This window comes from Streptomyces sp. ERV7 (assembly GCF_001653515.1).
GTDB lineage: Bacteria > Actinomycetota > Actinomycetes > Streptomycetales > Streptomycetaceae > Streptomyces.
In genome coordinates this window covers 396,286-452,135 of sequence record NZ_LYOY01000001.1, presented here as the reverse complement: position 1 = coordinate 452,135, position 55,850 = coordinate 396,286, and the positions used below count along the sequence as shown (strand labels likewise).

54 protein-coding genes (2 of these 54 only partly in view) are annotated in these 55,850 nt (G+C 72.7%); 24 read left to right on the top strand and 30 right to left on the bottom strand.

Annotated features, from left to right (window positions below):
- Nucleotides 1-825, top strand: partial view of a PLP-dependent cysteine synthase family protein gene (locus tag A8W25_RS01935; protein ID WP_067154712.1) — the 3' portion only. Its footprint begins 273 nt before the window's first position; the window shows 825 of its 1,098 coding nt (coding positions 274-1,098); its start codon lies beyond the left edge, outside the window; the stop codon is at nt 823-825.
- A gap of 64 nt (nt 826-889) precedes the next feature.
- Here A8W25_RS01935 and A8W25_RS01930 read toward each other — a convergent pair whose 3' ends face one another.
- The gene (locus A8W25_RS01930) at nt 890-1,384 is read right to left on the bottom strand and encodes an SRPBCC family protein (RefSeq protein WP_067154710.1); all 495 of its coding nucleotides are present in this window, start codon (nt 1,382-1,384) and stop codon (nt 890-892) included.
- A 77-nt stretch (nt 1,385-1,461) separates the two neighbouring features.
- Complete coding sequence (locus A8W25_RS01925; RefSeq protein ID WP_067154706.1) at nt 1,462-2,331, bottom strand: DeoR/GlpR family DNA-binding transcription regulator; 870 nt, start codon at nt 2,329-2,331, stop codon at nt 1,462-1,464.
- A gap of 253 nt (nt 2,332-2,584) precedes the next feature.
- On the opposite strand from A8W25_RS01925, the gene A8W25_RS01920 reads away from it, so the two are divergent.
- Nucleotides 2,585-4,861, top strand: a complete 2,277-nt coding sequence (locus A8W25_RS01920; RefSeq protein WP_067154703.1) for a hypothetical protein — start codon at nt 2,585-2,587, stop codon at nt 4,859-4,861.
- A 23-nt stretch (nt 4,862-4,884) separates the two neighbouring features.
- On the opposite strand, the gene A8W25_RS01915 is transcribed toward A8W25_RS01920, so the two are convergent.
- The 3 genes from A8W25_RS01915 to A8W25_RS01905 all read right to left on the bottom strand — a co-directional run bounded on the left by A8W25_RS01915 (nt 4,885) and on the right by A8W25_RS01905 (nt 8,963).
- Nucleotides 4,885-7,290, bottom strand: coding sequence for a right-handed parallel beta-helix repeat-containing protein (locus A8W25_RS01915; RefSeq protein ID WP_067154700.1), 2,406 nt, complete (start codon nt 7,288-7,290; stop codon nt 4,885-4,887).
- Nucleotides 7,291-7,381: 91 nt separating this feature from the next.
- The gene (locus A8W25_RS01910; protein ID WP_067154697.1) at nt 7,382-7,987 is read right to left on the bottom strand and encodes a hypothetical protein; all 606 of its coding nucleotides are present in this window, start codon (nt 7,985-7,987) and stop codon (nt 7,382-7,384) included.
- 142 nt (nt 7,988-8,129) lie between these two features.
- Nucleotides 8,130-8,963, bottom strand: a complete 834-nt coding sequence (locus A8W25_RS01905; RefSeq protein WP_067154694.1) for an MOSC domain-containing protein — start codon at nt 8,961-8,963, stop codon at nt 8,130-8,132.
- Between the two features lie 521 nt (nt 8,964-9,484).
- Here A8W25_RS01905 and A8W25_RS01900 point away from each other — a divergent pair.
- Nucleotides 9,485-10,273, top strand: coding sequence for a polysaccharide lyase family 7 protein (locus tag A8W25_RS01900; protein ID WP_067154691.1), 789 nt, complete (start codon nt 9,485-9,487; stop codon nt 10,271-10,273).
- A 38-nt stretch (nt 10,274-10,311) separates the two neighbouring features.
- On the opposite strand, the gene A8W25_RS01895 is transcribed toward A8W25_RS01900, so the two are convergent.
- Together A8W25_RS01895 and A8W25_RS01890 are read right to left on the bottom strand one after the other, a co-directional pair.
- Nucleotides 10,312-10,677, bottom strand: coding sequence for a zinc ribbon domain-containing protein YjdM (locus A8W25_RS01895; protein ID WP_067154689.1), 366 nt, complete (start codon nt 10,675-10,677; stop codon nt 10,312-10,314).
- Between the two features lie 27 nt (nt 10,678-10,704).
- Entirely contained in the window at nt 10,705-11,703 is a 999-nt protein-coding gene (locus tag A8W25_RS01890) for a zinc-dependent alcohol dehydrogenase family protein (RefSeq protein ID WP_067154685.1), read from the bottom strand.
- Between the two features lie 163 nt (nt 11,704-11,866).
- Here A8W25_RS01890 and A8W25_RS01885 point away from each other — a divergent pair, with 163 nt between their 5' ends.
- Entirely contained in the window at nt 11,867-12,226 is a 360-nt protein-coding gene (locus A8W25_RS01885; RefSeq protein ID WP_067154682.1) for an ArsR/SmtB family transcription factor, read from the top strand.
- A 15-nt stretch (nt 12,227-12,241) separates the two neighbouring features.
- Here the strand turns inward: A8W25_RS01885 and A8W25_RS01880 are convergent, their stop codons facing one another.
- From A8W25_RS01880 to A8W25_RS01870, 3 genes are read right to left on the bottom strand one after another with little or no spacing between them, the layout of a single operon-like run.
- Nucleotides 12,242-13,231, bottom strand: coding sequence for a TolB family protein (locus A8W25_RS01880; protein ID WP_079125753.1), 990 nt, complete (start codon nt 13,229-13,231; stop codon nt 12,242-12,244).
- Nucleotides 13,228-14,463 (bottom strand): MFS transporter, encoded by a 1,236-nt coding sequence (locus A8W25_RS01875; RefSeq protein ID WP_067154679.1) that lies wholly within the window; start codon nt 14,461-14,463, stop codon nt 13,228-13,230. Before A8W25_RS01875 ends, A8W25_RS01880 begins: the two co-directional genes overlap by 4 nt.
- Nucleotides 14,463-15,812, bottom strand: coding sequence for a discoidin domain-containing protein (locus tag A8W25_RS01870; RefSeq protein WP_067154677.1), 1,350 nt, complete (start codon nt 15,810-15,812; stop codon nt 14,463-14,465). The genes A8W25_RS01875 and A8W25_RS01870 overlap by 1 nt, the downstream gene beginning before the upstream one ends.
- 821 nt (nt 15,813-16,633) lie before the next feature.
- Here A8W25_RS01870 and A8W25_RS01865 point away from each other — a divergent pair.
- On the top strand, nt 16,634-18,154 hold the full coding sequence (locus A8W25_RS01865; RefSeq protein ID WP_234386110.1) for a DUF6851 domain-containing protein: 1,521 nt from the start codon (nt 16,634-16,636) through the stop codon (nt 18,152-18,154).
- Nucleotides 18,155-18,218: 64 nt separating this feature from the next.
- Here the strand turns inward: A8W25_RS01865 and A8W25_RS01860 are convergent, their stop codons facing one another.
- From A8W25_RS01860 to A8W25_RS01845, 4 genes are all read right to left on the bottom strand, one after another.
- Entirely contained in the window at nt 18,219-20,105 is a 1,887-nt protein-coding gene (locus tag A8W25_RS01860; protein WP_067154674.1) for an ABC transporter ATP-binding protein, read from the bottom strand.
- A gap of 50 nt (nt 20,106-20,155) precedes the next feature.
- A complete protein-coding gene (locus A8W25_RS01855; protein ID WP_079125750.1) occupies nt 20,156-22,591 on the bottom strand; it encodes an RICIN domain-containing protein in 2,436 nt (811 codons plus the stop codon).
- Nucleotides 22,592-22,821: 230 nt separating this feature from the next.
- A complete protein-coding gene (locus A8W25_RS01850) occupies nt 22,822-23,271 on the bottom strand; it encodes a hypothetical protein (protein ID WP_067154667.1) in 450 nt (149 codons plus the stop codon).
- Nucleotides 23,272-23,368: 97 nt separating this feature from the next.
- Nucleotides 23,369-23,908, bottom strand: a complete 540-nt coding sequence (locus tag A8W25_RS01845; protein WP_079125749.1) for a GNAT family N-acetyltransferase — start codon at nt 23,906-23,908, stop codon at nt 23,369-23,371.
- A 206-nt stretch (nt 23,909-24,114) separates the two neighbouring features.
- Between A8W25_RS01845 and A8W25_RS01840 the strand changes: the two genes are divergently transcribed.
- The 8 genes from A8W25_RS01840 to A8W25_RS01805 all read left to right on the top strand — a co-directional run bounded on the left by A8W25_RS01840 (nt 24,115) and on the right by A8W25_RS01805 (nt 30,073).
- Nucleotides 24,115-24,996, top strand: coding sequence for a GNAT family N-acetyltransferase (locus A8W25_RS01840; protein ID WP_067154664.1), 882 nt, complete (start codon nt 24,115-24,117; stop codon nt 24,994-24,996).
- 112 nt (nt 24,997-25,108) lie between these two features.
- Entirely contained in the window at nt 25,109-25,804 is a 696-nt protein-coding gene (locus A8W25_RS01835; protein WP_067154661.1) for a response regulator transcription factor, read from the top strand.
- A complete protein-coding gene (locus A8W25_RS01830) occupies nt 25,801-27,264 on the top strand; it encodes a sensor histidine kinase (protein WP_067154657.1) in 1,464 nt (487 codons plus the stop codon). The genes A8W25_RS01835 and A8W25_RS01830 overlap by 4 nt, the downstream gene beginning before the upstream one ends.
- A 45-nt stretch (nt 27,265-27,309) precedes the next feature.
- Nucleotides 27,310-27,732 (top strand): hypothetical protein, encoded by a 423-nt coding sequence (locus A8W25_RS01825; RefSeq protein WP_067154654.1) that lies wholly within the window; start codon nt 27,310-27,312, stop codon nt 27,730-27,732.
- Nucleotides 27,732-27,920: a hypothetical protein gene (locus A8W25_RS01820; protein WP_067154651.1), complete on the top strand. Its 189-nt coding sequence runs from the start codon at nt 27,732-27,734 to the stop codon at nt 27,918-27,920. The genes A8W25_RS01825 and A8W25_RS01820 overlap by 1 nt, the downstream gene beginning before the upstream one ends.
- Nucleotides 27,921-27,981: 61 nt before the next feature.
- Complete coding sequence (locus A8W25_RS01815; protein WP_067154648.1) at nt 27,982-28,617, top strand: hypothetical protein; 636 nt, start codon at nt 27,982-27,984, stop codon at nt 28,615-28,617.
- Nucleotides 28,618-28,630: 13 nt separating this feature from the next.
- Nucleotides 28,631-29,470 (top strand): alpha/beta fold hydrolase, encoded by an 840-nt coding sequence (locus tag A8W25_RS01810; protein WP_067156591.1) that lies wholly within the window; start codon nt 28,631-28,633, stop codon nt 29,468-29,470.
- 336 nt (nt 29,471-29,806) lie between these two features.
- Nucleotides 29,807-30,073, top strand: coding sequence for a hypothetical protein (locus tag A8W25_RS01805; protein ID WP_067154645.1), 267 nt, complete (start codon nt 29,807-29,809; stop codon nt 30,071-30,073).
- Nucleotides 30,074-30,146: 73 nt separating this feature from the next.
- Here the strand turns inward: A8W25_RS01805 and A8W25_RS01800 are convergent, their stop codons facing one another.
- A complete protein-coding gene (locus A8W25_RS01800) occupies nt 30,147-30,932 on the bottom strand; it encodes a phosphotransferase (RefSeq protein WP_067156587.1) in 786 nt (261 codons plus the stop codon).
- Between the two features lie 122 nt (nt 30,933-31,054).
- Between A8W25_RS01800 and A8W25_RS01795 the strand changes: the two genes are divergently transcribed.
- Nucleotides 31,055-31,576, top strand: a complete 522-nt coding sequence (locus A8W25_RS01795) for a GNAT family N-acetyltransferase (protein WP_067154642.1) — start codon at nt 31,055-31,057, stop codon at nt 31,574-31,576.
- A 36-nt stretch (nt 31,577-31,612) separates the two neighbouring features.
- On the opposite strand, the gene A8W25_RS01790 is transcribed toward A8W25_RS01795, so the two are convergent.
- On the bottom strand, nt 31,613-31,963 hold the full coding sequence (locus A8W25_RS01790) for an HGxxPAAW family protein (RefSeq protein ID WP_067154639.1): 351 nt from the start codon (nt 31,961-31,963) through the stop codon (nt 31,613-31,615).
- A 136-nt stretch (nt 31,964-32,099) separates the two neighbouring features.
- Here A8W25_RS01790 and A8W25_RS01785 point away from each other — a divergent pair, with 136 nt between their 5' ends.
- The 3 genes from A8W25_RS01785 (at nt 32,100) to A8W25_RS01775 (ending at nt 34,585) form a co-directional block, all read left to right on the top strand.
- Nucleotides 32,100-32,597, top strand: a complete 498-nt coding sequence (locus A8W25_RS01785) for a MarR family winged helix-turn-helix transcriptional regulator (protein WP_067154636.1) — start codon at nt 32,100-32,102, stop codon at nt 32,595-32,597.
- Nucleotides 32,598-32,719: 122 nt separating this feature from the next.
- Nucleotides 32,720-33,928: an alcohol dehydrogenase catalytic domain-containing protein gene (locus A8W25_RS01780; protein WP_067154633.1), complete on the top strand. Its 1,209-nt coding sequence runs from the start codon at nt 32,720-32,722 to the stop codon at nt 33,926-33,928.
- 48 nt (nt 33,929-33,976) lie between these two features.
- Complete coding sequence (locus tag A8W25_RS01775) at nt 33,977-34,585, top strand: hypothetical protein (RefSeq protein ID WP_067154630.1); 609 nt, start codon at nt 33,977-33,979, stop codon at nt 34,583-34,585.
- Between the two features lie 15 nt (nt 34,586-34,600).
- Here A8W25_RS01775 and A8W25_RS01770 read toward each other — a convergent pair whose 3' ends face one another.
- Nucleotides 34,601-35,413 carry an NAD(P)H-dependent oxidoreductase gene (locus A8W25_RS01770; protein WP_067154627.1) on the bottom strand — a complete coding sequence of 271 codons (813 nt, stop codon included), beginning with the start codon at nt 35,411-35,413 and terminating at the stop codon, nt 34,601-34,603.
- 98 nt (nt 35,414-35,511) lie between these two features.
- Here A8W25_RS01770 and A8W25_RS01765 point away from each other — a divergent pair, with 98 nt between their 5' ends.
- Complete coding sequence (locus A8W25_RS01765; RefSeq protein WP_079125748.1) at nt 35,512-36,432, top strand: helix-turn-helix domain-containing protein; 921 nt, start codon at nt 35,512-35,514, stop codon at nt 36,430-36,432.
- A 21-nt stretch (nt 36,433-36,453) separates the two neighbouring features.
- Here the strand turns inward: A8W25_RS01765 and A8W25_RS01760 are convergent, their stop codons facing one another.
- From A8W25_RS01760 to dhaK, 5 genes are all read right to left on the bottom strand, one after another.
- Entirely contained in the window at nt 36,454-36,909 is a 456-nt protein-coding gene (locus tag A8W25_RS01760) for a hypothetical protein (protein WP_158942361.1), read from the bottom strand.
- Nucleotides 36,906-38,597, bottom strand: coding sequence for a hypothetical protein (locus A8W25_RS01755; protein ID WP_067154620.1), 1,692 nt, complete (start codon nt 38,595-38,597; stop codon nt 36,906-36,908). The genes A8W25_RS01760 and A8W25_RS01755 overlap by 4 nt, the downstream gene beginning before the upstream one ends.
- A gap of 659 nt (nt 38,598-39,256) precedes the next feature.
- Nucleotides 39,257-39,676, bottom strand: coding sequence for a PTS-dependent dihydroxyacetone kinase phosphotransferase subunit DhaM (locus A8W25_RS01750; protein ID WP_067154617.1), 420 nt, complete (start codon nt 39,674-39,676; stop codon nt 39,257-39,259).
- Nucleotides 39,673-40,269: a dihydroxyacetone kinase subunit DhaL gene (gene dhaL / locus A8W25_RS01745; protein ID WP_067154615.1), complete on the bottom strand. Its 597-nt coding sequence runs from the start codon at nt 40,267-40,269 to the stop codon at nt 39,673-39,675. The genes A8W25_RS01750 and dhaL overlap by 4 nt, the downstream gene beginning before the upstream one ends.
- Before the next feature lie 46 nt (nt 40,270-40,315).
- On the bottom strand, nt 40,316-41,308 hold the full coding sequence (dhaK, locus tag A8W25_RS01740) for a dihydroxyacetone kinase subunit DhaK (protein WP_067154612.1): 993 nt from the start codon (nt 41,306-41,308) through the stop codon (nt 40,316-40,318).
- 234 nt (nt 41,309-41,542) lie between these two features.
- On the opposite strand from dhaK, the gene A8W25_RS01735 reads away from it, so the two are divergent.
- Nucleotides 41,543-43,195, top strand: a complete 1,653-nt coding sequence (locus A8W25_RS01735; protein ID WP_079125747.1) for a hypothetical protein — start codon at nt 41,543-41,545, stop codon at nt 43,193-43,195.
- A 52-nt stretch (nt 43,196-43,247) separates the two neighbouring features.
- On the opposite strand, the gene A8W25_RS01730 is transcribed toward A8W25_RS01735, so the two are convergent.
- The 3 genes from A8W25_RS01730 to A8W25_RS01720 are packed head-to-tail and all read right to left on the bottom strand — an operon-like array spanning nt 43,248 to nt 47,350.
- Complete coding sequence (locus A8W25_RS01730; protein WP_079125746.1) at nt 43,248-44,339, bottom strand: serine/threonine-protein kinase; 1,092 nt, start codon at nt 44,337-44,339, stop codon at nt 43,248-43,250.
- A complete protein-coding gene (locus A8W25_RS01725) occupies nt 44,339-44,989 on the bottom strand; it encodes a hypothetical protein (RefSeq protein ID WP_234386106.1) in 651 nt (216 codons plus the stop codon). The genes A8W25_RS01730 and A8W25_RS01725 overlap by 1 nt, the downstream gene beginning before the upstream one ends.
- Nucleotides 44,990-44,998: 9 nt before the next feature.
- Nucleotides 44,999-47,350, bottom strand: coding sequence for an FHA domain-containing protein (locus A8W25_RS01720; RefSeq protein WP_067154609.1), 2,352 nt, complete (start codon nt 47,348-47,350; stop codon nt 44,999-45,001).
- Nucleotides 47,351-47,718: 368 nt separating this feature from the next.
- On the opposite strand from A8W25_RS01720, the gene A8W25_RS01715 reads away from it, so the two are divergent.
- Nucleotides 47,719-49,056, top strand: a complete 1,338-nt coding sequence (locus A8W25_RS01715; RefSeq protein WP_234386104.1) for a vanadium-dependent haloperoxidase — start codon at nt 47,719-47,721, stop codon at nt 49,054-49,056.
- Between the two features lie 54 nt (nt 49,057-49,110).
- Here A8W25_RS01715 and A8W25_RS01710 read toward each other — a convergent pair whose 3' ends face one another.
- The 3 genes from A8W25_RS01710 to A8W25_RS01700 are packed head-to-tail and all read right to left on the bottom strand — an operon-like array spanning nt 49,111 to nt 51,549.
- Nucleotides 49,111-49,902 (bottom strand): amino acid ABC transporter ATP-binding protein, encoded by a 792-nt coding sequence (locus A8W25_RS01710; RefSeq protein ID WP_067154603.1) that lies wholly within the window; start codon nt 49,900-49,902, stop codon nt 49,111-49,113.
- 7 nt (nt 49,903-49,909) lie between these two features.
- Entirely contained in the window at nt 49,910-50,710 is an 801-nt protein-coding gene (locus A8W25_RS01705; protein ID WP_067154599.1) for an amino acid ABC transporter permease, read from the bottom strand.
- Nucleotides 50,707-51,549, bottom strand: a complete 843-nt coding sequence (locus A8W25_RS01700) for a transporter substrate-binding domain-containing protein (protein ID WP_067154595.1) — start codon at nt 51,547-51,549, stop codon at nt 50,707-50,709. The genes A8W25_RS01705 and A8W25_RS01700 overlap by 4 nt, the downstream gene beginning before the upstream one ends.
- Nucleotides 51,550-51,759: 210 nt before the next feature.
- On the opposite strand from A8W25_RS01700, the gene A8W25_RS01695 reads away from it, so the two are divergent.
- Nucleotides 51,760-52,587: an SAM-dependent methyltransferase gene (locus tag A8W25_RS01695; protein ID WP_067154592.1), complete on the top strand. Its 828-nt coding sequence runs from the start codon at nt 51,760-51,762 to the stop codon at nt 52,585-52,587.
- A gap of 178 nt (nt 52,588-52,765) precedes the next feature.
- On the top strand, nt 52,766-53,437 hold the full coding sequence (locus A8W25_RS01690; RefSeq protein WP_067154589.1) for a DUF6445 family protein: 672 nt from the start codon (nt 52,766-52,768) through the stop codon (nt 53,435-53,437).
- 11 nt (nt 53,438-53,448) lie between these two features.
- Here A8W25_RS01690 and A8W25_RS01685 read toward each other — a convergent pair whose 3' ends face one another.
- Complete coding sequence (locus A8W25_RS01685) at nt 53,449-54,237, bottom strand: putative protein N(5)-glutamine methyltransferase (RefSeq protein ID WP_067156578.1); 789 nt, start codon at nt 54,235-54,237, stop codon at nt 53,449-53,451.
- Nucleotides 54,238-54,368: 131 nt separating this feature from the next.
- Between A8W25_RS01685 and A8W25_RS01680 the strand changes: the two genes are divergently transcribed.
- Nucleotides 54,369-54,692: a putative quinol monooxygenase gene (locus A8W25_RS01680; protein ID WP_067154586.1), complete on the top strand. Its 324-nt coding sequence runs from the start codon at nt 54,369-54,371 to the stop codon at nt 54,690-54,692.
- A 62-nt stretch (nt 54,693-54,754) separates the two neighbouring features.
- On the opposite strand, the gene A8W25_RS01675 is transcribed toward A8W25_RS01680, so the two are convergent.
- Entirely contained in the window at nt 54,755-55,180 is a 426-nt protein-coding gene (locus A8W25_RS01675) for a hypothetical protein (protein ID WP_067154584.1), read from the bottom strand.
- Nucleotides 55,181-55,254: 74 nt separating this feature from the next.
- Between A8W25_RS01675 and A8W25_RS01670 the strand changes: the two genes are divergently transcribed.
- A protein-coding gene (locus A8W25_RS01670) for a class I SAM-dependent methyltransferase (RefSeq protein ID WP_067154580.1) crosses the window boundary here: on the top strand, nt 55,255-55,850 show its 5' portion. It continues 124 nt past the right edge of the window; only the first 596 of its 720 coding nucleotides appear in the window; the start codon lies at nt 55,255-55,257; its stop codon lies off the right edge, out of view.

The window sequence follows — 55,850 nt, the reverse complement described above, 5'->3', positions numbered from 1 at the left end:
GGCTCGACCGCCGTCTCCGAGGCGTACTTCGCGGGGCTCGTCGGCGTGCCGTTCATCGCCGTCATGCCGCGCACCACCAGCGCCGAGAAGATCCGTCTGATCGAGTTCCACGGCGGCCAGTGCCACTTCGTGGACGACTCGCGCAAGATGTACGAGGAGGCCGCGGCCCTCGCGCTGGAGACCGGCGGGCACTACATGGACCAGTTCACCTACGCGGAGCGGGCCACCGACTGGCGCGGCAACAACAACATTGCCGAATCGATTTACCAGCAGCTGAGACTGGAGCGCTACCCGGAGCCCGCCTGGATCGTCGCCACCGCCGGGACCGGCGGCACCTCGGCCACCATCGCCCGCTATGTGCACTACATGCAGCACGACACCCGCATCTGCGTCCCGGACCCGGAGAACTCCTGCTTCTTCGACGGCTGGACCCGCGGCGACGCGTTCGCGACCAGCGACTGCGGCTCGCGCATCGAGGGCATCGGGCGGCCCCGGATGGAGCCGAGCTTCCTGCCCGGCGCCATCGACCGGATGATGAAGGTCCCGGACGCGGCGAGCATCGCTGCCGTACGCGCCCTCGAAACGGCCATCGGCCGCAAGGCGGGCGGCTCCACCGGCACCGGTCTGTGGTCCGCCCTGAAGATCGTCTCGGAGATGGTGGCCGCCGGGCGCACCGGCAGCGTGGTCACCCTGCTCTGCGACCCCGGCGACCGCTACCTCGACAAGTACTACTCGGATGCCTGGCTGGCCGAACAGGGCCTGGACATCGCGCCGTACGCGGCGGCGATCGACACGTTCCTGGCCAGTGGGGTGTGGCCGGAGTAGGACGGTCGGCCACCGGCCCTGCGGCTGGAAGCGGCCAGTCGGGGCCGGATTCGGCCGACGAACCCTAGGGGGCCTTCGCCGCCGGGCCACCGCCGGGCGCGGCGAGGCGGCGGTCCAGGGCCGTCACCGCGTCGCGGAACGCCCGGCCGAAGCCCGGCCGGCCCAGGCGCAGCGCGAACCGGAGGGGCGCGCCGCCCGCGGCCGCGAAGGTCCACTGCACCCGGGTGCCCCCGGCGGTCGGGGTCAGCCGCCACTCCTCCAACAGGGCGTGCAGCCCGGGGGCGTTGGTGACGTCGACCCGGTAGGCGTAGCGCGCCGAGGGCTCGGCGGCCATCACCGTCTCCTCGAACCGGGTGCCGCCCCGCAGCCGCACCTCCCGGCCGCCGTCGGTGGCCCGTGAGTGGGTCACCGCCGAGAACCACTCGGGCCAGGTCTCGGTCTCGACGGCCAGCGCGCGGTAGAGGGCGTCCGCCGGGGCGGCCGCGTCGGCGGCGAAGACCAGGCGCAGCGGAGCGGTCTCGACGAAGTCGAGCTCCACGGGACGGAGTCGGCGAGCCATCGGGTCGCACCTCCAGTGATCGGTGTGACGGGCACGAGCGGGCGTCAGCGAGCCCGCACACCCTAACTGGCGGTCCGTCAGATGTCTTCGTCGGGGGCGGCGTCCGCCTCGGCGGAGTCGTCCGCGTCGTCATCGCCCGCCACCAGGAGCCCCGGCAGATGCTCGGCCATCTCCTCGCGCGCGGCGTCGGAGAGCCCCGAGTCCGTCACCAGTGTGTGCACCTCGTCCAGCGAGGCGAACGAACTCAGCCCCACCGTCCCCCACTTGGTGTGGTCCGCGACCACCACGACCCGCCGCGCGGACTGCACGAACCGGCGGTTGGTCTCCGCCTCCGCCAGGTTCGGCGTGGACAGGCCCGCCTCCACCGAGATGCCGTGCACCCCGAGGAAGAGCACATCGAAGTGGAGGGAGCGGATCGCCTGATCCGCGACCGGCCCCACCAGCGAGTCCGACGGGGTGCGCACCCCGCCGGTGAGCACCACGGTCGCCGCCCCCGGCCGGTTCCCGCCGGAGCCCGCGGCCCGCTGCGCCGCGTGGAACACGTCCGCGACCCGTACCGAGTTGGTGACCACCGTCAGATCGGGGACGTCGAGGAGCCGGTGCGCCAGGGCGTACGTCGTCGTACCGCCCGAGAGCGCGATGGCGCTGCCCGGCACGGCCATCGCGGCGGCCGCGCGCGCGATGTCCTCCTTGGCGCTGAGCTCCAGGCCCGACTTGGCCTCGAAGCCGGGCTCGTGCGTGGAGGCCTCGACCACCGGCACCGCCCCGCCGTGCACCTTCTCGATCACGCCCTGGCGGGCCAGCGCGTCCAGGTCCCGGCGCACCGTCATGTCCGAGACGTTGAGCTTCCGGGTGAGCTCATTGACCCGGACACCGCCGCGCCGTCTGACCTCGTCGAGGATCAGGGCGCGACGCTGCTCCGCGAGCAGGTTCTGGTTGTCGGTCACTGCCGGGTCGGTCCTTCCGCGTCGCCGTACATGTCGTCGCCGTACATCCGAATCCTGTCACGGGGAGATTCCGTGAGGACACCGCACTCCGGCCCCCGCATCCGAGATCCTGAAGAACCCGCGCGCCGAGGCCCCGTGCCGAGCCGCTCCCGCCCCGGCGCCACGCCCGACCCGCACGATCCGCGATCGATCCGCACGCTGCCCCCGCCGTGTCCCGCCGCAGATCCTCCCACCATGAGAGCGAGTCACAGAAGTGTCCCGTGCCACACCGGCCGCCGACGACGGCGGACCCGCGCTCGAACTGCTCGTCCACGGCGTCGGTGGGGCCACCCCGCAGTCCATGCTCGACGACCCGCGTACGTTCCGGGTCACCGGGGACGAGACCGCCGCCGTCTTCCGCCGCACCGAGGACGCCGACGCCGAGGACCACCCCGAGCGCTATCGCGAGAAGCCGGTGCCCGAGGCGTACTGCTGGGCCAACCTCACCTCCGGCAACGGCGCCCGCGCCCTGTGGCTGCTGCTCCTGCCGTTCATGGTGGTCAACCTGGCGCACTGGATGCGCCCGCCCGCCCGGGAGTCGGCGCGCGCGGTGCGGCTCTACGGGGTGCTGGTGCGCCTCGTCGCGCTCAGCCTGACCGTGCTGCTGACCGCCACCGCCTGCGAGGTCGCGCTCGATCTGGCCGCCTGGCAGTGCGCGGGCACGGCGGGCTGCGCCGAAGGGAAGTCCTGGCTCGGCTTCCTCTCGCCCGAGCGGCACGGCTGGTGGAGCCCGCCCGGCCGCCGCCTCGCGCTGGCCGCGCTGGTCCCCGCCGCCCTGACCGGGCTGCTCTGGTACCTCTCCAACCGCACCTGGAGCGCCTACGAGTCGCAGCAGCCGCTCGGCGCCGCCGGGGACGAGGACGAGCCGGGCGCGCCCGCCCTGAGCCGCCCCGGCTTCTGGTACGGGCGGCGGCTCGTCGCCCGGCTGCGGGCCGCGCACACGGCCGCCGGGTTTCTCACGGTCGCCGCCGCCGTCACCGGGGCCGCCGCCCGCCACGACCGGGCCGCCGAGAGCGCCGCGCTCGACCTGCTCGGCTGGCTCCTGACGGCGGCTCTGCTGGTGGGCGCGGCCGTCGTGGTGGGCGTGGTGTGCGGCCGGGGCCGCAGCGAGTCGCGCCTGGACGAGCAGCTGGACCGGACCGTCATCACGTTCCTGCCCGCCGCCGCCCTCGGCCTGCTCGCCCTGTCGATGGTGTACGCGTCGTGGGAGCGGCCCGGCTGGGCCTCGCGCTCCACGCTCCCCGGCGACCGCACCTTCGGGATCATCGCCCTCGCCCAGGGCGTCCTGGTCGTGCTGCTCGCCGCCGTCGCGCTCCTGCTGCGGCGCCGCGCGCACGACTCCCGTACCGCTCTGTCCGGCCTCGGCGGCCCCGCCGTCGCTCTGCTCGCGTGCGCGCTCGGCGGAGTGATGACCGGCGGGGTCGCGCAGCGGGTGGCCGACTGGCTGGACGGCTCCGGCACGCCCGGCGCGGCCCACGACGTCTTCAAGGGGCCGCCGCCGCTGCTCACCTGGCAGGCCTCGGTGATCCCGGCCCTGCTCGCGCTGCTCGTCCCGGCCGTCGCGTACTTCGCCTTACGGACCTGGCGCACCGCGCGCTCCGAGGAGCCGGGGCTGCTCGCGGACTACCCGGGGGAGATCCCGGACGCCGCCCGCTCCCGGCGGATCGCCACCGCCCGCGCGATGGCCTCGCTCACCGACCGCACCCCCGTCTTCCTGGGGATCGTCGGCGTCGCCACCCTGCTGCTCGGCGCGCTCGCGCTCGCGGGCTCCTGGGCCACCGGGGAGGTCCCCGGGAGGGCGGCGGACGACGCGCCGGGCGCGGTCGCCTCGGCCGCCGACACCGCCCAGGCGCTGGGCTCCTGGTTCACGGGCCTCGGCTTCCTGCTCTTCGTCACCTGGGGGCGGCGCGCCTACAAGGACGCCTCGGCCCGGCGCACCATCGGCATCCTGTGGGACGTGGGCACCTTCTGGCCGCGCGCGGCCCACCCGTTCGCGCCGCCCTGCTACGCCGAGCGGGCCGTACCGGACCTCGCCTGGCGGATGAACACCTGGACCGGGCGCACCGGCGGCCGGCTGGTCATCTCCGGCCACTCCCAGGGCAGCGTGCTGGCGGCCGCCGCCGTGTGGCAGCTCCCCGCCCGCACCCGCCGCAGCGTCGCGCTGCTCACCTACGGCTCGCCCCTGGAGCGCCTGTACGGGCGCTGGTTCCCCGCGTACTTCGGGCGCCCGGAGCTGACCGCCCTGCACCGGGAGCTGCGCTGCTGGCGCAACCTGTGGCGGGCCACCGACCCGATCGGCGGCCCGGTGCTGCCGGGTACGAACGTGGACCGCGGTCCGCTCCTCGACCCGCTCGCCTTCGGACGGACGAAACGGCAGCCGCTGCCCGCGCCGATCCTGGCCCACTCGGACTACCAGGCCGACCCGGCCTTCGCCGAGGAGCGCACCGCACTCCTCGACGAACTGGCGCCGGCACTGCCGCACCAGCGCTGATACTCCGTCAACGAGCCTGTGGATCAGGGCAGTTCGGGAAGGTCGTCCGCGTAGAGGAGACTCAGGTCGTCGGGGCTCGCGTCGGCGAACTGGGCGACCCGGCCCGCGTGCCGCTCCACCATCGACTCGAACGTCTGGCGCGCGGTGCGGCCGTTGCCGAACGCCGGGCCCTTGGGCAGCGCCGTGAAGTACTTCAGCAGCGCCTCGGCCGTCCCGCCCCCCAGCCGGTACTCGTGCTCCTCCGCCTGCTGCTCCACGATCCTCAGCAGCTCGTCCGGGTCGTAGTCGCTGAAGGTGATGGTCCGTGAGAAACGGGACGCCACCCCGGGGTTGACCCGCAGGAAGCGCTCCATCTCCGCGGTGTACCCCGCGACGATCACCACCACCGCCTCGCGGTGGTCCTCCATCAGCTTCACCAGGGTGTCGATGGCCTCCCGGCCGAAGTCCCGGCCGGAGTCCTCGGGCGACAGCGCGTACGCCTCGTCGATGAACAGCACTCCGCCCCGCGCCCGGTCGAACGCCTCCTGCGTGCGGATCGCCGTCGAACCGATGTGCTCGCCCACCAGATCGACCCGGGACACCTCCACGAGGTGCCCGCGCTCCAGGACCCCGAGCGAGGCCAGGATCTCCCCGTAGAGCCGGGCGACCGTGGTCTTGCCGGTGCCGGGGGAGCCGGTGAAGACCAGATGGCGGCGGACCGAGGCGGCCTTGAGACCGGCCCGCTGCCGCTTGCGGCCCACCTCGATCATGTCGGTGAGCGCCCGCACCTCGCGCTTGACGCTCTCCAGGCCCACCAGCGCGTCGAGTTCCCCCAGCACGTCCTGCGAGGAGCGGGCGGCCTCGCCCACGGGCCCAGGGGCCGCCGGCGCCTCGGTCGGGCGCTGTCCCGGGACCGTGGAGAGCAGGCCCATGGTCTGGGTGGCGGTCTGGACGGCGGGCGGCTCCGGCGACCCGGGGCGCACCCCGCTCTCGTCGCTGGTGCAGTCCTCGGAGACCGGCCCGTCCTCGCCGAACTCGTACCCACCGCGCGCGCAGCGCTCGGTACGGCAGCGGGTCAGTGTCGTACGGCAGCCGTCCACGACATGGAAGCCGTAGCCCCCGCTGCCGGTCACCCGGCAGCCGTGGAAGGTGCCCCGGCCCTCGGCCGAGACGTAGAAACCGGCCTCGGCGGGCGCGGTGACCGTGCAGCGCTCGATCCGGGGGTCGGCGCCCTTGGTGACGATCACGCCGGTCTGCGCCGCGTCGATGGTGCAGTTGGCGAGGGTGCCGCCGCTGCCGTGGTCGCGGAACCAGGCGCCCGTGGAGACCTCCCTGATCCGGCAGTCGTCCAGCTGCGCGGTGGCGCCGTCGCTCACCGACACCGCGGTGTTGCGCACCTGCGAGATGTCGCTGTCGACCACGTCGGCGCGCGAGCCCCGGTCCAGGACGAACAGCGCGTCCGGCACGTCGTGGACCCGGCACGCCTCCAGGACCGCCGTGGCGCCGTCGCTGACCCACACCGCCGGGTAGTCGCCCGTACTGTCGTGGATCTCGCACTGGTTGGCGTCCACCCGGGTGCCCGGGTCCCACACCGACAGGCCGTTGCGGCCGAAGCTGCGGACCGCGGAGCGGGTGAGGGTGAGGACCGACCGGGAGCGCAGGTCCACCGCGTTCTCGGGGATGTCGTGGATGTCGCAGTCCGCGAGCGTGAGCACCGCGTCCGTGTCGAGGGTGACCCCGTCGGCCGAGGTGCGGTGCACGGTGCAGTCGGTGAGGTGGGCGGTGGCGCGCGCGGCGATCTGCACCCCGGCGCCCTTGATCTCGTACACCTCGCAGCCCAGCGCCTCCAGACCGGAGCCCTCGCCGGTGACCGACAGACCCGCGCCCGAGGCGTGGTGCACCCGGCAGCGCTCCAGGCGGGGGTGGGCGCCCGCGCGGACCGAGACGCCCGACTGGCCGGCCGCGACCACCTCGCACTCCTCGAAGAGGCCGCCCGCACCGTCCAGTACGCCGATGCCGACGCCGCCCGGATTGTCCACCGTGCAGCGGCGGACCGTGGGGCGGGCCGCGCCGCGCACCTCGATGCCCACCGCCGAGCGGGTCACCACCCGCAGGTCGCACAGCTCGGGCGCGCCGTCCTCGATCAGCAGGGCGGGCGCCGCCGCGTCCTGCCCCTCCAGCTGGAGGTCCTGGACGGTGGCGGAGGCGCGCACGGTCAGCGGTACACCGTCGAGGGGGGCGATCCGCACCGAACCGGCCGACCCCTCCGGGCCGCGCAGGGTCACGGCCCGCCGCAGGACCAGGTTCTCGCGGTAGGTGCCGGGCGCGACCGTGAGGACGTCGCCGTCTGCGGCGGCCTCCAGGGCAGCGGCGAGCGAGGCGTACTCGCCGGTGCGGCGCCGCCACCTCGAAGTGCCGGTGTGGGTTACCTGGACCGTGCCCTGAGCCATGGCGCTGCTGTGCCCCCACCTCGTGCGTGCGAACGCTGTACGTGCGACTGATGGTCCACCGTAGCGCGCGCGGGGCCGGTGAGTTGACCTGTCAGCTGCCTGCTCCCGCACGGCCCCAGTCCGGACCGTATCCGGCCCATGCGCGGTCGAGACGGGCATACCGCCGTCGCACCAGACGCCATACGACCAGCCGTCGGACGCCCTCCACGAGACCGGCCGCCGCCACGGCCGCGCCCAGACCGGCGAACACCGCGTGCGCGTGCGCGGTGGTGGTGTCCAGGGGGCGGCTCGTCCGTATGCCGCGGTCGTCCGTCCACATACGGAAGGTGGAGCCCGCCGGGGCCGCTCGCCTCGGGGCGGCGACGGTGCCGGTGTGGAGACTGCCGTCGTACGCCGTCCAGTTGGCCACGACCCGGATGCGGCCCTCGCGGCCGCCCACGCCCTCGGCGTCGCCGACGGCGTTGCGCTGACGCGTCTGATGGACCACCACGGCCGTCGTCGCGTGGCGCTCGCGCTGCTCCCTGGTCGCCGCGCGCTGCAGGGTCCGGTCCGTGGCCGCCCCGCACAGGCTCCCCAGCACCGCTGAGGCCGTCACCATCAGCACCACGGCTACCAGCGCCACCCATGCCTCGACGAGATCCGTACGGCGGCGTAAGGAGTTCTGCCGCCAACGCCACACCCCCACTGCGGATCGCACTGAATCGCACCCCCTTCCGCTTGCGTCCTGGCCCCGTACGGTGCGCCGTACGCGCGAGCGGGCCCAAGAGAGAGCAACGTCACCCGGGCCCCCTCCCGCACAACGCGTCCGCTGTCCCCACGAGTTCCCGCGGACGGGCGGGTTACGCGAGAACGCGCAGGGGATCACCGGTGCGGATGACGCCGGGGTTCTCGGGGACGACGTTCTGCCCGAACACCAGCTTGGTGCCGAAGCGGCGGTGGCGGCCCAGGGAGCGCAGCGGCTCGCGGCCGCGCTCGGCGGTCGCCTGGTCGGTGGTGGTGATGACACAGCGCCCACAGGGCTTGGCGACCCGGAAGACGACGTCGCCGAGCGCGATCCGCGACCAGTGGTCCTCGGCCCATGCCCCGGTGCCCTCGATGACCACATTGGGGCGGAACCGGTTCATCGGCAGCGGGCCCTCGTGCGGATGGCCGCCCTGCGCGATCAGCGAGTTCAGCGCCTCCAGCGAGGCGGTGGTGGCGATCAGGAGGGGGAAGCCGTCGGCGAAGCTCACCGTCTCGCCCGGCAGCGCGAAGTCCGGGTCGATCGGCCGCCGGGTCGCGGGATCGTCGAGGTGGACCAGCCGGACCTCCACCCCGAGGTGGTCGCTGAACCACGTGTGCGCGGCCTCGTCGGCCGCTATCGCCTCGACCTTCTTGCCGAAGAGCGTCACCGACACCGGGCCGATCGGCTCGGGCACGGCGACGGTCAGATCCTCGCGGCCGGGCGCGGACAGCCGGACGGAGCCGTCCGGCAGCGCACGGGCGGCGGCCAACGCGAGCCGCGCCTGCTCGCGTTGGGTCACGGCCTTCCCGGCGGCGTCGACGACCATCCAGCGGCGGTCACCGAGCGGACCCCATGGTTCGACCGGCACCTCGTCGAGTCGGTACCCCCCGACCGACTTGACGGGGTAGACGTTGATGTGGCGCACGACGGGCTGAATCGGTCTCTCCATGAGCCAATCCTGCCAGCCGCCTCGGACATCCGGTCGAACGCGGGCGGGCGGTGGGCCGCCCGCTCAGCACCCCGTGCTCAGTACCCCGTGTTCTGGTACGGCTGGTTGTAGCCGTCGTAGGGCGCAGGGGCGGGCGCGGGCCGCGGGGCGGCGGGGCGCATCCGGCTAACCCGCCCCCACCGTCCCACCGGACGGCCCTGAACAGGCGCAGGGTAGAACCCCGGGCCGACCGGAAGGCGTCGAAGTAGCCAACCAGCCGCGAAAAGACCGGAAACACCCTCTTGCCGGGCCGTCACGCCGGGCGCTGCGGCCGGTGCGGCCCGGGCCACCGGGGCCGGGGCGGTGACACCCAGGCCAGCGGCCGTCACAGTTCCAGCCATTGACGCGGTCACGCCAGAGCCCTACGGTTCTCCGAGTTCATGTGACCACACATCGTTCATGGACATGAATTGCAGAAGATCACAGAAGGTACGAGTGCGCGCACTGGCCCGAACATCCCCCCACGCGACAGGACGCCCCCCATGCACATCCGCAAGCTGCTCATATACGTGACCACCGCAGCCGCCGCAGGCAGCCTGGCCCTCCTCACCCCCACCGCACCGGCCACGGCGGGAGTCCTCGCCGACCCGTCGGTCGCGCCGGGCGGCAACTTCGACCTCTCCGTGTGGCAGCTCCAGGAACCGGTGGGCTCCCCCGGCTCGCCCACGACGATCCCGTCGTCCCGGCTCAGAGGGGCCAACGGCTTCCAGGACGCGTACTTCTCCACGGACAAGCGCGACGGCGCGATGACGTTCTGGGCGCCGGAGAAGGGCGTCACCACGCCCAACTCCCACTACGCCCGCTCCGAGCTGCGCGAGATGAACCGCGACGGCAGCACCGCGAACTGGCCGCTGAGCGGCACCCACCGGCTCGACGCGACCCTGCGCGTGGTGTCCGTGACGTCGAACGTCTGCGTGGGGCAGATCCACCTCGGCACCGGCGGCCCGTCCACCAAACCGCTGCTGGAGCTGTACTACCGGGCGAGCGGCGAGATCGTCCTCGGCACGGAGAACTCCCCCTCGGGCGGCCAGACCCTCCACACGGTGGGCCATGTGGCGGTCGGCAGGACGTGGAGCTACACGCTCGGTGTCTCGGGCGGCCACACGATCGACCTGACGGTCAACGGCACGACGACGCACTACGCCATACCGTCGTCGTTCAACGGCTACAAGCAGTACTTCAAGGCCGGTTCGTACAACCAGTCGTCCTCCGACAGCACCACCAAGGGCGCCCGGGTCGGCTTCTACAAGCTCACGGTCGCCCACGGCTGAGCACGCACGGGCACCACCCGGGAAACCCGACTGCCGGCTCAGGCCTTCTTGACCACGCTGGACTTGAGCTGCATGGGGCCGAAGCCCTCGACCTTGCAGTCGATGTCGTGGCCGTCGACACCGTCGACGAGGCGGATGTTGCGCACCTTCGTACCGGCCTTGATACCGCTCGGGCTGCCCTTGACCTTCAGCGTCTTGACCACGGTCACGGTGTCGCCGTCGGCGAGCACATTGCCGACGGCGTCCCTGACCACACCGTCACCGCCGGACCCGGCCTCGGACACACTGTCCCCGGCCGCGGCGGGTGACCACTCGTGCCCGCACTCCGGGCAGACCAGCAGCGCACCCATCTCGTAGGTGTACGCGCCGGAGCACTCGGGGCAGGCGGGAAGGTTCTCGTTCACCGCAGAAGTGTATGCGCAGTGAGCCCGTCAGTGGTCGACCGCGACGACGATCTTGCCGACCTGGCCGCCCGCCTCCATATGGCGGTGCGCCTCGACGATCTCGTCCAGGGCGAAGACGCGGTCCACGGTGGGCACGAAGGCGCCGGTCCGCAGGCCGGAGGTCACGAAGGCCTCGGCCCGGCGCAACCGCTCCGGGTCGGTGGTGGTCTCCAGGGCGGTGTAGGTGCGCATGTTCAGCGCGGGCATACCGAGTGCGAACCCCGGGTACGGGGTCGGCTCGCCGCTCAGCGCCCCGTACTCGAAGAGCGTGCCGCCGGGGGCGACGACCCGGGCGAGGTCCAGTACACCGGGTCCGGCCACGGCGTCGAAGACGAACTCCGCGCCCCGGCCGTCCGTGAGCCCGAGCACGCGCTCCACGACGTCCTCCTCGCCGGTGGCGATCACCTCGGCCGCCCCGGCCTTGAGCAGCGCGTCCCTCTTCGCGCCGGTCCGGGTGGTCGCGATGGGCACCGCCCCGACGCGGTGGGCGACCTGGATCGCGGCCAGGCCCACACTGCTGGACGCGGCCGTGAGCACGACGGTGTCCCCGGCCTTCATCCCGCCGACCTCCACCAGCGCCCCGTACGCCGTCAGATACGGCATCCACACCGCCGCACCGCCGACCGCGTCCAGCGACTCCGGCCGGTGCACCACGGCCGCCGCCGGGACGATCGCGCGCTCGGCGTAGACGCCGTACGCGTTCATCGAGAACGCGGGCACCACACTCACCGCCCGGCCGGGCTCGAACCCCGTGACACCGGCGCCGACCGCCTCGACCACTCCGGCGGCCTCGGCGCCCAGCCGGGCGGGGAACTCCTTGACCTGCTCGATGTAGTCGCCACTGCGGAACAGCGCCTCGGCGCGGTTGATGCCGAACGCGTCCACCCTGATCAGCAGTTCACCCGGCCCGGGTGCGCCGACCTCCACGTCCTCCACACGCAGCACCTCGGGTCCTCCGAGCTCGTGGAACCGCACCGTCCTGGCCATCACGCCTCCCCTTTCCGCGAGTTGACGGCGATGCGGTGAGCGCGTCGCCGTGCCTCAGCCAAACAGGAAGTACGATCACTGTCAAACTTCGATGACCGTCATACTTTGATGGTGGCCGTACTTCGATGCCTGTCGTACGATGTGGCCCGGAGGTACGACGTCGATGGCAGCAGCGCGGCAGAGCGAACGGGGGCGCGTCCCGCCCCACCCGGACGTCCGGGCGATCAGCACCCAGCAGGTGCTCGAAGCCCTGGTCGACCCCGTGCGCCGCCATATCGTCGCCGAGCTCTACGCCGCCCGCGAGGACCTCAGCTGCGGCACGATCGAGCTGCCGGTCAGCAAGTCCACGGCCACCCACCACTTCCACGTGCTGCGCGAGGCCGGACTCATCCGCCAGTACTACGTCGGCACCTCCCGTATGAACGCCCTGCGCGGCGAGGAGTTCGACGAGGTCTTCCCCGGACTCCTGCGCGCGCTGGTGACCGGCCGCGCCAGGGAGTCCGACGCGGCGCGCGATACCTAGCCCGGCCGAGGGGGGTCACCGCACGGCCACCGGCGAGGAGCCGCCCGGTGCCACCAGGCGGGGCTGTCCCGTGCCGTCCGCCGGGACCGACCAGATGTCGCTCGCGCGCCCGCCGCGCCCCGGCAGCGCGTAGCCGAGGGTCGAATCGTCCAGCCAGGCGGCCTGGTCGTCGACACCGCGCCGCTCGGCCAGCGGGTGCTCGCGCATCCCGGCCAGATCCAGGACGTACAGCCGCCAGGGCGCACGGGGATCACCGGAGACCTTCTTCTTGAAGGCGATCCGGGTGTTGTCCGGCGACAGCGACGGGCATTCGACGTTCTCGCGCAACGCCTTCGCCGACCATCCGCGCAGGTCGCCCTCGACGAGGTGGGTGCGGCCCCGGCTGGAGACGGTGGCGTAGAAGCGGTTGTCGTCGCGGGCGAAGGTGACACCCCAGTAGTTGACGTCCGGGGCGTGGTAGCGGGAGCCGTCGATCGTCAGCGGGATGTCCTCGATCGACTTGATCAGATAGCCGGTGCGCAGGTCCAGGACCGAGGTCCGGGTGGAGAAACCGGAAGCGGCGTACGAGTCGCCGACGGCGAACGCGGTCCAGGACAGCAGCTGCCCCGAGGCGGAGACGCGGGCCCGGTTGGGGATACCGGGGACGGTCACGCGGCGCACTTCGCGCAGCCGCCGGTCCAGTACGAGCGCCTGGGTGCGGGCGGGGATCCCCGGCAGCTTCCGCAGGCACAGGGCGCGCTCGCCCGCCGCGTAGAACCGCTCGCAGGACGGTCCTCCGGTGACCCGGGGCGCCTCTCGGCCCGGCAGGCGCGCGACCCGTCCGGTCGCCGAGTCCCGGAAGTACAGGCCGGGTTCGGCGAGGCCGAACGAGCCGTCGGCTTCGGCCTGTTGGGGCGGGCGGTCGCGTTGGCGGGCGTGCAGGACGTAGCCGAGGGAGCCGCCCGCGAGGAGGAGCACGGCGATGACGACGAGGGCGAGCCGCAGATGTCGGTTCGCGGGCTTCACGGCGCCTCCAGGGCGGGTGCGGGGGCGGGCAGGACGCGCCAGGCGGCCACCAGCGCGGCGGCCAGGGCGAGCCCCGCCAGCCACAGGGCGGGCCGCTGCCCCCACACGGTCCAGGCCGCCCCGAACCCTGCCGCGCCGAGGAGGCGGGCCAGCGCCTGACCGGTCTGGAGCACGGCGAGCCCGCCCGCCCGTCCGCGCGCGGGCAGCAGGGGTCCGGCGAGCGCCATCAGCACCCCGTCCGTGGCGGCGTAGAAGACGCCGAGGAGCACCAGTACGGCGACCGCGGTCGGCCAGGCGAGCGGGGCGAGCAGCAGGGCGTACGCGCCGAGCAGGGCCGCGTGCCCGAGCAGGAACGGCAGCCGCCGCCCGGTCCGGTCGGCGATCCGGCCCACCGGAACGGCGAGCAGCAGATAGCCCGCGGCCGGGCCGAGCGGCAGCAGCGGGAACAGGGCGGTCGGCAGGTCGAGGCCGCGCTGGAGCAGCAGGTAGAGGAAGGAATCGCCGATCGTGGCGGCGCCCAGCAGGACGGTCGCGTACAGGACGCGACGAAATACGGGGTCGCGAAGTGCCTTGTGTGGACGGGGCGTTGCCGAGATCGGCAGCGTCCTGGACGTCGGCGGAACGTACACCACCAGCAGGAGCACACCCAGCAGCCCGATGCAGAAGCTGACGACGAACACCGCGTCGTAGGCGTCGGTGGTCGCCTGGAGCACGGCGAAGGCGGCGAGCGGCCCGAGGAGCGCCCCCGTGGTGTCCATGGCGCGGTGTACGCCGAAGGAGCGGCCGAGCGTCTCCGGCGGGCCGCTGAGCGAGATGAGGGCGTCGCGCGGCGCGGTGCGGATGCCCTTGCCGAGCCGGTCGGCGGCGAGCGCCGCGGCGATGCCGGCGGTGGCGCCCCCGGCGAGGAGCAGCCCGAGCCGGGAGAGCGCGGAGAGCAGATAGCCGGCCCCCGCGACCCGCTTGTGCCGGCCGCCGCGGTCGGCGAGCCGCCCGCCGAGCAGCCGCACCAGCGCGGTGGCGCCGTTGAACATGCCGTCCAGGAAGCCGAACTGGAGCGGTGAGAGGCCGAGGCCCAGGACGAGGTACAGCGGGAGCACGGCCGTGACCATCTCGGAGGAGACATCGGTGACGAGGCTGACCGCGCCGAGCGCGAGGACGGCGGCGGGGACGCGCCGCCCGGCCCCGGAGGTCCGGGGCGGCGCGTCCGTACGGCCGGTGGTGGCCAGATACATCAGTGGCAGCCGTACTTCGGGCTGGCGTCCTTGACCTGCCCGTCGGTGCCGACGTAGGTCCATCCGTAGCCGGAGTCGGTGAACTCCAGCTTCAGCACGCCGTACTGGCCGCTGATCCGCTTCTGGCTGTTGGGCTGGACCTGCTCGATGGGGTACGGCTCGGCGCCGCCCATACCGCCGACGACCTCCACGATCCCGTCGGCGGTCGCCTTGCCGTCGGGGTCCTGCGGGGCGAACCGCTCGTAATGGTGGTCGTGGCCGTTGAGGACGAGGTCGGCCTTGGCGCCGTACAGGATCTTCCACACCGGCCGGGAGACGGGGTCGTTGCCGTGGCCGCCGGAGGAGTACAGCGGGTGGTGCCAGTAGGCGGCGACGCACTTCCTGCCGTTGGCGGCGAGGTCGGCCTTGAGCCAGTCGATCTGGGCGGACTGGTCGAAGGAGTTGGAGTCGAGGGCGATGAAGTGCCAGTTGCCCTCGTCGAAGCTGTAGTAGCTCTTGCCCTGCGGGTAGGCGATGCTGCCGAAGTACGCCTTGTAGCCGGCGAACGCCCCGGCCGGGTCGTATGTCTCGTGGTTGCCCGGGACGGGGTGCGTCTTGGCCTTGAAGGCGCCCCAGGTCTTGTCGTAGTAGGCGCGGTAGTCGGCTATCCGGGCGTCGTCGTACTGGTTGTCGCCCATCGTCAGATAGAACTTCGGGTCGATCTGCCGGGCCAGCGCGGCGGTCTTGGGGTGCGCGCAGCCGCTGTCGGAGGCCGTGCACTGGGCGGCGATGTCACCGGCCGCGACCACCGTGAAGGCGCCGCCGGGCGGCGGGCCGCCGTCCACGGTGCCGTACACCTCGGCCTCGTAGAGCGAGTAGCCGTACGAAGTGCCGCGCGCGGTGCCGTAGACGCGCAGGTATCTGCCCTTGCCGGCCAGGCCGGTCCAGTCGTCGGTGCCGCCGTTGCCCGCCTTCTCCTCGGCGAGCGGGGTCCAGGAGGCGCCGTCCTGCGACACCTCGACGCGGTAGGCCTTGGCGTAGGCCGCCTCCCAACTGAGCCTGACCCGGCTGATGGTGGCGTTCGCGCCGAGGTCGACGCGGATCCATTGCGGATCCTTGCCCTCGGCGCTGGCCCAGCGGGTGGCGGTGTCGCCGTCGAAGGCGTTCTTGGCGCCGAGTGAGGAGGTTTCGGCCGAGGATGCGGTGGCGGGTTTCCCGCGCGAGATGAGGGGGTCGGCGGCCGCCCCGGCCCGTCCGGGCCAGGCCAGCAGCAGCCCGCCGAGAAGGGCGAGCACGGCGGCGAGGGCGAGGAGGGGGACGTGGTTTCTGCCGCGCAGGAAGGGGAGTTGGGGTGAGGTGTTCAGGCGCATACCTGGACTCCATGGGCTGGGTGACGGCGAGAGCTGGACACCGTTGCGCGGCCCCGCCCCCCTGCGCGCCAGGGCAGGGGGCAGCGCCACGGCAGCCGGGTCAGAGCTCTCGCTGAGCGCGTCATGCCCACGGGGAGGGGGCACCGCGCCAAGCCGCCGCCGGGGAGCGTAGCGGATTGTAAGGTTTCCTACCAGTGGTGCGGTGGAGGGGTGTGGGAAGGCGGCTCGCTCAGGTCAGTGGTGCAGACGGAGGATCAGCTCGCCCAGCGGCACGGTCGCGGCCTCGTGCAGGACGTTCTCCCAAGACGTCTCCATTGTCCGCCCCGACCGGCGGAGGCGCGAGAGCGGCGGGTCGCGCTGCTGACGACCCGTCCGTTGGCCTTACAGGACCGGATCGCGCCCCGCGACCGCCGGGACAAGCCATTCGTGGCGGATGCGGCCGAATCCCGCTGGTGCGGTGGTTATTGGCTGGCCATCGACGGGTGCGACGGCCGCCCCTTCCGCGGCGGCGCCGTCACCGGGCGGTCCGGCGAACGGCCGGGTGCGGCCGCCGACGGCCGCAGCACCGCCCCCGCCTCCACATCCGCCGCCCGCCTCCACACGCGCCCCAACGTCGCGTACCGGCCGGTCAGCGGGGGCGGACCGAGACGGCGGCGGGGACGGTCCGGGCGTTCCTCGGCGGCTCCGCTCCGTTTGTCCGGGGCTTCGTCCGGCGGCGCGGGGGCGCCGTCCCCAACACGACCGGATAGCGCGGTACGGCGACTGTTGGCCCGGTTCTACCGTGCCTCGTTGGCCAATTCCCATCGAAGGGAGACTGACCCATGAGGGACCAGAGGCGGCTGCCGAGTTCTCGTTTCCGGCGATGGACGGCCGCCTGCGCCGTGACCCTGTTACTCGGCTCGTTCGTCAACCTCGCGTCGGCCGGTCCCGCTCCGGCCCAGCCGGCGGCCCGCCCCGCGGCGCGCTCGTTCGACTTCGACCACGGCAACGCCGCGCTCGAAGTGGTCTATCCGGCGCTCCAGGAGCAGGAGCGGACGGTGATCTCCAAGGACGGTTCCGATCTCACCCTGATCGTGGACTACGGCATGCTCCTGGAGACCTCCTGGTTCGACTCCATCGCGCCGTACCACCCCACGGCCGTCGGTATCTCCTCCCACCTCGGGCGCCGCCCGGCGGCCGAGCGCACCAACCGCAACAAGAACACCGCCATTCTCTACACCTCCTACCGCATCTTCAACGCCCGTATCCCGCAGGCCGCCAAGGCCTGGCGGGAGATGATGGTCTCGGTCGGCCTCGACCCGGACGACCACCAGGAGAACAACCGCACCGCGGCCGGCATCGGCAACCTGGCGGCCCGGCGCGTCCTGGAGGCGCGGTGGCACGACGGCATGAACCGCCTGGGCGACGAGGGCGGACGCCAACAGGCTCCGTACGCGGACTACACCGGGTACGAGCCCGTCAACACCGCGTACGAGCTGCGCGATCCCTCCCGCTGGCAGCCCGCCGTCGTCCCGCACGACGACGGCACCTTCGAGATCCAGAAGTTCGTGACCCCGCAGATGCGGCTCACCACGCCGTACACCTACAAGGACCCGACGCGGTTCCACGTGCCCCCGCCGGTCAACAGCAACCACCACAACCAGCGCGCCTACAAGCAGCAGGCCGACGAGGTCCTCGCGGCGTCCGCGGGGCTCAACGACTACCGGAAGATGGCCGCCGAGTTCTTCGGCGACAAGTTCATGGCCCTCGCGGAAGCCCCCGGCAACGCCGTGATCCAGGACGCCCACCTCGATGTCGAGGGGTTCGTGCACTTCATCGCGACCATCGAGATCGCCATCTTCGACACCACCATCGCGGTGTGGCAGCAGAAGGCGAACTACGACTCCGTACGGCCGTTCAGCGCGATCCGGTATCTGTACGGCGACACCCCGGTGACCGCCTGGGGCGGCCCGGGCAAGGGCACGGTCCACGACATCACCGGCAACGAGTGGCGCAGCTACCTGCCCGTCACCAACCACCCGGAGTACCCGTCGGGGTCCACTGCGGCCTGCTACGCCTACGCGCAGGCGGCGCGGCTCTTCCTCGGGAGCGACAAGGTGCACATCGCGATCGCGCGCAAGGCGGGGTCGTCGCTGATCGAGCCGGGCATCACCCCGGCGAAGGACCTCACCCTGACCTACGACTCCTGGACGGACTTCGCCTCGACCTGCGGACAGACCAGGGTCTGGGCGGGGGTGCACTTCCCGTCGGCCGTCAAGGCCTCGGTGTCCTTCGGCCCGCAGTTCGGGCAGCGCTCCTACGACTTCGTGCAGCGCCACATCCACCCGGACAGCGCGAAGTAGACCAGAAGGAGACCACTCGTCGGCACCGCCCCGGGCGGGGCGGTGCCGACGGGCCCCTCCCTCGTCAGCCGAGCTCCGCGGGTGTACCCCCCGGACGTGCGAACTGGGTGCGGTACAGCTCCTGGTAGCGGCCGTCGAGGGCGAGCAGTTCGTCGTGGGTGCCGCGCTCCACGATGCGGCCGCTCTCCACCACGAGGATCTGGTCGGCGGCCCTGATCGTGGAGAGGCGGTGGGCGATGACGACCGCGGTGCGGCCCTCCAGCGCCTCGGTGAGCGCCTCCTGGACGGCCGCCTCGGAGGTGTTGTCGAGGTGGGCGGTGGCCTCGTCGAGGATGACGACGCGCTGGCGGGCGAGGAGCAGTCGGGCGATGGTCAGACGCTGGCGTTCGCCGCCGGAGAGCCGGTAGCCGCGTTCGCCGACGACGGTGTCGAGCCCGTCGGGCAGCGAGGCGACCAGGCCGTCCAGACGGGCGCGGCGCAGGGCGTCCCAGAGCTCCTCCTCGACGGCGTCCGGCCGGGCGAGCAGCAGGTTGGCGCGGACCGACTCGTGGAAGAGGTGGCCGTCCTGGGTGACCATGCCGATGGTGTCGCGGATCGAGTCGGCGCTCAGGTCCCGTACGTCGACGCCGCCGAGGCGTACCGCGCCCTCGTCGGCGTCGTACAGCCGCGGCAGCAGCTGCGCGACGGTCGACTTGCCCGCGCCGGAGGAGCCGACGAGGGCCACCGTCTGGCCGGGTTCGGCGCGGAAGGAGACGCCGTGCAGCACTTCGGCGCCGCCTCGGGTGTCCAGGCTCGCGACCTCTTCGAGGGAGGCGAGGGAGACCTTGTCGGCGGAGGGGTAGCCGAACCGCACGTCGTCGAACTCTACGGCGACGGGCCCCTCCGGCACCGCCTTGGCCTGCGGCTTCTCGGCGATGAGCGGCTTGAGGTCGAGGACCTCGAAGACCCGCTCGAAGCTGACCAGCGCGCTCATGACCTCGACGCGTGCCCCGGCGAGCGAGGTGAGCGGCGCGTACAGGCGGGTGAGGAGCAGGGCGAGGGAGACGACGGCGCCCGCTTCGAGCTTGCCGTGCAGGGCGTAGTAGCCGCCGAGGCCGTAGACGAGGGCGAGCGCGAGGGCCGAGACGAGGGTGAGGGCGGTGATGAAGGCGGACTGCGCCATCGCCGTACGCACCCCGATGTCGCGCACCCGCCCGGCCCGGGCGGCGAACTCGGCGGACTCGTCGGCGGGCCGCCCGAACAGCTTGACCAGGGTCGCGCCGGGCGCCGAGAACCGCTCGGTCATCCGGGTGCCCATCGCGGCGTTGTGCTCGGCGGCCTCGCGCTGAAGCCGGGCCATCCGGGTGCCCATACGGCGCGCGGGCAGGACGAACACGGGCAGCAGGACGAGCGCGAGCAGGGTGATCTGCCAGGAGATGCCGAGCATCACGGCGAGGGTGAGCAGCAGCGTCACCAGGTTGCTGACCACTCCGGAGAGGGTGTTGCTGAAGGCTCGCTGGGCGCCGATGACGTCGTTGTTGAGGCGGCTGACCAGGGCCCCGGTGCGGGTCCTGGTGAAGAAGGCGACCGGCATGCGCTGGACGTGGTCGAAGACCGCGGTGCGCAGGTCCAGGATGAGGCCCTCGCCGAGCGTCGCCGACAGCCATCGGCCGACCAGGCCAAGGGCCGCCTCGGCGAGCGCGATCGCGGCGATCAGCAGGGCCAGCCGGGTGACGGTCCCCGTCTCCTCGCCGCCGACGATCGCGTTGACGACGCGGCCGGCGAGGAGCGGGGTGGCCACCGCCAGGAGTGCTGTGGCGATGCTCAGGACGAGGAACAGGGCGATGCGGCGGCGGTGGGGCCGCGCGAACACAGCGATGCGCCGCAGGGTGGCTCGGTTGAACGGACGTCGGTCCTGCTGCGCGGTGATGACGTTGTGGAGCTGTGTCCACGCGGTGGCTTCCATACTCATACGAGGAACGTACGACCTCTAGTTAAGTTGAGGTCAACTGTTCCGCCGAATCAGCCCGTCTTGACCAGCTTCCAGCACTGGTTCGCACCCCCGTTCGCGGGCCACTGGATCACCTGCGCGCCCAGGACGAGCGAGCCCCCGCTGACGTCCACCAGATGGCCGTCGAGCCGCGACTCCAGGGTGTAGCAGCCGCGTGCACCGGGAGTGACCCGCCACTGCTGGTTGGTCCCGCCGTTCGCACCCCACAGGTCCAGCTGGGTTCCCGGCACGACGCTCCGGTCGGGCACGTCCAGGCGCTTGCCGCCGGCCACACCGGTGACGGTGTAGTAGCCGTCGCCGGTCGAGGCGAGCCGCCACTGCTGGTTGGTGCCTCCGTTGCCCGCCCACTGGATGATCGGGGTGCCGTCGGCCGTACCCTGCCCGGACGCGTCCAGGAGCTGGCCGCTGTGGGCGTTGACGAGCTGGTAGGTGCCGTCGAGCGGCGCCGTCGTGCCGGGGGTGATGCTCAGGTTGGCGAACTGCGCGCCGTAGTAGCCCGCGGTGCCGAGGCCGATCTGGCCCGCGCCGTAGCTGTTGTCGGTGACCGTGGCGAGGGTGGTCGCGTCGAGCTTCGCGGTGAGGGTGGCGCCCTGGAAGGTGAGTGCCAGGGTGTGCCAGCTCTTCAGACCGGGGGCCGTGACCGTACCGCTCGCGAGGGTGGTGGAGGACCAGGCGGTGTCGGTGCGCAGCAGCGACCAGGCGCCGGTGTCCGACACACGGAGGTGGTAGGCGTTGAGACCGTTGTTGTTGCGGCCCTGGGTGCCGACCCGGCCGAGCAGTTCGACCGCGCCCGGCTGTTCGAGCAGGACGTCCGAACGGACGGTGTAGTCGGTCCAGTTCACGTCGCCCATCAGCGCGTAGGGCTGCGGTGTGGACTCGTCGGTCCAGCGGATGGGGGTGGTCGGGGCCTGCTGGCGCAGACAGCGGCCGGTGCGGCCGCCCGCGCACGGCGCCGTCTCGAAGGCACCGTTCATCGCCGCGACGTACCGCGCCTCCTGCCAGGTGGCACTCCCGGCCAGGGAGTCCGCGTACGGCAGGGCGAGCGGGGCGCGCTGCGGGGAGGTGACCGTGCCCGCGCCCTGGCCGGTCGTGGTGGTGACCGTGTAGAGGTGCCCGGGCTGGAGGGTGAGCCGGTACGTGCCCGAGGTGGCGGTGAGGTCGGGCTCGGGCACCAGGTGGGCGGTGGCGCTGTTGCTGGAGAAGTCGGTGGACCACACGTGCAGGGCGCCGCCCGGCAGACCGCCCGCCACCTTCAGGGTGACGGTCTGGGCGGCGGTCGCGTCCATCGTCTCGAACACGGTGGACCAGGCGGCCCTGCCCGGCGCGGCGTAGCTGACGTAGCTGCCGTTGGAGCGGTTGCCGCCGAGGTAGCCGGAGGCGGTGTCGAGGTACTGCCAGCCGGGGGCGGTGAACTGGGTGGTCTGCGCCGTCGCCCAGGCACTGCGGTCCACGCTGTACGCGCCCGACCAGGGCTGGTTGGCCGTCACCAGGCCCATGCTGTTGAAGACAAGGTTGGGGTAGAGCGCGGCCGCCACCGGCCAGTTGATGAAGGCGGTCATCCTCGCGTCCAGATAGCCGCGGTTGATGGCCCGGGCCATCGGGACGGCGCCGGTCGCCGCGTCCTCGGAGCCGTTCTCGCTCGCCCAGAGCTGTTTGCCGGTGGCCAGCGCGTCCGGGGTGGTCGAGCAGCTGGTCATGGCGGACATATAGCCGCACGGGTAGTGGGCGCCGACGATGTCCACGGCGTCGTCGAGTGCGCTGTCGCCACGCATGGCGGTGGCGATCTGCCACCCGTCGTCGGCGCCGACGACCTTGGTGGCGTACCCCTTGGCGGCGAGGGTCGCGTGCAGGTTCTTGTACCAGGCGGCGTTGAAGCCGCGCTCGTTCCAGCCGCCGAGGTAGTCGATGGTGAGGTGGTGCTGGCGGGCGCAGCCGAGCCAGGCCACCAGGTAGTCGACCATGTCCTGGGACCAGAAGTTCCCGTTGCCCACCCAGCCGGGCGCTCCCCAGGAGAGTGCCGCGAGTTTGATGCCGGGGTTGCGGGCCTTGGCCTGCTCCATCAGCCACCACTCGTACCCGTTCGAGCAGTTGACGCTTCCCCGGGTGTGCTCGATGGAGGACTCGGCGCCGTCCGTGGAGTTGGTGTCGCCGCCGACCTCGACCTTGAGGATCTGCAGGGCGGCGCCGTAGCCGGGCTTGAAGAGGTAGTCGAGGATCTGGCTTCGCTGCGGCTCGGGGTAGTCGAGCAGCAGTCGTGTGTTGCCGCCGCCCCCGCTGATCGCCCCGACGCCGTCGAAGACGCGGCCGGGGGACGCGCCGTCGACGGTGATGTCGGTGTGGGCGGCGGCCTCGGGAGCGGCGCGCGCCGCGGCGGCCATCTGCGGGACGGCGGTCAACGACAGACAGAGCAGAAGGACGGCGAGCAGGGTGCGAGGAAGGGATCTCATCGTGGTGCGACCCTCTCTGACAGGGAAACAACGACATGCACGCACATTTTCGATCACAAGCGAACTCAACTAAGCAGCAGCAAACACTAGGAAGGTCAAGGTGGGGCGTCAAGGCCCCAGGCGCGCCAAGGGAGTTGTGGGTGGCTTTGTGCGGTGCCGAGTGCGGCTGCGAGCATGCCGAAAGGGCCCGCCGGTCGGCGGGCCCTTGGGGTGTACGGCGGTGCGGCGGGCTACTCGGAGCGTCGGCGCACGGCCTCCAGCAGCCCCCGTACGCCCCTCACATGCCCGCCCGTTCCGACGACCACGAGCCGGTACGCGCCTCCGGCCGGCCCGGGGAACCTGGCCCGGCTCTCGGCGCACAGCCGCGTGGCCCCCGGCCCGGCGGATTCGAGGCGGAAGACCAGGGCGTACGAGGAGAAGCGATGGCGCCCCACGAGGGCCAGCTCCCGGCCCGGAACCGCCGTGACCACCCGGAACCCGGGGACCGTGGAGCCCTCGGCGAAGGGCCGGGGCCCGGCGGCGGTACGGTCCGCGGCGCCCAGGAGCCGTACGAAGGCGGTCGCGCCGCGACGGGAGGAGGTCCGGTCCAGAACCTCGCCGAGACCGCGCCAGACGGCGTCGGCGTCGGCCGCGATCACCGTCTCGTGCTCGTCCAGAAAGGGCAGCGAAGCGATCTTCATCCGGGCCTCCGTCGGTGTGCTTCCCCGGGTTCCCACCCTAGGTCCGGCCGCCGACAGGTTCGCGGGCGGCCCTGCCGCCGTGAGCCGCGCGGCCCGGTCAGGCCTCGGGGTCGCGCAGGCCCACGCAGTCGTAGTCCCAGAAAGTCTCCGAGTAGACCAGGGTGCCCGTCATCCACGGCTCGTGCGCGGACAGCCGGGCGACCTGGAAGGCGGGGTCGGGGATGCGCAGCGACGGCGAGCGGAAGCCCAGCGGGCTCGCCGCCTCGAAACCGCGCGTGCGGTAGTACACCGGCGATCCCTCCAGGAACACCAGCGGCACCCCCTGCTCGTCGGCCGCCGCGAGGGCGTGCTCGATCAGGCGGGCGCCGATGCCCCGGCGTTGGGCGTCGGGGTGCACACCGAGCGGCGAGAGGCACATGACGTCCACGATCCGGCGCGGCGCGTCGAGCCGGGTCGCGCTCAGCAGGACGTGCCCGACCACCCGGCCGCCGAGCGTGGCTACGAAGGACATCGGCGTCAGCGGGGCCCGTGCCGTGCGCAACGCGTCCACCAGGTCGGGCACCGGCTCGGGCCCGAACGCGCGCGTGTGCACCTCGCGTACCGCCGGGTGGTCCGCGTCCGCCTCCTGACGGATCACCAGCTTCTGCTCAGCGGCTGTAATCGGCGCGCTTTCCCGCTGATCATGTGATGTCATGTCCGCGAGCGTAGGCTGCGGGGCGCCTCGCGCGCACGGCAATCAGGCGTCGGGGACGGGGGCCCGACGTGGCTGCCCCAGCCCTGCCCGCGGCCGAGCAACACACCCCCGACCGCACCCTCTTCCACCTTTCTCGCGATGGAGACACCTTGTCGCTGCGCATCACCGCTCTGACCGACCCCGCCGAGAACGCAGCGAGCCGCCGGCTCGCCTGGCTGGCGTCGGGGGCCGACGGCACACCCGCCGGATCCGCCTTCCTGCGGCTGTTCACCCGGCCCGGGCAGGACCATCTCGCCGAACTGGACGTCCAGGTCCACCCCGCCGAGCGGCGCGGGGGCGTGGGCTCGGCGCTGCTCGAAGCGGCCGTCGAGGCGGGGCGTCTGGACGGTCGGCGCAGCATGATCGCGCAGACGGAGGCGGGCTCCCCCGGTGACTCCTTCCTCGCCGCCCGCGGCTTCGCCAAGGTGCTGACGCTGACCTACACCCGGCTCGCGCTGGCCGACGCGGACCTCGCGGCCCTGGCCAAGGCCGTGGAGACGCCGCACCCCGGCTACCGGCTGACGTCCTGGGAGGGGACGGTGCCCGACGAGCTCGCCGACACCTTCGTGGCCTCGCGCCGCGCCATGGACGACATGCCGATGGGCGCCATCGACTACGGCACCGTGGTGTGGGACCTCGACCGGGTGAAGGGCGCCGCCGCGGCCGTCGCCGGGCGCGGCGAGATCCTGCACACCGTCGCGGTCGTCGACGAGTCGGACGGCGCGATCGTCGGATTCACCGAGCTGGTGGTCCCGGGCGACGGCACCGGGGACGCCCAGCACTACGGCACCGCGGTCCTGCCCGAGCACCGCGGCCACGGGCTCGCCCACTGGATGAAGGCCGCCTCCATCCACCAGGCCCGCGAACGCCACCCCGACCTCGCGGGCCTGCTCACCGACACCGCGGACAACAACCCGCACATGCGGCACGTCAACGACACGCTCGGTTATCTGCCGACGCACAGCGCGCACGAGTACCAGCTCGACCTGTAGGCCGCGCCCACCGGCCCGGGGGCCTTCCGGCCGGGCTCTCACAGCCAGGAGTCGTACCCTGACCCCGCCGCCGCACCGCGAAGGGCGGCGGCGCGGAGTGAGGGTGAGGCGGATGAGCGGTCCGAACCGTCCCGGGGACGTCCTGGTCGTGGACGACGACGACGCGGTGCGCCGCTCGCTGGAGCGGGGGCTCAGGCTCAGCGGCTTCCGGGTGCGCACCGCCGACGGCGGCCGGGCCGCGCTCGCCGCGGTCGGCCGGACGCCCCCCGATGTGCTGGTGCTCGATGTCTCCATGCCCGGTATGAGCGGCATCGAGGTGTGCACGGCCCTGCGCGGCGCCGGGCACGACCTGCCCGTGCTGATGCTGTCGGCGCTCGACGAGACCGCCGACCGCATCGCCGGGCTCCAGGCGGGCGGCGACGACTACCTGGTCAAACCGTTCGCCCTGCAGGAGCTGGTGCTGCGGCTGCACGCGCTGCTGCGCCGCCGCCCACCCGTCGGCCACGAGGTGGTCCGGGCCTGCGGTCTCGTCATCGACCCGGCGGCCCGTACCGCACACCGCGACGGACGCCTGCTCGACCTCACCCGCCGCGAGTACGCGCTCCTCGAAACGCTCGCCCGCAACACCGGCCTCGTCCTCACCCGCGACCAACTGCTCGAACGGGTCTGGGGGTACGACGTCGACGTACGCACCGACGCGGTGGACACCTTCGTCAGCTATCTGCGCCGCAAACTGGAGGCGGACGGCGCTTCCCGGCTCCTCCACACCGTGCGCGGGGTGGGTTTCGTCCTTCGGGAGCGGCCATGAGACTGTCCACCCGGATCGCCCTCGCGGTGGGCGTGGCCGTACCGGTACTGGTCCTTGCCTGCGGCTGGCTGCTGCTCACGCTCGTCGCCCGCGATCTGCACCGCGAGGAGGACCGCCATCTGCGGACCCGGGCCACCGCGATCGCCCACGACGCCCGCACGCTGCTGCGGGCCGCGGCCGACGACCGGCCCACCGCCGAGGAGAACCGCCGGCGCCGGCTGTTCACCTCGGCGCTCGACGTCGGGGTACGGCTGATCGGACCCGACGACACCTTCAGCGGCGGCCCGCAGCCCGACGCGTCCGTACCGCTGCCCCACCCCACGAAGACCGCGGTGACCGTGCGGGGCGCGGGCCGCGCCTGGCGGGCGTACGCACTGCCGGTGAAGGGGCCGCAGGTGTCCGGCACCCTGTGGGTGTTCGCGCCGGACACCGCGGGCCGCGCCCAACTCGGCCTGGTACGACGGCGGACGGTGACCACCGCCCTGTTCGCCGCCCCGCTCTCGGCACTGCTCGCCTGGGCCGTCGCCAACGGCGCGACCCGCCCGCTGCGCCGGCTGCGGCAAGGCGCGGCGGGCCTCGATCCCCGTACCAGCGCGGTACGGCTCGAACACCGGCCGACCCGGGTCACCGAGGTCGACGACCTGGCCGCCACCCTCCAGACCGTCCTCGCCCGCTACGACGAGCAGGCCGCCCGCACCGCGCAGGCCCTGGACACCGCCCGCTCCTTCTCCGCGGCCGCCTCGCACGAGCTGCGCAACCCGCTGATGAGCATGGGCACCAACCTCGACGTGCTGGCCCTTCCCGGGCTGGCCGAGGCAGAGCGCGACGCCGTCGTCGACGAGCTGCGCGCGGAGCACGCGCGGCTGCTGGGGATGCTGGTCGCGCTGCGGGAGCTGGGGCGCGGCGATCTGGTGGAGCCGGACGTGTTCCGGGTGCTCGACGTGGCGGAGCCGGCGGACGCGGCGGTGGCCGAGGCCCGGCGGCGGGCACCGGACGCTTCGATCAGCCTGGACGCGGAGCCCGCGCCGGTGCACTGCTGGGAGCCCGGCATCCGGATCCTGCTCGACAACCTCGTCGGCAACGCGCTCGCGCACGGCAGGGACGCGCGGGGCCGGGCCGAGATCGCCGTGGCCGTCCGCAGGGAGGCCGGGCAGGTGCTGATCACCGTGGACGACCGGGGCCCCGGGATCCCGCCGCACGCCCGCCAGGAGGTGTTCCGGCGCTTCCACCGGGGCCCCGGCAGCACCGGATCCGGGCTCGGTCTCACCCTGGCCGCCCAGCAGGCCGCGCTGCACGGCGGGACCGTGGAGCTCGGCGAAGGACCCGGCGGGACGGGCACCCGCTGCACGGTACGGCTGCCGGAGTCCGTCCCGGCGCAGGGCGGCGCGCTCCCCCGCCGACGGGACTGGCTGACGCTCACGGCGGCCCGGTCACAGAGTTTCCACAAAGAGCCTTCCTAGCCTCCGGTCGTCCGATCCGATCCCGTGGACCAGGAGGCACCCACCATGGACCAACCCCTCTCGAACCGCCGCCGGGTGGCCGCGGCCGCGCTGGCCGCGACGGCCGTACTCACCGTCACCGCGCCCAGCGCCTTCGCCGACTCCACCCCCTCCAAGGCACCGCGCACCACGGCCGAGGCGCCCACGACCGACGGCGCCAAGGGCGTCTGCAAGCGGGCGCCCAAGGTCGCGGCGCGCCTCGAACGCTCCCTCGGCCGGCTCAACGGCGGTGTGCACACCGTGGGTTCGGTGGCCCGGCTCCAGGAGCGGGTGGACAACGCGAAGAAGGAGGGCCACACGGCGGTCGAGACCTACCTCAACGACAAACTCACTTACCGCAGGGGGTTGGTGACGACCCTTCAGCAGCGCCAGAAGGACCTCAAGGACGTGGCTACCTGGTGCGAGGCCAACCGCAACGGGACGAAGTGATGCGCGTCCGCCCCCTCCTGCACACCGTGGCGACGGCGGCCCTGACCGCCGCACTCGCCACGGGCTGCTCCCACTCCCCCGCCAAGCCGGACGCGCCCTCGGGCACGGAGCAGCAGATGGAGCAGAAGGTCGGCGCGGCGGAGTCGGCGGCGGCCGCGGCCGACGCGGACGCCAAGGGAGACGAGTAGGGGCCGGAAAAAACCGCGAACAGCCCCTACGGCAGGCCCGGCACGGCCTAACGTCTGCTCCATGGACGGACAGTGGGCGGTGGTCGTCGGCGCGGCTCTGGGCGCCGGCGGGGCGATCGCCGGCGCCCTCACCACCTGGTCGAGCGCCCGCGTATCCGCCCGCGGGCAGCTCGACGTGGCGCGTTTGCAGCTCGTCTCGCAGCAGGAGGCCGAGACGGTCGTCCGCAAACGCGCCGCGTACGCCGACCTGATCCTGAGCGTGGACACCGTCAGGCGCCAGATGCGGATCGTGCGCCGGCACGTCCAGACACCTCGGGGCACCGACGACGACCTCGAAGCGAAGCGGGCGGCGGTACATGACCGCATAAGGGAGACGCAGGCGGCCGAATGGGTGCTGCGCCTGATGCTCGCCGAGGACGAACAGGCAGCGGTGACGCATCTGATCGACGCGATCTACACCTGTCATCTCGCCCTCATCGAGGACGTCGACGAGTGGCTGGCGCGCGGGGAGACGGACGGGCGGCGCGAACCCGCGGACACCCCGCGGTACGCCGCGACCACCGGCGCCCTGCAGGCCCAGATGCTGGCCTTCGCGGGCAAGGTGCACGAGCGCCTGTACCGCCCGGCCGGTATCACCACAGGTCAGACGGTCCGTCGGTGGTGGAGGAATCCGCTTGCTCCGCCTCCGCGCCCCTGACAAAGTCTCGGCCATGCCTTCCTTCTCCGCGTACGACGGAACCGAGCTCAGCTACCACGTCCACGGAGACGGACCTCCGCTGATCTGTCTGCCCGGCGGCCCGATGCAGGCCTCCGCCTACCTGGGAGACCTGGGCGGGCTCTCCGCGCACCGGCGGCTGATCGTCCTGGACCTCCGGGGCACCGGCGAGTCCGATGCGCCGCAGGACACCGCCTCGTACCGCTGCGACCGGCTCGTCGACGACGTCGAGGCACTGCGCGAGCACCTCGGCCTCGGCCGGGTGGACCTGCTCGCGCACTCCGCCGGGACGAATCTGGCCGTGCGGTACGCCGAGCGGCATCCGGAGCGCGTCGCCAAGCTCGCGCTCATCACTCCGAGCGTGATCGCCCTCGGCATCCCGGTCACGGGCGAGGTCCGGCGCGGGACGGCGCTGCTGCGCCGGGACGAGCCGTGGTTCCCGGAGGCGTTCGCCGCGCTGGAGGCGATCTTCGCGGGGAAGGCGACCGCCGACGCGTGGCAGGCCGTCGCGCCTTTCTGGTACGGCCACTGGGACGCGGCGGCCCGCGCTCATCGGGCCGCGGAGGACGGGCAGAAGAACGGCGAGGCCGCAGCCGTCTTCGGGAGCGAGGGCGCGTTCGATCCGCAGGCCACCCGGGAAGCGCTCGCGCGGCTCGGCTCGCCCGTCCTGCTGCTGGCCGGGGAGGTCGATCTCAACTCGCCGCCCCGCGCGATGAACGAACTGGCCGAGGTCTTCCCGCACGCCGAGCTGGTCGTGCAGCCCGGGGCCGGGCACTTCCCCTGGCTCGACGACGCCGAGCGGTTCGTGGCACGCGTCGGCGCGTTCCTGGGATGACACCGCTGGACCGACGGGCCGACGGTGCCCGCTCCGCGGACGGCGGAGCGGGCACCGGGTGCCGGTGACGCAGCGGGAGGGGATCCCTGCGTCTTCGGCACGCGCGCGGCCGTGCCGAGGAACTGGCGCGGCCGCTTCGAAGCCCTGCCACCAGCATCGCAGGCACGGCCCGTGCGCCGACAGTGAACCCCCGGCCACAATCGCCGCCCCGGTGGCGCACAAAGGGGCGGAGAACGATCTCGTGTACGCCCGCTCTGCCGTACACGGTGGCAACGATTTGATCGCGAAACCGGACGCACGCATTCCCCGCGACCGCGCCGGGGCGTTGAACCGGGTATGGACAGGGACGCTGCACAGGGCCCGGAAACCGCGCACCGGGCCGAACTGACCGGGGCCTACTGGCTGTCCACACCAGCCCGCCCGGGACTCGACTGCGAATGGTGCACCCGGCTGCGCGAGGCGGACCGGCGGGACCTCCCGCGGGCCGGCGCCCGGGGCGCGGGGTGGGAGGGCGACCGTATGAGTCCCGCCCGGGCGGCCATGATGAGCCTGGCACTGGTGACCATCGTGCTCGCCATGGCGATGACCGCCGCGCATCTGTGACGGGCCGGACCACGACGGGCGGGCCGCGGAAGACGCCGGGCGGACCTGGGCGGGCCACGGCCGCCCGAGCGCCCTACGCCGTCGGCTCGCCGCGCCAGAACGGCTCGGGCAGCGCCTCGACTTCGAGGGCCGCCTCGCGCAGGTCCGCCGCGACGGGAAGCAGCGCCGTGTAGACGGGGTCACCGCCGGCCGCCATGCGGTCGATCACTTCGGCGTTGACACGGGCCCGCTGGGCGACGACCGCCCCGAAGGCCGTCCGGTCGCCCTCGTAGCCGTAGGCGTCGAGGAACAGGTGGAGGCGCCGGGACCGGTCGTCGAAGTCGGTGAACCCGGTGCGCCGGACGAACCGGCGGGCGTGCAGCGGCACCCACGTCAACGCCATGAACGCCAGGTCGAACTCGCGCGACGAGGGCCCCGCCGTGTCCCAGTCGAAGAACCCGGCCAACTCCCCGTCGCGCCACACCGCGTTCCACGGGGCGGCGTCGTGGTGGCCGATGACCAGGCCGGGGCGCCAGGTCTGCCCGGCCAGCCAGCGCACACCGGGCGGCGGCACGAACGCCTCCGTGGCGTCGTGCAGTTGGCGCGCCCAGCGGCCGACGCTCCTGAGCGCGGCGTCCGAGTACACCCACGCGGGCCAGGGAAGCTCCTCCCCGGCCGTCTCACCCGCGAGATGGGTGAGGATCTCGCGGCCCTGCCCGTCCGTGCCGAGCACCCGGGGCGCGCCGTCGAACCCCACGGATTCCAGGTGCCGCAGCACCGCGTGCACGGCGGGTGTCCAGGGCTGGGCGGCCCGGTGGACCGCGTCACCGATGCGTACCGCGCCGACCGTCCGGCCCCCGGGCAACCGCTCTTCGTCCATCCTCCCGTTGTATCCCACCGCCGAGGGCCGCCGCATCGGCATTTCCCCAGCAGGGAAACGGTAGGGGCCGGTAGGGAAATACGTTTGCCGGTCCCGGCGGGGCGTGGGTAGCGTCGCCGCTCGTGACTTCGACACGGCCTTCGACGCCGACCCTGCGTACCGAGCGTCTGCTCCTCGACCGGTACGTCCCCGACGACGAGGAGGGTTTCGTCGCCCTGTTCCAGGACACGAGGGTGTCCCGGTGGATGGGCGACGGAACCGCTTCCGAGGCGGACGACCGGGCCCTGTTCGGGCGGATCTTCACGAAGGTCTACGCGGAGGACCGGTTCGACGTGTGGGCGGTGCGCCGGGACGGGCGACTGGTCGGCCATGCCGAGATCAAGCGGACCGACGAGGTCGAGGGGCACGAGATCATCTATGCGCTGGCCCCCGACGCCTGGGGCTCCGGCCTCGGCCGGGAGGTGGCGCGGGCGCTCGTCACCCATGGCTTCGACACCCTCGGCCTGACCGAGGTGCACGCGACCGTGGCCGAACCCAACAGGGCGTCACTGGCCGTCCTGGACAAGCTCGGTTTCGCGCACGTCCGCGACATCACCGAGGACGACGGCAGTACGACCCGGGTGCTGACCCGCACCAGGAGCTGACCCGCGCGCGGAGTTGACCCGCACTCGGCCGCGTCCTCAGAGGCGTACCGGCACCGCCACCGGGACGGCTTCGGACGTACGCGGCCCACGGCGCCCGGCCAGGCGGCAGCCGACACAGCCGGGATGACCCCGCCGTGCCGTGGTGTCGCGCATGCGCCAGTGCTGTCGCCCCGGCGGGCGCGGCCCGGACGCCTTGCCCCACCCCGCCAGATGCAGCACCCACGTGGTCAGCGCGGCGAGGGCGATGACGATGCACCCCAGCCACACCCCGATCACCGCCCCCCGGGCGAGCGCCGCGCCGGTGACGACACTGCCGAGCACCCCCGCCCCGGTCCCGGTCCAGCCGGCCACGGTGTGGCCCATGTCGTGGTCGCCGTGTAACCCCATGTCGTCTCCTTGACGTATCAACTCTTCGGGCTGGTACGGATTACGGGTGTGCGCAGGGCAGGGCAGAGCGGCCCGGGCCGCCGCGCGCTAGAATCCCTTAGTGACTAAGTAGCTTAGATCGTAAGGGGATTGTGGAGTGGAAGGCAAGGAGCGCCCTGCGGCGACACCGGAGCAGGCGCTGTACGCGATGGACCGGATGATCGCGCTCGCCCACCTCGGACAGCAGGACATCGCGGCCCGGCTCGGGCTCAACGCCACCGACCTCACCTGCCTCGGCTTCCTCGTCGAGGCGTCCCTGGCCGGGGAGTCGCTCGCCGCGGGCGACCTCGCCGAGCGGGCCCGGCTGACGACCGGCGGGGTCACCGGCGTACTCAACCGCCTGGAGAAGGCGGGCTACGCCCACCGGCAGCCCGATCCGGCGGACCGCCGCCGGGTGCGGGTGGTCATGCACGAGTCCGCGCAGGCGCGCATCCTCGCGGTGTACGGCCCGTTCTCCGAGCGCCTCGGCGCCCTCTTCGCGGACTACGGGCCGGCCGAAGTCGCCGTGCTGGCCGACTGGTTCACGCGCGCGAAGCGGCTCATGCAGGAGTCGCTCGACGAGATCCGCGCGGGCGGCGACGCGGCCTCGGAGTGACTCCGGCGGCCCCGGCGGCGGTTATGGCGTGAACGCGTCGGCCCCGACCGGTTGCCCCCGGCGGGGCCCGGGTACCCGGCCGGTCCCGCGACGCGGGCACGACGACAGGGAAGGGACCGCCGATGAGGGCTGTGACGTGGCAGGGCAGGCGGAACGTCCGGGTGGAGACCGTGCCGGACCCGGTGATCCAGGAGCGGACGGACGCGATCGTGCGCGTCACCTCGACGGGACTGTGCGACGTCGACCTCCGTCTGTACGAGCAGCACGACACCCTCGCCCCGTTCCTGAGGCCGGGAGACGTCCTCGGCCACGAGGCCGTCGGGATCGTCGAGGAGACCGGCTCCCAAGTGCCGGAACTGAAGCCCGGCGACCGGGTCGTCGTACCGTTCCACATCGCCTGCGGGCACTGCTGGATGTGCTCGGCGGGTCTGCCCGGGCAGTGCCGGACCACCCACGACCCCGGCCACGACACCGGGGCGGCGCTGTTCGGCCGCCCCGGGCGGAACGGCTCGGTGCCGGGCGCGCAGGCGGAGTATCTACGGGTGCCACAGGCCCAGTTCGGACCGATCCAGGTGCCAGATGGCCCGCCGGACGACCGCTTCCTCTACCTCTCGGACGTGCTGCCGAGCGCCTGGCAGGCGGTGCGGTACGCGGACATACCGCCGGCGGGAACGGTCGCCGTCCTCGGCCTCGGCCCGCTCGGCGACATGGCCTGCCGGATCGCCCTGCAAGGCGGCGCCTCCCACGCCATCGGTGTCGACGTGGTGCCCGAGCGGCTGGCGCGGGCGCGCAAGCGGGGCGTGGAGGTGTTCGATCCGGGTGACTACGAGAGCCAGGACGAGCTGATCGCCGCGATCGGCACCCACACCTTCGGCCGGGGCCCGGACGCGGTGATCCACGCCGTGGGCACCGAGGCCCACGACGGACTCCTCGGCCGTCTCACCGAGGCCCGGCAGGCGTCCGAAGCCACCCGCCCGCAGGACCGGGGCGCCCGGCGCACCACCAGGACCGGCGCCGACCGACTGGCCGCCCTCCACCTCGCCATCTCCCTGGTCCGCCGGGGCGGCACGCTCTCGCTCGGCGGCGACTACGGCGGGACGGCCGACCCGCTGCCGCTGATGACACTGTCCGAGAAGCACATCCAGCTGCGGGCGGGCCGGACCAACGTCCACCGCTGGAGCGCGGACATCATGTCCTTCCTCGCCGACGACGACCCGCTCGGCGTGGACGACTTCGCCACCCACCACCTGCCGCTTGAGCGGGCGCCGCACGCGTACGACCTCGCCGAACGCGGCGCCGACGGCGCCGTCAAGGTCCTCATGCGGCCCTGACTAGGCTGTCCCCCGTACATCGGTGGCAGCGGCGGGGGCAGGGCGGGGATGAGTGCCGTAGAGGTGGAGCGGGCGCGTCAGGGCGAGGGGCGCAGGACGCTCAACTCCGCGATGTGGGCGCTGCTCATACCGGGCGGCATGGCGCTGGGCGCCGGGATCGGGCAGTACGCGCTCTGGCTGGGCGTGATCCTCACACTCGGACTCACCGCCGTCGCCGCCTGTCTGATCGGCGGCGCCTGGCACCGCGCCGGAGCCGCGACGCTCGCCTCGGTCGGCTGCTTCGCGCTCGTGCTGTTCGCCGGGCCCGCGATGTACGAGGTCTATATGAAGACCGCCGGCGATCCGGTCCCCGCGGTGGTCACCCAGGTCGTCGACGAGCACAACCGGCGCGGCGCGGACCTGGTCTGCACAGTCGCCGAGACCGGCGGCGACCACACCGTGCACAAGGTGTCCCAGCAGCAGAACTGCTTCGGCCAGGCCGAGGTGGGCGACCGGGTCGAGATCCGCAAGGACCCGCTCGGCCTGCTGAAGCCGCGGCTGCCGGACAGCCCGGACCAGGAGGACACCACGGAGACCACCGTGGACATCACCCTGGGCCTGCTGCTGCTCACCGCCGCCACGACGTTCTACGCGGGGCAGCGCCGCCGCGCCGGGTGACCCTCCCGTCGGAGTTCAACCGCGCGGGTGGGCGTGCAGCGCGAAGCCGCTCGTCCCCTGCGGCTCCACCCCCGGCAGCAGCCGCATGTCGCGCCCGTAGTCGCCGCCGACGAGCGTCCGGTACGGCACCGGCTCGTCGGTGAAGAGCCCGTCGAGGCGCTGCCGGTACGCCCGCTTCTGCGCCGCGAACGCCTCCTCGGACACCTCGTTGGCGTCGTACACCGCGAACGGCTCCAGCGGCGCCATGCCGGTGAACCAGAACAGGCCGTGCTGCAACGGGTGGAGGACGTCCGCGAACCGCCCGTGGATACCGCGATCGGAGAACGCCGACTCCCGGGCGCCCGCCGTCACCGACACCAGCGCACGCCGCCCGCCGAGGGTGCTCTCGCTGTACGGCGGGGGAACCGCGGGGCCGTAACCGAAACCGCTGGTGAACACGCGGTCGATCCAGCCCTTCAGGATCGCGGGCGTCGAGAACCACCACATCGGGAACTGCAGGATCACCGCGTCCGACCAGCGCACCTTCTCCTGCTCCGCCGCGATGTCGGGGGACAACCGGCCCGCGAGGGTGGCGCGTTCGGAGGCGTTCATCACATCCAGCCGCTGGTCCCCGGGATGGTCGGGGAAGTCGTCGGCGTCCACCACCGCCTTCCACTTCATCGCGTACAGGTCGGACACCCGTACCTCGTGCCCCGCCGCGCGCAGGTGGTCGACGGCGAAGCCGGTCAGAGCGGCGTTCAGGGACCGGGGGTCGGGATGGGCGCTGACGACAAGGATCTTCTTCTGCCGGGGCTGGGGCCGGTTCTGCTGCGGCGTGGCTGTGTTCATACCCCCACACTCTCCCGGGCGCGGCAGGGCAGCCAGCACCCGGTTCGACCGGCGGACCGCCGTTCCTGGTACTGCCAGGGCCACGCATACTTGACCGTATGAACGGGGTGGAGCACACAAGGCTCACAGAGCGCACAGACGACGAAACCGACGGCATCACAGGCATCGACGGCGTCGGCGACACCCGCCGCGCGCTCGGCGCCTTCCTGCGCGCCCGCCGGGGCCGGGTCACTCCGGAGAACGTCGGCCTCCCCGGTGGCCGCAGACGGCGGGTGCACGGCCTGCGCCGCGAGGAGTTGGCCCAGCTCGCCGGGATCAGCGTGGACTACTACGTACGCCTGGAACAGGGCCGCGCCACCCAGCCGTCGGCCGAGGTGCTCGACGCGCTGGCCAGGGCGCTCGGCCTGGACACGGCCGAGCGGACCCACCTCGCCACCCTCGCCGCCGCCCGGCGCGGACTCGCGCCCCGCGCCCGCGTCAGCCCCCTGCTGCAACGGATCCTGGACTCCATGGCCGGGATGCCGGCCTTCGCGACCAACCACCGCCTCGACGTGGTCGCCTGGAACGGCCTCGGCGCCGAACTCGTCGGCGGTCTGTCCACGCCGGGCCGCCGCGACCCCAACAACGCCCGGTACCTCTTCCTCGACCCCGCCTCCCGGGTGGTGCACCCCGAGTGGCGGGAGCGGGCGGCCGAGGCCGTGGGCCAGCTGCGGGTGGCGGCGGGCAACTACCCGGACGACGCCGGGCTGACCGCGCTCATCACCGAACTGTCCGCCCACAGCGCCGAGTTCCGCGAGATCTGGGCGAGCGGTGAGATCGTGATGTGCGCGGCGGGCCGCAAACAGCTGCGGCACCCGGTCGCGGGGCTGCTCACCCTGGACTTCGAGACGCTCCACGTACCGGCGGCCCCCGGTGAGACGGGCCTGGTGGTCCATGTGTTCAGCGCCGAGGACGGCACCCCGGAAGCGACCGCGCTCGCCCGCCTGGCCAGCGAAGTGGCGCACGCCGACTCCCCCTGAGACCCGGCCGTACGACGCGCATCACCAGAAGAACCAGCCCGGTGTGGCGCTGTAGTCCTGGGGGATGTAGTCGCACGCGCCCTCGGTGAACCCCGTCGCCGCCTGCCGCGCGGCCAGCGCCTCGCCGTGGGCGTCGACACCGTCCGCCGCGACCAGCAGGGCGGCGACGATCACCAGCCACACGACGGGGACCGCCGTACGCGAAGGTGTCCGCCGGGACTGCGCCATGATGCCGCCCGCGACCGCGGCGACCCCGGCCGCGAGCACCAGGCCGAGCGCCGTGAGCGTCAGACGGTCGAGGTCCGGCGAGGCATGGCACAGGAGGTACCGACGGGCGGGCACAAGGCCCGGTACGCGCTCGGCGAAGGCCGCGGCGGTCAGCAGGGCGCCCGCGCCGACCACGTGTTCCGCCCTCAACCCCGTCCACGCGGTGCCACCGCGTCGTTCACCCGGCTCGGCCGTGCGCGCCTTCATCATCCCCCCGTCCCGGAACCCTCTCTCCCCTCCGAGGACGCTTCCATCCCGTCGAGCAGTTCCTGCACCCGCGCACCCATACAGCGCCCGAGGGTCTGGTACGCGTCGAACTGCCGGTGGTCGAACCACTGGTCACTGGTGCTGTCGTGCGGGAAGACCGGATGGGCCGCCGCGTACGAGAGCAGTTCGTAGGGCAGGTCCTTCGTCAGTGTGGTGCGGGCCACGATGAGCGTGCCCTTGTCGCTCCGGTGGCCGTCGATGTCCAGGCTCTCCGGGTAGACGATGTCGCCCGTGACCACCGACGTACGGGACAGACGGGCGTTGAGCTCGGAGAGTACGCCCGGGGGCTGGAGGGGGTCGCTGCCGCCGGGGACGAGGTCGGTGGGATCGTGCAGGGTGATGGTGATGCCCAGTTCCTCGTGAGCGAGCGCGATCGCCTGCGCGAGGGTGGCCGCGAAGGGCGGGATGTCACCGCTCGCGTCGATGCACACCGCCGTACGCACACCCTGCCGCAGGAGTTCGACGAGGCCGAGGTTCTCGTAGTGGCCGCCGTCGGTCACCAGCACCAGCCGGTCGTCCATCGGGTAGCGGCCGAACACCTCGCGCAGCAGATACGGCAGACGCCGGATCAGGGGCGCCGGGGGCGACGGCCAGCGAGGGGCGTTCCACTGCTCGCTGAGGGCGCCGGGGTTGGGCAGCCAGCTGCCCAACCGGGCGTTGGAGAGGGCGAACAGCATCTGGAAGGCACGTGCCTGGGCCCCCATGGCCGAGGCGAACGCCGCACCCGAGATCGCGACGGCCGACTGGACGGTCAGATCCCGCGCGATGTGCCGCTTGGAGCGCTGTTCCAGACAGGCGGTGCAGGCGTAGCCCACATCGGGGCCGCCGACGTAGTCGTGGGAGAGGCTGTAGGACACCGCCCGGCGGCCGGGCGGTGTGCGGTCGCTGCCGGAGAGGTTCGCCGCGGCGGCGAAGATGACCTGGGGGAAGCGCTCCTTGCGCGCCCCGTACTCGCTGAGCCCGGTGGTCTCCGTGGCGAAGTCGTACGGCCGGGCCACCTGCGTACCGCCCGGGCCGGGCAGGACCTCCCGGCGCACGGCGAACGCGGAGGCGAGCCGGCGGCGGTAGAAGGGGTGCAGGCTCATCCACGTCTGGTCCAGGAACGCGCCGATGAACAGCAGCACCGCCGGAACGCAGATCTGCATCCACAGCGGCCAGGCCCAGCCGGTGGCGGTGGCCCAGCCCAGGAGGAGCAGGAAGGCGGCCACGAGCACGATGAGCACGACCCACACCGTCAGATACTGGAGCAGGCCGTTGGGGACGGCGCGGCTCAGGCCCGACCGCCCGCGCACCACGTCCATCACCTTGGACAGACCCGTGCGCACGGTCTGGCGCCGCCGCCACAACGTGCCCACCAGCGCCGCGACATAGGTGACCAGTACGGTCAGGCCCGCGCCCACCGTGGCGTCGGGGCGGCTGACCTGGTGCCGGGTCTGGAGGTAGACCGCCGACCAGGCGAGCAGCGGGAGCACCACGACCACGGCGGTCAGCGCGAGCGTCAGCACCACGAGCGCCTGGAAGGCCCTGGCCAGCCAGCGGTCCATCCGGTCGGCGCGGTCCCAGACGTACGCGCCCAGCCACAGCAGCCAGAGCCCGGCGGTGGCGACGAGCGCGTACGCGACCGTCCACACCGCCGGGTCGCGGAACGACGGGCGCGGTGGCGTGGTGCGGCGGTGGGCGCAGAAGCGCTGATGCCCGGCTGGGCGAGGTGGGTCAGATCGGTCACCGGTACGTCGTGGTACGCCCAGCTCAGCACCAGCCCGATGGTGGCGATCGCGGCGGCCAGCAGGAGCAGGGACGCGAGCAGACCGCGCAGCAGCGTTCCCAGGGCGACCATCCACTGTCCGGTGCCGTCGGCGACGTACTTGGAGTGCCGCCGCAGGTGGTCCTCCTCGGGCGAGCCGGGTACGAACGCCTCCTGGGACGTGACGGCGCCGCCGTTCAGGGCCAGCTGCATCGCGCCGACGGTGTAGCCGCCGCCGGAGACGGAGACCAGGTACCGGGCCTCGCGCAGGGACCGGCGCAGTGCCTGGAGGGCGCCGAGGGTGACGGTGGCCGAGCGGATGCCACCGCCGGAGACGCAGAAGCCCAGCTCGGCGTGCGGCCGGCCGGGGGGTGTCGTGCTGTGGTGGCGCCAGTGCGCCGAGGGGATGCCGGGCTCGGTGTGCGGATGGACGACACCGGTCGGCCAGACCCGCCCGTCCGCCTCCGCGACGGGCCACGGCGGGACCACCTCGGGCTTGCCGGTGCCGTGTTCGCGGTGGGGGGTGGTCGCCGGGGCGGGCACGGCTCACACCTTCCGGTAGCCGTACGCCTCCGAGGCCGCCGCCTCCACCGCGTCCAGCGGCGCCCCCGCCGAGGCGGTCACCACGGCCGCCACCGCGCCCTCGACGAAGGGCGCGTCGATCAGCCGCGTCCCCGGCGGGAGCTCGTCGCCCTCGGCGAGCAGCGCCTTCACGGTGAGCACCGCGCTGCCCAGGTCGACCAGGACCGCCACGCCCGCGCCCCGGTCGACCGCGGCCGCCGCCTCGGCGATCAGCTCGGCGCTGGTGCCCAGGCCGCCGTCGGGAGTGCCGCCCGCGGGCGCGACGGGAGCGGTCGTGCCGCCGCCCGCGAGCCCGGTCGCCAGCGCGGCCACGGCGGCGGCGACCTCCGCGCTGTGGGAGACGAGCACGACCCCGACGAGCCCGTCGGCCCCGCCCGCGCTCACGCGGCGGCCTCCTCGAGCGCCCCGACGAGCAGCGCGGCCGAGGTCGCGCCCGGGTCCTGGTGTCCGATGGAGCGCTCGCCCAGATAGCTGGCCCTGCCCTTGCGGGCCTGGAGCGGTACCGTCGCCAGCGCCCCGGCCTGCGCCGCCGCACTCGCCGCCGCGAAGGACGCGCCGAGCGCCTCGACGGCCGGGAGCAGCGCGTCCAGCATCGTCTTGTCCCCGGCGGCGGCCCCGCCCAGCTGCGCCACCGCCGCCACGCCCTCGCCCAGCGCGGTGGCGAGCTCCTCGCGGCTCACCTCGGCCCGGTCGCCGAGCGCCATTCCGGTTCGGCGCAGCAGCGTTCCGTACAGGGGTCCGGAGGCGCCGCCCACGGTCGAGATCAACTGCCGCCCGGCCAGGGCGAGGACGGCGCCCGGGGTGTCCGGGGCCTCCTTCTCCAGGACGGCGGTGACGGCGGTGAACCCCCGCTGGAGGTTGGCGCCGTGGTCGGCGTCGCCGATGGCCGAGTCCAGCTCGGTCAGCCGCGCCGCCTCCCGTTCCACGGCAGAGGCCGTCACGGTCATCCAGCGACGGAAGAAAGAGGCGTCGAGCACGGGCACTCCTTGAGGTGTACGGGACGGGACAGGGCGAGCGTTCTGTTCAGCAACCCCAGCGCAGTGCGGGCGTGTTGACCGGCGCGTCCCACAGCCGCAGCAGCTCCTCGTCGGCCTGGCAGAGCGTCACCGAGCAGCCCGCCATGTCGAGGGAGGTCACATAGTTGCCCACGAGCGTGCGCGCCACCGGGACGCGCCGCTCCGCCAGCACCCGGTGCACCTCGGCGTTGAACCCGTACAGCTCCAGGAGCGGTGTCGCCCCCATGCCGTTGACCAGCAGCAGGACGGGACTCGACGGCTTCAGGTCCTCCAGGACCGCGTCCACCGCGAAGTCCGCGATCTCCCGGGAGGTCATCATGGGCCGCCGCTCGCGGCCGGGCTCGCCGTGGATGCCGACCCCGAGCTCCAGCTCGCCGGGCGGCAGGTCGAAGGTCGGGCTGCCCTTGGCGGGGGTGGTGCAGGCGGCGAGCGCGACGCCGAAGCTCCGCGAACTCGCGTTCACCCGGCGGGCGATCGCCTCGACGCGCTCCAGGGGCGCGCCCTCCTCGGCCGCCGCGCCCGCGATCTTCTCCACGAAGAGGGTGGCCCCGGTGCCGCGCCGCCCGGCGGTGTAGAGGCTGTCGGTCACGGCGACGTCGTCGTCGACGAGCACCTTGGCGATCTGTACGCCCTCGTCCTCGGCGAGCTCCACGGCCATGTCGAAGTTGAGGACGTCACCGGTGTAGTTCTTCACGACGAACAGCACTCCGGCCCCGCTGTCGACGGCGGCGGCGGCCCGTACCATCTGGTCCGGCACCGGCGAGGTGAACACCTCCCCCGGACAGGCGGCGCAGAGCATCCCGCGCCCCACGAACCCGCCGTGCAGCGGTTCGTGCCCCGAACCGCCCCCGGACACCAGCCCCACCTTCCCGGCGAACGGCGCGTCCCGGCGCACGATCACCCGGTTCTCCACGTCGACGGTCAGCTCGGGATGCGCGGCCGCCATCCCGCGCAGCGCGTCCGCCACGACCGTCTCGGCCACGTTGATCAGCATCTTCATGGGTGCCTCCGGGGAGCCTGGGGCCGGGGTGCGTTCGCGTCCAGTATCGAGCGAACACCGACGCGGGTCACGGACTTCCGCGCCAGGGTGCCGGGGCGCCGGGACGGTGTGCGGCACGGGACGGTCTCCACGGCCGCCGGGTGTCGGCCACATGGGGGCCTGCCGTGCGCGCGTCGGGCGGTTCCGGTGCGGTGCCCGTGAATATGGGGGCCGGAGGCAGGAGAGGGACAGGGCATGCAGAAGAGAACGCGCCCGCGGTGGTGGTCGGTGCTGGCCGGGACGACCGCGCTGGGGCTGGCCGTCGGTACGGTCGGGGCGGCGCCGGTGGCCGCCGCCGGGTCCGGCCGCGTCGCTGTCGCCCGTGGCGCCACGGGCGGGCAGCGCGCGAGCGGCGACGAACAGCGCGCCGCCCAGCGCGAGTTGGAGCGTGCCGCCCGCGGCCCCGGCGGCCTCGCCCTCCTGCTCCGCGAGCTGCCCAAGGGCGGCGATCTCCACCACCACCTGGGCGGAGCGGTCAGCGCGGAGTCGCTCATCGGCTACGCCGCCCGCGACCGCAAGTGCGTCGACACCGTGACGTACGTCGTCGCCCCGGCACCGCGGCCGTGCGCCGCCGGACAGCGGCCCGCCGAGGACGCCACGCGCCCCGGACCGTTCCGCCGCGAGGTCGTCCGGGCCTGGTCGATGCTCGGCTTCGCCCTGCCGCCCGACGGCGATCCGCAGCCCGGCCACGACCACTTCTTCGCCACCTTCGGGAAGTTCGCCGAGGCCGAGGCGGGCCACGACGCGGACATGCTGGCCGATGTGGCCCGCGCCGCCGCCCGGGAGCGCACCGCGTACGTGGAGACGCTGGTCACCGTGGCGGCCGAGCCGCTGCGACGGCTGGTCGACCGGGTGCATCCGGCGGACCCCGGCCCGGCCGGGCTCGCGGAGTTCCACGACACCCTCACCCGCAGCCCCCGGTTCCAGGAGATCGTGCGGGAGGCGGCGGCCGCCTATGACGAGGGCTTCGCGCGCTACCGCGCCATCCTCGGCTGCGACCGTACGCCCACCCCGCCGGCCTGCGATGTCGTCGTCCGCTTCGACTACCAGGTCGGCCGCGCCCAGCCCGCCCGCCATGTCTTCGCCCAGCAGATCCTCGGCTTCGCGCTCGCCCGCGGCCGACTCGGCCGGGTCGTCGGGGTCAACATGGTCCAGCCCGAGGACGCCCCCGTCGCCCTGCGGGACTACCCCCTGCACATGAGGATGATCGGCTTCCTCAAGTCCCGCTCCCCGTCGGTCCACGTCAGCCTGCACGCAGGGGAACTCGTCGAGGGCCTCAACGGCGTCAGCCGCCGCGATCTCGCCTTCCACATCGCCCAGGCCGTCGACGTGGCGGGCGCCGACCGCGTCGGACACGGTGTCGATCTCGTCCAGGAACGCGCCCACCAGGCCCTGGCGGCCCGGATGCGCCGACGGCACGTCCTGGTCGAGGCCCCGCTGATCAGCCACGCCCAGATCCTCCGGGTCACCGGCGACCGCCACCCCCTGCACACCTATCTCGACGCCGGCGTGCCCCTCGCCCTGGCCACCGACGACCCGGGCGTCAGCCGCAGCGACCTCACCGACGTCTTCCGGCTGGCCGTCACCGACCAGGGCCTCGGCATCGAGCAGTTGCGCGCCTCCGCGCGCGCCTCCCTCGACCACGCCTTCGTCGAGGGGGCGAACCTGTGGCGGGAGCAGGACCGGTACGACACCTTCGCCGCGCCCTGCCGCGACGACACCCCCGACCCGGGCCGCGGGCCGGGTGCCGGGTGCCGGGCGTTCCTGGCCGCCAGCCCCAAGGCCGCCCTCCAATGGCAGCTGGAGAGGGACTGGCGGGCGTTCCTGCGCCGCTGCGCCCACCGCTGAGCCTCAAGGGCATACAGGGATGATTCGGGCAGGATGTCGCCCATGAACCACTTCACGCTGCGGACCGGGCTGCGGCTGGGGATCGCCGTCGCCGCCTTTGGGGCCCTGCTGCTGGGCGGTGGGACACCCGCCGACGCGGCGCAGGCGACCCCGGTCCCGGGAACACCGGCCGCGCCCACTCCGGCGGTTGGGGCGGCGGCGCGGGCGGTTCCGGCGCGCCGATCACCCGCAGATCCACCCGTGTCGGCGGGTGCCCTCCCGGCCCCACGCCCTTGGCCGCCGCGCGCAGTGCGGCCACGAAGGCGAGGCACGAGTCGTACCGGTCGTCGGGGATCTTGGCCAGCGCCTTCGCCATCACACCGTCGACCCCGGCGGCGATGTCGGGGCGCTTCTCGGTCAGCGCGGGCGGCTGGTCGTACTGGTGCGCCCACAGCAGCGCCATGTCGTCGTCGCGCTGGAACGGCGGCGCGCCCGCCATCGTCTCGTAGACCACGCACGCGAGGCTGTAGACATCGCAGCGGCCGTCCACCGGGCGGCCCGAGATCTGTTCCGGCGCCACGTAGTCGAGCGTGCCGACGAACTGGCCGACCGTGGTGAAGCCGGTCAGCGACAGCGACTTCTTGGTCAGGCCGAAGTCGGTGAGGTAGACGTGCTCGGGGTGGTCGCTGTCGGTGCCCTGGGCCACCAGGATGTTGCCCGGCTTCACATCGCGGTGCACCAGGTCGTGCTCATGGGCGGCGTCCAGCGCGGACGCCACCTGGGCGGCGATCCTGGCCGCCGTGGCGACCGGCAGCGGCCCCTCCTGGTCGAGCAGCGCCCGCAGATCGCGCCCGGCGACGTACCGCATGGCGATGTACAGGACGCCGTCGGTCTCCCCGGCCTCGAAGACGGGCACGATGTGCGGATGGTCGATCGCTGCGGCCACCCGTGACTCATGGGTGAAGCGCTGTCGGAAGGTGTCGTTGCGGGCGAGTTCGGGGGCGAGCAGCTTCAGCGCGACCGTCCGTTCCAGGCGCAGATCGCGGGCCCGGTACACCACGGCCATCCCGCCGCGGCCGATCTCCCGCTCGATCCGGTACCCGGCGATCCGCCGCCCCACGAGGTCGGAGGGGCGTCCGGTGTACAGATCGCTCTCGGGTGCCATCAGGTGTCACCGGGCCAGGCGCGGGCGCCGTCGATGCCCTCGGGATACTGCCCGTCGCTGCTCGGGGCGACCACCCGGGTCGCGTCGGACGGCCCCGCGCCGGGACTCTCGGCCGGGGGAGGCCCGTCGTCGGCGGAAGGCGCCGCACTCGCCCGGGTCCCGGAGGGCTGTCCGGAGGCCGCGAAGGTGCTCAGCCGCGTCCCGTCGCAGTACACCCACCGCTCGTGCTCGGCGTCGTACAGCCACACCGCCTCGCCGTCGACGACCATGCCGGCCCGCAGCCCCTGGGTGCGCTGCCGGAAGGTCTCGCCGTCGAGGCGGCCCGCCGCCAGGTCCTCCGCCGCGCTGCGGTAGCGGCTCAGCATGTCCTGGACGCGGGTGAGGAGCGGGCGCGGATCGGCGGTACGGGCCAGGGGCGCGCCCGGCACCGGCGGCCCCTGCGGAACGGTGACCAGGAGGCGGCCGTCGACCCACGCCGACCAGGCGTTGGCGCACAGGATCCGGGCCCAGTCGCCCCGCCGGTCGATCAGCTGCACCGGCAGCAGCGCGTCCAGCGGCACCGTGGGGCGTCCGGTGTCCGGGCTCTCCCAGGCGGCGAGTCCGCCGGGCGGGACGACATGGGTGGGACGGAAGTCCACGGGAGTGCTCATCGCGGCCGCCTACTTCCGCATCACGGCGGGCTCGTGCCGCCGCAGCAGCCGGGCGACCGCGAAGCCGAAGAGCACGGACAGGGCCACCAGCATGCCCATGTCGATCAGCCACACACCCGTCTCGTGCTTGAACAGGGGGTCGCCCGTCAGCTCGCCCGGCACGATCCTGGAGAGCCCGATCGTGCCCGCCATCCCGCCGAGCGCCCACCGGGAGGGGACCAGCCAGGACAGCTGCTCGATGCCGGGGACGCCGTGCAGTTTCAACAGCGCTCCGCAGAACACCACTTGGACGATGGCGAGCAGCACGAGGAGTGGCATCGTCACCTCCTCCTTGCGCACCAGCGCCGAGACGAGCAGGCCGAGCATCATCGCCGTGAACGCGAGCAGGGCCACCGCCACCGTGATCTCCACCAGTGGCGGCATGACCACGCCCTCGCCGCCCGGGGCGTTGAGATCGACGCCGAGGAGGGCCACCAGTGTCAGGACCACCGCCTGGAGGACCGTGATCGTCCCGAGGACCACCACCTTGGACATCAGATACGCCGATCTGGACAGGCCGACGGCGCGTTCGCGCTGGTAGATGACCCGCTCCTTGACCAGCTCCCGTACCGCGTTCGCCGCGCCCGTGAGCACACCGCCGACACACAGGATGAGCAGCGCGTTCATCGCCGTCTCCTGGGTCAGCTTGCCGCCCGCGAGGGCACGCGCCATGGCGCCCATCACGAAGGGCAGCGCGATCATGATGGCGAGGAAGGTCCGGTCGGCGCCGAGCGCGGCCGCGTACCGGCGCACCAGGGTGCCCAGCTGGGCACCCCAGCTCTGCGCCTTCGGCGGCTTTCCGACGACCCGGGCGGCCGCCGCCTCGGCGAGGTGCGGCTGGGCGCTGGAGCTGACGACGTACTGCTGGTGGAAGGACGAGCGGGCGTACTCGCCCGCCCAGTCCCGCTCGCGGTCCCGCTCGAAGGCCTCGAAGGCCTCCGGCCACTCGCCGAAGCCGAAGAAGCCCAGGGTGTCGCGGGGCGGTCCGTAGTACGCGATGTGCCCGCCGGGGGCCAGGACGAGGAGCCGGTCGCAGACGTCGAGGCTGAGGACGCTGTGGGTGACCACGATGACGGTGCGGCCGTCGTCCGCGAGGCCGCGCAGCATGTGCATCACCGAGCGGTCCATGCCCGGGTCGAGCCCTGAGGTGGGCTCGTCGAGGAAGAGCAGCGACGGCTTGGTGAGCAGTTCCAGGGCGACGCTCACGCGTTTGCGCTGGCCGCCGGAGAGGCTGTGGATGGGCTGGCCCGCGCGCTGGTCGAGCCCGAGCTCGCCGATCACCTCGTCGACCCGGGCGCGGCGCTCCGCCTTGGCGGTGTCCTGCGGGAAGCGCAGCTCGGCGGCGTAGCCGAGCGCCCGGCGCACGGTGAGCTGGGCGTGCAGGATGTCGTCCTGGGGGACGAGCCCGATGCGCTGGCGCAGCTCCGCGTAGTCCCGGTAGAGGTCGCGGCCGTCGTAGAGGACCGTGCCGCGGTCGGCCGGGCGCAGCCCGGTCAGGGCGTTGAGCAGGGTGGACTTGCCGGCGCCGCTGGGGCCCACCACGGCGAGCAGGCACTTCTCGCCGACCGGGAACGACACCCGGTCGAGCAGGGTCTTGCGGCCCCGGTCGACGGCGACGGTGAGGTCCTGGACGTCGAGCGAGACCTCGCCGGTGTCGACGTACTCCTGGAGCTCGTCCCCGACCAGGCAGAACGCCGAGTGGCCGACGCCGACGATGTCGCCGGGGGAGACCCGGGCGCGGGCGACGGGCTGGCCGTTGAGGAAGGTGCCGTTGTGGCTGCCGAGGTCGACGATCTCGTAGCCGCCGTCGGGGTGGGCGCGCAGTTCGGCGTGCCGGCGCGAGACGACGAGGTCGTCGACGACCAGGTCGTTGTCGGGGGCGCGGCCGAGCCGTACGGTCCTGGCGGGCAGCGGCCGCACCGAGGTGGGCTGCCGGAAGGCGCCGGTCGCGGACGGCATGGACACGGCGGACAGCCGCTCGGGTGCGCGCACCGGCGGCGGGGCGCGGCCCACGAGGACGGCGCGCGGGCCGTCGGCGGGGCTGCCGAACCGGATGACGCTGCCGGGGCCCACGCCCCACTCGTGGACACGGCGGCCGTCGGCGTACGTCCCGTTGGTGCTGCCCTCGTCCTCGACCGTCCAGTGGCCGCCCGCCACGCGCAGCACCGCGTGGTGCCACGAGACGCGGGCGTCGTCGATGACGATCTCGCTGAGGGGATCGCGCCCGACGTGGTAGTCCCGGCTCGGACTCATCACCGTGGAGCCGGTGTCGGTCTCCAGGACGAGTTCGGGCGCTGTCGGCGCGGCAGACCGCTCTCCCATGGGTGGAATTCTACCTATTGGTCCGTTTGTGTGCCCGGTGATGAGTGGCGACGAGCGGGGCCCCAGTGAGTCCTTACCGGCGGTATACCGCCAGGGTTTACCGTCTGCTGGATCTGCGCCGCAGGGATGACGACCCAGGTCATACGCCTGCTGGATGCGTTTGCGGGCGCCCGGTCCCTAGATTGCGGCGCGGAACGCACAGCACCACCGCACCTCTGCACGACCGCACCTCCGCACCACAGCACCTCTGCACCACCGCACCGACGAATCGCACGCCCGACTCATCGCACTACGGACCGGCAGAGAGGACCTGGACGACTATGTTCCACACCAGACGGGGGAGACGTGGCGGTATACGCGCCAAGGCCGTGACCCTCGCGACCGTGCTCGCCACGGCCGCCGGCGCCCTCGCGCTCACCCCCCAGTCGGCCTCCGCGGCCGCCCCCAACTACTCCGGCGACCCCGTGCAGTACTGGAACAACGTGCTGAACGGCGCCATCAGGACGGCCGGTGGCCCCCCGGGCCCGCTCTCCCGGGCCGCCGCCGAGATGAACGCGGCGATCTACGACGCCGAGAGCTCCTACCAGCTGCGCTGGCACACCATGACCTCCGACCCCTACCTCCAGGCGGTCAGCTACGCCGGCTGGGCGGAGGGCCCGGGCGAGGAGGAGCGGGTGATCGGGCGAACCGCCTACAACATCCTGCTCAAGCTCTTCCCCGACCAGACCACGTACCTCGACAACAAGTTCGTCGAGCGGTTCGGCACCAGGCCCACCGAGTTCGACATCCTCGATGTGACCGTGGTCAACACGATGGTCACCAACATGTGGAACTTCCGCAGCGCGGACGGCTCCGACGACCGGACCGTGTACACCCCGGACGGAAAGCCCGGCGCCTGGCAGCCCACCAGCTACCCGGACCTGCCGGACCCCGGCTGCAGCCAGGGCGGCCAGGCGGCCGGCCCGGAGTGGGGCAAGGTCAAGCCGTGGGCGCTGACCTCCGGTTCCCAGTTCCGGCCCGCGACACCGGGCCGGTTCGCCTCGTACGAGAGCCTGCTCGCCAGTCCGGCCTACGCCGAGCAGGTCGCGAAGGTGCGCGACCTCGGGGCCGCGAACTCCACCACCCGTACGACGGACCAGACCGCGGCGGCCTGGTTCTGGGCCAACGACGCCAACGGCACCTACAAGCCGCCGGGGCAGCTGCTCGACATCACCGCGCGGGTGGCGCGGGACCGGGGTCTGACGCCGTATCAGAACGCCCGGCTCTTCGCGCTGGTCTCGGTGGCCATGGCGGACGCGGCCATCGCCGAGTGGGATGTGAAGTACCAGACGCCGATCGACCTCTGGCGGCCCGTCTCGGCGGTCCGCGAGGGACTGAAGGACACCGCCTGGAAGCCGCTGTCGGGCACCACGCCGTGCTTCCCCGCGTGGGCCTCGGGCCACTCCGCGTTCGGCGCCGCATGGGCGGGGATCATGCGGCAGTACTTCAAGAGCGACAACATCACCTTCACCGCCTCGACCGACGACCCCAAGGCCCCGGTCAAGAACCGTACGTTCACCAGCTTCAGCCAGGCCGCGCGTGAGGACGCGGACAGCAGGGTCTGGCTGGGCGTCCACTACCCGTGGGACGCGAGTGACGGGCTGACGCTCGGTGACTCCATCGCCACCTGGGTCTTCACCCACAAGATGAAGGCCGCGGGATCCTGACGCCCTGATCACGCGGGACCCGCCCCCGGGAACTCCGGGGGCGGGCACCGCACCTCAGCCGGGCTCGTCCCCGGGCGGCAGGTGCGAGGTCGGCCGGGCCTCCGCCGCCGGGTCGAGGATGCGGTTGAGGAAGTTCCTGGTCCGCTCCTCCCGCGGGGCGCCCACGACCTGCGCGGCCGGGCCCTGCTCGACGATGACGCCGCCGTCCATGAACACCACCCGGTCCGCGACCTCCCGGGCGAAGCTCATCTCATGGGTGACCACCATCATCGTCATGCCCTCGCCCGCGAGCACCCGCATCACCGCGAGGACGTCCCCCACCAGCTCCGGGTCGAGCGCCGAGGTCGGCTCGTCGAAGAGCATCACCTCGGGGCCCATGGCGAGCGCCCGGGCGATGGCGACGCGCTGCTGCTGGCCGCCGGAGAGCTGCGCCGGATACGCGTCGGCCTTCTCGGCGAGCCCGACCCGGTCCAGGTTCTCGCGGGCCACGGCGGCCGCCTTCGCCCTGTCCCGGCGCAGCACCCGGCGCTGCGGCAGGACCAGGTTCTCGGTCACCGTGATGTGCGGGAACAGGTTGAACTGCTGGAAGACCATGCCGATGCGGCGGCGCACCGCGTCGATGTCGACGTCCAGGTCGGTGACCTCGGTGCCGCCGACGAACACCTGGCCCGCGCTCGGCTCCTCCAGCAGGTTCACACAGCGCAGCAGCGTGGACTTGCCCGACCCCGAGGGGCCGATGACGCACACCACCTCGCCCCGGGCGACCTCCAGGTCGATGCCGCGCAGCACCTCGTTGTCCCCGAACGACTTGCGCAGCCCGTGGATCTCGATCTCGTTCTGTGGCATCGCTTCCTCACCTCGCCCGGTCCGCGCGGGCCTCTAGGCGGCGCACCACGAAGCTCAGGGGCACGGTCACCATCAGATAGCAGAGCCCGGCGACCAGGATCGGGGTGGAGTTGGCGCTCTGGCTGGCCAGGTCCCTGCCGTACTTGGTCAGCTCCCGCTCCTCCAGGGTGACCCCGAGGAAGAGCACGAGCGAGGAGTCCTTGAAGAGCAGCACCAGTTCGTTGGTCAGCGGCGGGATGACGATCCGGAACGCCTGCGGGATGATCACCGACACCATGGCCCGGGTGTGCGAGAACCCCAGCGAGCGGGCTGCCTCCATCTGGCCCTTGGGCACCGCCTGGATGCCCGCCCTGATCGTCTCGGCCATATAGGCCGCGGCGACCAGGCCGAGCCCGAGGGCGACCTTTCCGTAGGTACCGCCGGGGATCTCCGTGCCGGGGAAGGCCAGCGGCACCGCCACGCCCACGAAGATGAAGATCAGCAGGGCGGGCAGCCCGCGGAACAGCTCGATGTAGATGCCCGCCACCCAGCGGTAGGGCGCCACGGACGAGAGCCGCATCAGCGCGACCACCAGACCGAGCACCAGACCGAAGGCGAAGCCGGAGAGCGTGTACACCACGGTGTTGCGCAGGGCGATGGTGATGATCTCCGGGAAGAGCTTCCCGACGAGGTCGGTCTGCGCGAACTGGTTCTGCAGACGGTCCCAGTCGGCCAGCACGCCGATGGTGATCAGCACCGCCACGAAGACCGCGTACTGGATGCCCTGCGAGACGCGCCTTCGTTGACGCCTCGTCAGGCGGGAGGTCACGACTGGGCCTTGGGCAGCGGTCCGATCCACTGTTCGTAGATCTTCTTGTACGTGCCGTCCGCCTTGGCGTCGGTGATCGCCTTGTCGAGGGCGGCGAGGAGCTTGGTGTTGCCCTTCTTGACCGAGAAGCCGTACTGCTCGCCGGTGGAGATGTTCTCCACCAGGGCGAACTGGTCGGCGTTGGCCTTGTCCTTGAGCCAGCCCTGGACGACCGGGTAGTCGATCACCACGGCGTCGACCTGGCCGGTGCGCAGACCGTTGAGCACCGCGTCGGAGCTCTCGAAGGCGACCGGGTTGAAGCCCTTGCCCGTGGCGTAGCTCTCGCCGGTGGTCTCCGCCTGGGCGCCGAGCTTCTTGCCCTTGGCCTTGAGGTCGGCCAGCGAGGTGACCCCGCTCTTCTTGGTGGCGAGGAGCGCCTGGGTGGCGTCGAAGTAGGGGACGGAGAAGTCGACGTTCTTCTTGCGCTCGTCGGTGATGGTCATACCGGCGGCGGCGAGGTCGCACTCGCCGGAGTTGAGGAAGGCGCCCGTCTTGAAGTTCTCGAACGGAGTGTCGAGGATCTTCTGTTCGATCTTGAGGTTCTTGGCGACGAGGTCGATCAGGGAGACGTCGAAGCCCACGACCTTGCCGTTCTGCTCCGACTGGAACGGCGGGTACGGCAGGTGGGTGCAGGTGGTCAGCTTGCCCTTCTTGACCACCGGCACCCCGCCCGCGGCCTCTCCGGAGCCGCCGTCGCCCGAGGAGCAGCCGGTGGCGACGAGCAGCAGCCCTGCCGCGGTGGCTGCGGCGGTGGTCAGATTGCGGATACGGTGAGCCGTCCTGGTCACGGTGACCTCCATCGATACGGGGGTGGCTGAGGAGCGGAACCGTTCAGCCATGATCGTATGAGACTGGGGGCGACTTCGCCCCCGAAGCGGCAGGCGCGCCGATGACGTCATCCGGACACCCGCCTGCCCGGGGCGCCGTCCGACGGGGTTCCGGGACGCGGTTCAACTTGGCCATCTAGGCTGATCATTGACAGTTCCACCAGGCCCCAGGAGACGACGCCCGTGACCGAGAACCCGGCCCACCTCGATGCTCCCGAGCACGTTCGGAGCAGAATCAACACCTCGCAGCCGCACACGGCCCGGATCTGGAACTACTGGCTCGGCGGCAAGGACAACTACGAGGTCGACCGCGAGGTCGGCGACCAGATCCGGCAGCTCCACCCCGGCATCGGCGACTACGCGCGCGCCGACCGGCTCTTCCTCGGCCGGGCCGTGCGCCACCTGGTGGCCGACCGGGGCATCCGGCAGTTCCTCGACATCGGCACCGGCCTGCCCACCGCCGACAACACCCACGAGGTGGCGCAGCGCATCGCGCCCGAGTCCCGGATCGTCTACGTCGACAACGACCCGCTGGTGCTCGCCCACGCCCGTGCGCTGCTGACCAGCACGCCCGAGGGCCGGACCGACTACCTCGACGCGGATCTGCGCGATGTGGACAGCATCCTGGAACACGCCTCCAAGACGCTGGACTTGAGCCGGCCGGTCGCGCTGATGCTGCTCGGCGTGGTCATCTTCATCGAGGAGGACGACAAGGCGTACGGCCTGGTCCGCCGGCTGATGGAGAAGCTGGCCCCCGGCAGCTTCCTGGTCCTCTCGCACACCGTGACCCACCCCGAGATGCCGGACGTCGACCAGGCGGTGGCGTTCTGGAACGAGCACGGCACCCCCAAGCTCACCCAGCGCACCCCCGAGCAGACCGCCCGCTTCTTCGACGGCCTGGAGGTCCTGGAGCCCGGTGTGGTGTCGTGCTCGCGCTGGCGGCCCGAGGACGCGACGGACGGCGAGCCGGCCGAGGTGGCCATGTTCGGCGGTGTCGGCCGCAAGGCCTGACCTGCGCCGGAGCCGTCTCCTGGGACGAAAATGGATCCGCCTTTGCCATTGCGGGGACCTCCTGCCGGGATGTCCCCGCAATGCGCCCTTCGTCACCGGGACGGCTTCACCGCACCTTGAGGCAAGGTTGACCAACTCGCGGACGGATACGGAGGGTTACGGACGTAGGTTCGGCCGCATGCCCCCCAACCCCTCCTCGCTCCCGGTCCTGCCGTACCGCAAACCCACCCCCGGCCGGGACTACTGGGTCCTCGACGACGTCCTGCCCAACGCCGACGAGGTCCGCGCGCGCTGCCTCGCCAGGGGCGACTGGGTCGAGGGATACCCCCGCAAGCCCGAGACCTGGCCCGGGCTGCGCACCATGCCGGGCCTGGAGCCCGCCGAACTCGACCGGGTGGAGCGGCTGGTCAGGAAGGCGACCGGCGCCCGCGAGCTGTGGCTGCAGAAGGCGCCCGGCGGCGCCACGCTCAACCACAACTGCGTCCAGGTCGTCGGACGGGACGAGGGCGAGCCGCGCCCGCACACCGACTCGCGCGCACTGTGCCGGTACGCGGCGGTGCTCTACCTCAACCCGGACGTCCCCCAGCACTGCGGCACCAGCTTCTACCGCCAGAGCCTGCCCGGCGGCGTCCTCGGCGGCAATCTCGTCGCGGCCCCGCACACCAATCTGGTCGAGGCGCTGGGGACCCGGTTCGTGCCGCCGGACTCCTTCACCGAGGACGTCCGCGTCGCCCACCGCTACAACCGGCTGCTCCTCTACAACGCCAACATGATCCACACCGCCACCGGCTACTGGGGCAGCACCCTTGAGGACAGCCGGATGACGGCCGTCTTCTTCTGGATGGCGTGAGCCGCGGGGTGTTACCCGGCCTGGGCGGGCCTCCTGGCGACGACGACCGTGGCGTACCGCTCCTCGCAGGTTGCCACGCGCGGTACGAGACCGCCCTCGGTGACCGCCGCGACGGCGAGCGGCACCTGGCGCTCGCTCGTCTCGAAGAACAGCAGCCCGCCGGGTGCCAGCCAGTGCGCCGCCTCGGCGGTCACCCGGCGCAGTACGTCGAGGCCGTCGGAGCCGCCGTCGAGCGCCACCCGTGCCTCGTGGACGCGTGCCTCCGAGGGGAGCAGCTCGATCTCCTCGCTCGGCACGTACGGCACATTGGCGAGCAGGACGTCCACGCGGCCGCGCAGACCGTCGGGGAGCGCGGCGAACAGATCGCCCTGATACGCCCGGCCCCCGGCGGCGGCGACATTGCGCCGGGCGCACTCCACGGCGGCCGGGTCGACGTCGGCCGCGTGCAGCTCCGCACCCGTGATCCCGGCGACGAGGGCCACGCCCAACGCGCCCGAGCCGCAGCACAGATCCACCACGACCGCGCCCTCGGGGGCGAGCGCGACGGCCTGCTCCACCAGGAACTCCGTGCGCCGCCGGGGCACGAAGACGCCCGGGTCCACCGCGACCCGTACACCGGCGAACCCGGCCCATCCCAGGACGTGTTCGAGCGGCAGGCCCTCGGCGCGCCGCGCCACCATGGCGTCGAGCTCCTCGGGCGTACGGGCCGTGGAGATCAGCAACTCCGCCTCGTCCTCGGCGAAGACACAGCCGGCGGCGCGGAGCCTGGTCACTACGGAGGAATGGTCAAGCACGGTAATGGGTCTCACCTGGGGGTATGGGGCCGGACATCCGAGGGGGTCCGGCAGGCTGCGGGGCGCGGTCACCCTACCCCGGGCGTGTCGGACGGCCGAAGTGATTTATCCGTGCATACCGCGCATAGAATGACTGAATGATCTTCATTGTCGTCAAGTTCCCCGTGAAGCCCGAGTACGCCGAGGAGTGGCCCCAGCACGTCGCGGACTTCACCGACGCCACCCGGGCCGAGCCGGGCAACCTCTGGTACGAGTGGTCCCGCAGCCTGGCGGACCCCACCACCTATGTGCTGGTCGAGGCCTTCCAGGACGGCGCGGGCGAGGCGCACGTCAACTCCGACCACTTCCGCACGGCCATGGAGACGATGCGCCCGCTCCTGCGTCACACCCCCGAGATCGTGAGCACGACCATCGAGGGTGCGACGGGGTGGAGCGCCATGGGTGAGCTGAAGGTCGACTAGTCCGCGCGGTGGCGCCGCCGCGGTGGCGTCACTTCACGGTGACGGTCACTTCACGGTGACGGTCACTTCACGGTGACCGTCACCGTCGGGGAGACGGTCTTGCCGTCCATCACCCGCAGCTCCTCCTTGCCCTTGGTGTTCACCTTGTAGTCCAGGGAGTAGCTGCTGCCCTGCTTGATGGTGGTGTCGGCGTGCAGGGTCGTCCACTTGCTCCCCTTCTTGTGCTGGAGCACGACCTTGCTGCCGACGGCCAGCCCTTTGGAGCGGCCGGTGAAGGTGACCTTGTCGCCGACCTTCGCCTCGGTGGCGCTCGCCTTGATGGTCAGCGAACCCGGCGCCGCCGATGCGTACTTGCTGCCGCTCGGCGACGGTCCGGGGGCGGGGCTCGCGGCCGTCGCGACCGCGACGGATCCGCCGGCGAGCAGGGCGAAGGACAGGGCGCCGGCCGCGGCCGTCCGGGCACAGCGGCGTGGCAGAGTGGATTTCACGATGGGTCTCTCCCGTCTCGGCGGCTCCCCATCCAGCCGATTGGTACGTTTTCTGAGGCTATATGCTGAGGCCGATGTCCGCTTCTCAGGGCCCTACCCTCCGTGAACTCGCCGTCCAGGCACTGTCGTCGGTCGAGCGCGGCTACGACCTGCTCGCCCCGAAGTTCGACCACACGCCGTACCGCACCCCGGATCCGGTCCTCCACGCCGTCACGCGCGTCCTCGCCGAGCTCGGCCCCTTCGGCAGGGGTCTCGACCTGTGCTGTGGCACCGGCGCGGGTCTGGGCGTGCTGCGCGAGGTGTGCCGCGAGCGGGTCACCGGGGTCGACTTCAGCGCCGGAATGCTGGCGGTGGGCCGGGGGTGCGTCCAAGGGGCCCAGGGCGTCGACTGGGTCCGCGCCGACGCCCGCGCCCTGCCGTTCCGGGACGCCTTCGACCTGGTCGTGAGCTTCGGGGCGTTCGGGCACTTCCTGCCCGCCGAGCGGCCGGGGCTGTTCGCTCAGGTCCGCTCGGTCCTCGCGCCCGGCGGCCGGTTCGCGTTCCCGGTCGCGGCGCCCGCCCGCCCCGGCTCGCTCGGCTATTGGACCCTGCTCGGCTTCGACACGTCGATGCGGGTGCGCAACGCGCTGTGGCGGCCCCGATTCGTCATGTACTACCGGGACTTCAGGCT

Excerpts from the sequence above, each read along its gene's own strand:
- A8W25_RS01930 (WP_067154710.1), bottom strand. The coding sequence starts at position 1,384 with ATGGCTCGCCGACTCCGTCCCGTGGAGCTCGACTTCGTCGAGACCGCT.
- A8W25_RS01915 (WP_067154700.1), bottom strand. The coding sequence starts at position 7,290 with ATGGCTCAGGGCACGGTCCAGGTAACCCACACCGGCACTTCGAGGTGG.
- A8W25_RS01905 (WP_067154694.1), bottom strand. The coding sequence starts at position 8,963 with ATGGAGAGACCGATTCAGCCCGTCGTGCGCCACATCAACGTCTACCCC.
- A8W25_RS01900 (WP_067154691.1), top strand. The coding sequence starts at position 9,485 with ATGCACATCCGCAAGCTGCTCATATACGTGACCACCGCAGCCGCCGCA.
- A8W25_RS01890 (WP_067154685.1), bottom strand. The coding sequence starts at position 11,703 with ATGGCCAGGACGGTGCGGTTCCACGAGCTCGGAGGACCCGAGGTGCTG.
- A8W25_RS01885 (WP_067154682.1), top strand. The coding sequence starts at position 11,867 with ATGGCAGCAGCGCGGCAGAGCGAACGGGGGCGCGTCCCGCCCCACCCG.
- A8W25_RS01875 (WP_067154679.1), bottom strand. The coding sequence starts at position 14,463 with ATGTATCTGGCCACCACCGGCCGTACGGACGCGCCGCCCCGGACCTCC.
- A8W25_RS01870 (WP_067154677.1), bottom strand. The coding sequence starts at position 15,812 with ATGCGCCTGAACACCTCACCCCAACTCCCCTTCCTGCGCGGCAGAAAC.
- A8W25_RS01865 (WP_234386110.1), top strand. The coding sequence starts at position 16,634 with ATGAGGGACCAGAGGCGGCTGCCGAGTTCTCGTTTCCGGCGATGGACG.
- A8W25_RS01860 (WP_067154674.1), bottom strand. The coding sequence starts at position 20,105 with ATGAGTATGGAAGCCACCGCGTGGACACAGCTCCACAACGTCATCACC.
- A8W25_RS01855 (WP_079125750.1), bottom strand. The coding sequence starts at position 22,591 with ATGAGATCCCTTCCTCGCACCCTGCTCGCCGTCCTTCTGCTCTGTCTG.
- A8W25_RS01850 (WP_067154667.1), bottom strand. The coding sequence starts at position 23,271 with ATGAAGATCGCTTCGCTGCCCTTTCTGGACGAGCACGAGACGGTGATC.
- A8W25_RS01835 (WP_067154661.1), top strand. The coding sequence starts at position 25,109 with ATGAGCGGTCCGAACCGTCCCGGGGACGTCCTGGTCGTGGACGACGAC.
- A8W25_RS01830 (WP_067154657.1), top strand. The coding sequence starts at position 25,801 with ATGAGACTGTCCACCCGGATCGCCCTCGCGGTGGGCGTGGCCGTACCG.
- A8W25_RS01825 (WP_067154654.1), top strand. The coding sequence starts at position 27,310 with ATGGACCAACCCCTCTCGAACCGCCGCCGGGTGGCCGCGGCCGCGCTG.
- A8W25_RS01820 (WP_067154651.1), top strand. The coding sequence starts at position 27,732 with ATGCGCGTCCGCCCCCTCCTGCACACCGTGGCGACGGCGGCCCTGACC.
- A8W25_RS01815 (WP_067154648.1), top strand. The coding sequence starts at position 27,982 with ATGGACGGACAGTGGGCGGTGGTCGTCGGCGCGGCTCTGGGCGCCGGC.
- A8W25_RS01810 (WP_067156591.1), top strand. The coding sequence starts at position 28,631 with ATGCCTTCCTTCTCCGCGTACGACGGAACCGAGCTCAGCTACCACGTC.
- A8W25_RS01805 (WP_067154645.1), top strand. The coding sequence starts at position 29,807 with ATGGACAGGGACGCTGCACAGGGCCCGGAAACCGCGCACCGGGCCGAA.
- A8W25_RS01800 (WP_067156587.1), bottom strand. The coding sequence starts at position 30,932 with ATGGACGAAGAGCGGTTGCCCGGGGGCCGGACGGTCGGCGCGGTACGC.
- A8W25_RS01790 (WP_067154639.1), bottom strand. The coding sequence starts at position 31,963 with ATGGGGTTACACGGCGACCACGACATGGGCCACACCGTGGCCGGCTGG.
- A8W25_RS01780 (WP_067154633.1), top strand. The coding sequence starts at position 32,720 with ATGAGGGCTGTGACGTGGCAGGGCAGGCGGAACGTCCGGGTGGAGACC.
- A8W25_RS01775 (WP_067154630.1), top strand. The coding sequence starts at position 33,977 with ATGAGTGCCGTAGAGGTGGAGCGGGCGCGTCAGGGCGAGGGGCGCAGG.
- A8W25_RS01770 (WP_067154627.1), bottom strand. The coding sequence starts at position 35,413 with ATGAACACAGCCACGCCGCAGCAGAACCGGCCCCAGCCCCGGCAGAAG.
- A8W25_RS01765 (WP_079125748.1), top strand. The coding sequence starts at position 35,512 with ATGAACGGGGTGGAGCACACAAGGCTCACAGAGCGCACAGACGACGAA.
- A8W25_RS01760 (WP_158942361.1), bottom strand. The coding sequence starts at position 36,909 with ATGATGAAGGCGCGCACGGCCGAGCCGGGTGAACGACGCGGTGGCACC.
- dhaK (WP_067154612.1), bottom strand. The coding sequence starts at position 41,308 with ATGAAGATGCTGATCAACGTGGCCGAGACGGTCGTGGCGGACGCGCTG.
- A8W25_RS01735 (WP_079125747.1), top strand. The coding sequence starts at position 41,543 with ATGCAGAAGAGAACGCGCCCGCGGTGGTGGTCGGTGCTGGCCGGGACG.
- A8W25_RS01730 (WP_079125746.1), bottom strand. The coding sequence starts at position 44,339 with ATGGCACCCGAGAGCGATCTGTACACCGGACGCCCCTCCGACCTCGTG.
- A8W25_RS01725 (WP_234386106.1), bottom strand. The coding sequence starts at position 44,989 with ATGAGCACTCCCGTGGACTTCCGTCCCACCCATGTCGTCCCGCCCGGC.
- A8W25_RS01720 (WP_067154609.1), bottom strand. The coding sequence starts at position 47,350 with ATGGGAGAGCGGTCTGCCGCGCCGACAGCGCCCGAACTCGTCCTGGAG.
- A8W25_RS01710 (WP_067154603.1), bottom strand. The coding sequence starts at position 49,902 with ATGCCACAGAACGAGATCGAGATCCACGGGCTGCGCAAGTCGTTCGGG.
- A8W25_RS01700 (WP_067154595.1), bottom strand. The coding sequence starts at position 51,549 with ATGGAGGTCACCGTGACCAGGACGGCTCACCGTATCCGCAATCTGACC.
- A8W25_RS01690 (WP_067154589.1), top strand. The coding sequence starts at position 52,766 with ATGCCCCCCAACCCCTCCTCGCTCCCGGTCCTGCCGTACCGCAAACCC.
- A8W25_RS01680 (WP_067154586.1), top strand. The coding sequence starts at position 54,369 with ATGATCTTCATTGTCGTCAAGTTCCCCGTGAAGCCCGAGTACGCCGAG.